Annotated in this window: 56 protein-coding genes and 1 pseudogene (2 of these 57 only partly in view); 28 read left to right on the forward strand and 29 right to left on the reverse strand. The window is 62.4% G+C overall.

The window, feature by feature from the left end; translation table 11 throughout:
• Together cysD and AC07T0_RS10500 are read right to left on the reverse strand one after the other, a co-directional pair.
• Positions 1 to 244, reverse strand: the start of a protein-coding gene (gene cysD / locus AC07T0_RS10495) for a sulfate adenylyltransferase subunit CysD (RefSeq protein WP_248794828.1). It extends 674 nt beyond the left edge of the window; only the first 244 of its 918 coding nucleotides appear in the window; its start codon is at positions 242 to 244; the stop codon falls past the left edge of the window.
• Positions 245 to 455: 211 nt separating this feature from the next.
• Positions 456 to 1214 carry a Nif3-like dinuclear metal center hexameric protein gene (locus AC07T0_RS10500; protein WP_495001114.1) on the reverse strand — a complete coding sequence of 253 codons (759 nt, stop codon included), beginning with the start codon at positions 1212 to 1214 and terminating at the stop codon, positions 456 to 458.
• Between the two features lie 102 nt (positions 1215 to 1316).
• Between AC07T0_RS10500 and algW the strand changes: the two genes are divergently transcribed.
• Positions 1317 to 2474, forward strand: a complete 1158-nt coding sequence (gene algW / locus AC07T0_RS10505) for a Do family serine endopeptidase AlgW (protein WP_495001115.1) — start codon at positions 1317 to 1319, stop codon at positions 2472 to 2474.
• Between the two features lie 110 nt (positions 2475 to 2584).
• Here the strand turns inward: algW and AC07T0_RS10510 are convergent, their stop codons facing one another.
• The 11 genes from AC07T0_RS10510 to AC07T0_RS10560 all read right to left on the reverse strand — a co-directional run bounded on the left by AC07T0_RS10510 (position 2585) and on the right by AC07T0_RS10560 (position 11796).
• Positions 2585 to 3346 carry a hypothetical protein gene (locus tag AC07T0_RS10510; RefSeq protein WP_495001116.1) on the reverse strand — a complete coding sequence of 254 codons (762 nt, stop codon included), beginning with the start codon at positions 3344 to 3346 and terminating at the stop codon, positions 2585 to 2587.
• Between the two features lie 412 nt (positions 3347 to 3758).
• Complete coding sequence (hisC, locus tag AC07T0_RS10515; RefSeq protein WP_495001117.1) at positions 3759 to 4811, reverse strand: histidinol-phosphate transaminase; 1053 nt, start codon at positions 4809 to 4811, stop codon at positions 3759 to 3761.
• Positions 4808 to 6142 carry a histidinol dehydrogenase gene (hisD, locus tag AC07T0_RS10520; protein ID WP_495001118.1) on the reverse strand — a complete coding sequence of 445 codons (1335 nt, stop codon included), beginning with the start codon at positions 6140 to 6142 and terminating at the stop codon, positions 4808 to 4810. The genes hisC and hisD overlap by 4 nt, the downstream gene beginning before the upstream one ends.
• Before the next feature lie 141 nt (positions 6143 to 6283).
• Positions 6284 to 6919, reverse strand: a complete 636-nt coding sequence (gene hisG / locus AC07T0_RS10525) for an ATP phosphoribosyltransferase (RefSeq protein WP_218223576.1) — start codon at positions 6917 to 6919, stop codon at positions 6284 to 6286.
• A gap of 173 nt (positions 6920 to 7092) precedes the next feature.
• On the reverse strand, positions 7093 to 8358 hold the full coding sequence (gene murA, locus AC07T0_RS10530; RefSeq protein ID WP_495001119.1) for a UDP-N-acetylglucosamine 1-carboxyvinyltransferase: 1266 nt from the start codon (positions 8356 to 8358) through the stop codon (positions 7093 to 7095).
• Positions 8359 to 8382: 24 nt separating this feature from the next.
• Entirely contained in the window at positions 8383 to 8634 is a 252-nt protein-coding gene (locus AC07T0_RS10535; protein WP_495001120.1) for a BolA family protein, read from the reverse strand.
• A 116-nt stretch (positions 8635 to 8750) separates the two neighbouring features.
• Complete coding sequence (locus AC07T0_RS10540) at positions 8751 to 9056, reverse strand: STAS domain-containing protein (protein WP_495001121.1); 306 nt, start codon at positions 9054 to 9056, stop codon at positions 8751 to 8753.
• Entirely contained in the window at positions 9049 to 9708 is a 660-nt protein-coding gene (locus AC07T0_RS10545) for an MlaC/ttg2D family ABC transporter substrate-binding protein (RefSeq protein WP_495001122.1), read from the reverse strand. The genes AC07T0_RS10540 and AC07T0_RS10545 overlap by 8 nt, the downstream gene beginning before the upstream one ends.
• An 11-nt stretch (positions 9709 to 9719) precedes the next feature.
• On the reverse strand, positions 9720 to 10187 hold the full coding sequence (gene mlaD / locus AC07T0_RS10550; protein WP_495001123.1) for an outer membrane lipid asymmetry maintenance protein MlaD: 468 nt from the start codon (positions 10185 to 10187) through the stop codon (positions 9720 to 9722).
• Positions 10187 to 10984 carry a lipid asymmetry maintenance ABC transporter permease subunit MlaE gene (gene mlaE / locus AC07T0_RS10555; protein WP_495001124.1) on the reverse strand — a complete coding sequence of 266 codons (798 nt, stop codon included), beginning with the start codon at positions 10982 to 10984 and terminating at the stop codon, positions 10187 to 10189. The genes mlaD and mlaE overlap by 1 nt, the downstream gene beginning before the upstream one ends.
• Before the next feature lie 2 nt (positions 10985 to 10986).
• Positions 10987 to 11796: an ATP-binding cassette domain-containing protein gene (locus AC07T0_RS10560; RefSeq protein ID WP_495001125.1), complete on the reverse strand. Its 810-nt coding sequence runs from the start codon at positions 11794 to 11796 to the stop codon at positions 10987 to 10989.
• Positions 11797 to 12087: 291 nt separating this feature from the next.
• Between AC07T0_RS10560 and AC07T0_RS10565 the strand changes: the two genes are divergently transcribed.
• The 10 genes from AC07T0_RS10565 to AC07T0_RS10610 all read left to right on the forward strand — a co-directional run bounded on the left by AC07T0_RS10565 (position 12088) and on the right by AC07T0_RS10610 (position 19164).
• On the forward strand, positions 12088 to 13062 hold the full coding sequence (locus AC07T0_RS10565) for a KpsF/GutQ family sugar-phosphate isomerase (RefSeq protein WP_495001126.1): 975 nt from the start codon (positions 12088 to 12090) through the stop codon (positions 13060 to 13062).
• Entirely contained in the window at positions 13063 to 13587 is a 525-nt protein-coding gene (locus AC07T0_RS10570) for a KdsC family phosphatase (RefSeq protein WP_495001127.1), read from the forward strand.
• Between the two features lie 8 nt (positions 13588 to 13595).
• A complete protein-coding gene (gene lptC / locus AC07T0_RS10575) occupies positions 13596 to 14168 on the forward strand; it encodes an LPS export ABC transporter periplasmic protein LptC (RefSeq protein WP_495001128.1) in 573 nt (190 codons plus the stop codon).
• Positions 14155 to 14700 (forward strand): lipopolysaccharide transport periplasmic protein LptA, encoded by a 546-nt coding sequence (gene lptA / locus AC07T0_RS10580; RefSeq protein ID WP_248794845.1) that lies wholly within the window; start codon positions 14155 to 14157, stop codon positions 14698 to 14700. Before lptC ends, lptA begins: the two co-directional genes overlap by 14 nt.
• Positions 14700 to 15425, forward strand: coding sequence for an LPS export ABC transporter ATP-binding protein (gene lptB, locus AC07T0_RS10585; RefSeq protein WP_495001129.1), 726 nt, complete (start codon positions 14700 to 14702; stop codon positions 15423 to 15425). The genes lptA and lptB overlap by 1 nt, the downstream gene beginning before the upstream one ends.
• A 187-nt stretch (positions 15426 to 15612) precedes the next feature.
• Complete coding sequence (locus tag AC07T0_RS10590; protein WP_495001130.1) at positions 15613 to 17109, forward strand: RNA polymerase factor sigma-54; 1497 nt, start codon at positions 15613 to 15615, stop codon at positions 17107 to 17109.
• A gap of 126 nt (positions 17110 to 17235) precedes the next feature.
• Positions 17236 to 17541, forward strand: a complete 306-nt coding sequence (hpf, locus tag AC07T0_RS10595; protein ID WP_017126531.1) for a ribosome hibernation-promoting factor, HPF/YfiA family — start codon at positions 17236 to 17238, stop codon at positions 17539 to 17541.
• A 9-nt stretch (positions 17542 to 17550) separates the two neighbouring features.
• Complete coding sequence (ptsN, locus tag AC07T0_RS10600) at positions 17551 to 18015, forward strand: PTS IIA-like nitrogen regulatory protein PtsN (RefSeq protein WP_495001131.1); 465 nt, start codon at positions 17551 to 17553, stop codon at positions 18013 to 18015.
• A 2-nt stretch (positions 18016 to 18017) separates the two neighbouring features.
• The gene (gene rapZ, locus AC07T0_RS10605) at positions 18018 to 18875 is read left to right on the forward strand and encodes an RNase adapter RapZ (RefSeq protein ID WP_495001132.1); all 858 of its coding nucleotides are present in this window, start codon (positions 18018 to 18020) and stop codon (positions 18873 to 18875) included.
• A gap of 16 nt (positions 18876 to 18891) precedes the next feature.
• Positions 18892 to 19164, forward strand: coding sequence for an HPr family phosphocarrier protein (locus AC07T0_RS10610; RefSeq protein WP_177093208.1), 273 nt, complete (start codon positions 18892 to 18894; stop codon positions 19162 to 19164).
• Positions 19165 to 19386: 222 nt separating this feature from the next.
• Here AC07T0_RS10610 and pmbA read toward each other — a convergent pair whose 3' ends face one another.
• Positions 19387 to 20733 (reverse strand): metalloprotease PmbA, encoded by a 1347-nt coding sequence (gene pmbA / locus AC07T0_RS10615; protein WP_495001133.1) that lies wholly within the window; start codon positions 20731 to 20733, stop codon positions 19387 to 19389.
• Positions 20734 to 20841: 108 nt separating this feature from the next.
• Between pmbA and yjgA the strand changes: the two genes are divergently transcribed.
• Positions 20842 to 21363, forward strand: coding sequence for a ribosome biogenesis factor YjgA (gene yjgA, locus AC07T0_RS10620; protein WP_495001134.1), 522 nt, complete (start codon positions 20842 to 20844; stop codon positions 21361 to 21363).
• A gap of 51 nt (positions 21364 to 21414) precedes the next feature.
• On the opposite strand, the gene tldD is transcribed toward yjgA, so the two are convergent.
• The 8 genes from tldD to mreB all read right to left on the reverse strand — a co-directional run bounded on the left by tldD (position 21415) and on the right by mreB (position 32675).
• Positions 21415 to 22857, reverse strand: a complete 1443-nt coding sequence (gene tldD, locus AC07T0_RS10625) for a metalloprotease TldD (RefSeq protein ID WP_495001135.1) — start codon at positions 22855 to 22857, stop codon at positions 21415 to 21417.
• Positions 22858 to 22876: 19 nt separating this feature from the next.
• Positions 22877 to 23722 (reverse strand): carbon-nitrogen hydrolase family protein, encoded by an 846-nt coding sequence (locus AC07T0_RS10630; protein WP_495001136.1) that lies wholly within the window; start codon positions 23720 to 23722, stop codon positions 22877 to 22879.
• 93 nt (positions 23723 to 23815) lie between these two features.
• Positions 23816 to 27631 (reverse strand): YhdP family protein, encoded by a 3816-nt coding sequence (locus tag AC07T0_RS10635; RefSeq protein WP_495001137.1) that lies wholly within the window; start codon positions 27629 to 27631, stop codon positions 23816 to 23818.
• Positions 27632 to 27706: 75 nt separating this feature from the next.
• Positions 27707 to 29164 (reverse strand): ribonuclease G, encoded by a 1458-nt coding sequence (gene rng / locus AC07T0_RS10640; RefSeq protein WP_495001138.1) that lies wholly within the window; start codon positions 29162 to 29164, stop codon positions 27707 to 27709.
• Positions 29165 to 29223: 59 nt separating this feature from the next.
• Positions 29224 to 29829 carry a Maf family protein gene (locus AC07T0_RS10645; RefSeq protein ID WP_495001139.1) on the reverse strand — a complete coding sequence of 202 codons (606 nt, stop codon included), beginning with the start codon at positions 29827 to 29829 and terminating at the stop codon, positions 29224 to 29226.
• 84 nt (positions 29830 to 29913) lie between these two features.
• On the reverse strand, positions 29914 to 30402 hold the full coding sequence (gene mreD / locus AC07T0_RS10650) for a rod shape-determining protein MreD (RefSeq protein WP_218223558.1): 489 nt from the start codon (positions 30400 to 30402) through the stop codon (positions 29914 to 29916).
• Entirely contained in the window at positions 30402 to 31490 is a 1089-nt protein-coding gene (mreC, locus tag AC07T0_RS10655) for a rod shape-determining protein MreC (protein WP_495001240.1), read from the reverse strand. Before mreC ends, mreD begins: the two co-directional genes overlap by 1 nt.
• Before the next feature lie 147 nt (positions 31491 to 31637).
• On the reverse strand, positions 31638 to 32675 hold the full coding sequence (gene mreB / locus AC07T0_RS10660) for a rod shape-determining protein MreB (RefSeq protein WP_002555108.1): 1038 nt from the start codon (positions 32673 to 32675) through the stop codon (positions 31638 to 31640).
• A gap of 256 nt (positions 32676 to 32931) precedes the next feature.
• On the opposite strand from mreB, the gene gatC reads away from it, so the two are divergent.
• The 6 genes from gatC (at position 32932) to AC07T0_RS10690 (ending at position 38318) form a co-directional block, all read left to right on the forward strand.
• Positions 32932 to 33219: an Asp-tRNA(Asn)/Glu-tRNA(Gln) amidotransferase subunit GatC gene (gatC, locus tag AC07T0_RS10665; RefSeq protein WP_191485694.1), complete on the forward strand. Its 288-nt coding sequence runs from the start codon at positions 32932 to 32934 to the stop codon at positions 33217 to 33219.
• A gap of 16 nt (positions 33220 to 33235) precedes the next feature.
• A complete protein-coding gene (gene gatA, locus AC07T0_RS10670; RefSeq protein WP_495001140.1) occupies positions 33236 to 34687 on the forward strand; it encodes an Asp-tRNA(Asn)/Glu-tRNA(Gln) amidotransferase subunit GatA in 1452 nt (483 codons plus the stop codon).
• Positions 34688 to 34821: 134 nt separating this feature from the next.
• Complete coding sequence (gene gatB, locus AC07T0_RS10675) at positions 34822 to 36282, forward strand: Asp-tRNA(Asn)/Glu-tRNA(Gln) amidotransferase subunit GatB (protein ID WP_495001141.1); 1461 nt, start codon at positions 34822 to 34824, stop codon at positions 36280 to 36282.
• A 173-nt stretch (positions 36283 to 36455) separates the two neighbouring features.
• The gene (locus AC07T0_RS10680; RefSeq protein WP_495001142.1) at positions 36456 to 36827 is read left to right on the forward strand and encodes a septal ring lytic transglycosylase RlpA family protein; all 372 of its coding nucleotides are present in this window, start codon (positions 36456 to 36458) and stop codon (positions 36825 to 36827) included.
• Positions 36828 to 36876: 49 nt separating this feature from the next.
• Complete coding sequence (locus tag AC07T0_RS10685; RefSeq protein WP_495001241.1) at positions 36877 to 37926, forward strand: calcium/sodium antiporter; 1050 nt, start codon at positions 36877 to 36879, stop codon at positions 37924 to 37926.
• Between the two features lie 11 nt (positions 37927 to 37937).
• Positions 37938 to 38318 (forward strand): carboxymuconolactone decarboxylase family protein, encoded by a 381-nt coding sequence (locus tag AC07T0_RS10690; protein WP_495001143.1) that lies wholly within the window; start codon positions 37938 to 37940, stop codon positions 38316 to 38318.
• Between the two features lie 106 nt (positions 38319 to 38424).
• On the opposite strand, the gene AC07T0_RS10695 is transcribed toward AC07T0_RS10690, so the two are convergent.
• The 3 genes from AC07T0_RS10695 to AC07T0_RS10705 form a co-directional block, all read right to left on the reverse strand.
• Complete coding sequence (locus tag AC07T0_RS10695; RefSeq protein WP_495001144.1) at positions 38425 to 39366, reverse strand: AEC family transporter; 942 nt, start codon at positions 39364 to 39366, stop codon at positions 38425 to 38427.
• A 98-nt stretch (positions 39367 to 39464) separates the two neighbouring features.
• Positions 39465 to 39938, reverse strand: a complete 474-nt coding sequence (locus AC07T0_RS10700; protein WP_495001145.1) for a WbuC family cupin fold metalloprotein — start codon at positions 39936 to 39938, stop codon at positions 39465 to 39467.
• 3 nt (positions 39939 to 39941) lie between these two features.
• Positions 39942 to 40499, reverse strand: a complete 558-nt coding sequence (locus AC07T0_RS10705) for a hypoxanthine-guanine phosphoribosyltransferase (protein WP_495001146.1) — start codon at positions 40497 to 40499, stop codon at positions 39942 to 39944.
• Positions 40500 to 40662: 163 nt separating this feature from the next.
• On the opposite strand from AC07T0_RS10705, the gene upp reads away from it, so the two are divergent.
• Both upp and AC07T0_RS10715 read left to right on the forward strand, forming a co-directional pair.
• Positions 40663 to 41301, forward strand: a complete 639-nt coding sequence (gene upp, locus AC07T0_RS10710) for a uracil phosphoribosyltransferase (protein WP_495001147.1) — start codon at positions 40663 to 40665, stop codon at positions 41299 to 41301.
• A gap of 1 nt (position 41302) precedes the next feature.
• Positions 41303 to 42577, forward strand: coding sequence for a uracil-xanthine permease family protein (locus AC07T0_RS10715; protein ID WP_495001148.1), 1275 nt, complete (start codon positions 41303 to 41305; stop codon positions 42575 to 42577).
• 129 nt (positions 42578 to 42706) lie between these two features.
• Here the strand turns inward: AC07T0_RS10715 and hemH are convergent, their stop codons facing one another.
• A complete protein-coding gene (gene hemH / locus AC07T0_RS10720) occupies positions 42707 to 43732 on the reverse strand; it encodes a ferrochelatase (protein WP_495001149.1) in 1026 nt (341 codons plus the stop codon).
• Positions 43733 to 43745: 13 nt separating this feature from the next.
• The gene (locus AC07T0_RS10725; RefSeq protein ID WP_495001150.1) at positions 43746 to 44648 is read right to left on the reverse strand and encodes a TIGR01777 family oxidoreductase; all 903 of its coding nucleotides are present in this window, start codon (positions 44646 to 44648) and stop codon (positions 43746 to 43748) included.
• A gap of 195 nt (positions 44649 to 44843) precedes the next feature.
• Between AC07T0_RS10725 and AC07T0_RS10730 the strand changes: the two genes are divergently transcribed.
• The 7 genes and pseudogenes from AC07T0_RS10730 to AC07T0_RS10760 all read left to right on the forward strand — a co-directional run bounded on the left by AC07T0_RS10730 (position 44844) and on the right by AC07T0_RS10760 (position 50085).
• Complete coding sequence (locus tag AC07T0_RS10730) at positions 44844 to 45830, forward strand: NAD(P)/FAD-dependent oxidoreductase (protein ID WP_495001151.1); 987 nt, start codon at positions 44844 to 44846, stop codon at positions 45828 to 45830.
• The gene (locus AC07T0_RS10735) at positions 45827 to 46042 is read left to right on the forward strand and encodes a TIGR02450 family Trp-rich protein (RefSeq protein WP_495001152.1); all 216 of its coding nucleotides are present in this window, start codon (positions 45827 to 45829) and stop codon (positions 46040 to 46042) included. The genes AC07T0_RS10730 and AC07T0_RS10735 overlap by 4 nt, the downstream gene beginning before the upstream one ends.
• Positions 46043 to 46216: 174 nt before the next feature.
• Positions 46217 to 46741 (forward strand): annotated as a pseudogene (locus AC07T0_RS10740) (YbgA family protein); the annotation flags it as partial.
• Position 46742: 1 nt separating this feature from the next.
• A complete protein-coding gene (locus AC07T0_RS10745; RefSeq protein ID WP_495001153.1) occupies positions 46743 to 47666 on the forward strand; it encodes a MerR family transcriptional regulator in 924 nt (307 codons plus the stop codon).
• A 29-nt stretch (positions 47667 to 47695) separates the two neighbouring features.
• Positions 47696 to 49141, forward strand: coding sequence for a deoxyribodipyrimidine photo-lyase (phrB, locus tag AC07T0_RS10750; RefSeq protein ID WP_495001154.1), 1446 nt, complete (start codon positions 47696 to 47698; stop codon positions 49139 to 49141).
• Entirely contained in the window at positions 49134 to 49265 is a 132-nt protein-coding gene (locus AC07T0_RS10755; RefSeq protein ID WP_495001155.1) for a hypothetical protein, read from the forward strand. The genes phrB and AC07T0_RS10755 overlap by 8 nt, the downstream gene beginning before the upstream one ends.
• Before the next feature lie 37 nt (positions 49266 to 49302).
• Positions 49303 to 50085, forward strand: coding sequence for an SDR family NAD(P)-dependent oxidoreductase (locus tag AC07T0_RS10760; protein WP_495001156.1), 783 nt, complete (start codon positions 49303 to 49305; stop codon positions 50083 to 50085).
• A gap of 54 nt (positions 50086 to 50139) precedes the next feature.
• Here the strand turns inward: AC07T0_RS10760 and AC07T0_RS10765 are convergent, their stop codons facing one another.
• Positions 50140 to 54993, reverse strand: coding sequence for a dermonecrotic toxin domain-containing protein (locus AC07T0_RS10765; RefSeq protein ID WP_495001157.1), 4854 nt, complete (start codon positions 54991 to 54993; stop codon positions 50140 to 50142).
• Between the two features lie 173 nt (positions 54994 to 55166).
• On the opposite strand from AC07T0_RS10765, the gene AC07T0_RS10770 reads away from it, so the two are divergent.
• Complete coding sequence (locus AC07T0_RS10770; RefSeq protein WP_495001242.1) at positions 55167 to 55472, forward strand: YkgJ family cysteine cluster protein; 306 nt, start codon at positions 55167 to 55169, stop codon at positions 55470 to 55472.
• 29 nt (positions 55473 to 55501) lie between these two features.
• Here AC07T0_RS10770 and AC07T0_RS10775 read toward each other — a convergent pair whose 3' ends face one another.
• Positions 55502 to 56111: the 3' end of a dermonecrotic toxin domain-containing protein gene (locus AC07T0_RS10775; protein WP_495001158.1), read on the reverse strand. It continues 4265 nt past the right edge of the window; 610 of the gene's 4875 nt are visible here — the last part of the coding sequence; its start codon lies beyond the right edge, outside the window — the gene reads right to left on this strand; the stop codon is at positions 55502 to 55504.

Genomic DNA, 56111 nt, shown 5'->3' on the forward strand with positions numbered 1-56111 from the left:
GCTCGGCGACCATCTTGTCGCGGAAACTATACATCTCCTGGAATTTCCAGCGAGTATCGACATGCATCACCGGAAACGGCAGCTTGCCCGGGAAAAACGCCTTGCGCGCCAGGTGCAGCATCACGGCGGAGTCTTTACCGATGGAGTACAGCATCACCGGATTATCGAACTCGGCGGCCACCTCGCGGATGATATGGATGCTTTCCGCCTCCAGCTGTTTCAGATGCGTCAGTTTGTCGACCATGGCTACTCACGAAAAGCGTTCTTATGGACGGCCAACGGGCCGTGTTCGAGCGAGGCATGCTAGCACAGCACCCTATTCTATTGAGGGGGCTAACTAGATCGAAACGGTATAAGAATATACCCCCCTGTTTGGCCAGATCGGACCTGGGGGAGCGGAGCTTGCTCCCACAAGGGCAGCGCACCCACCCGGGCAAATCGGTGTTGTGCCGTTGCTAGATCGGATTCGGGCAATCGATAAACAGATGCTCCAGGGCGAAACGTCGCGCCAGGTACTCGCCCAGCGCCTGCACGCCATAACGCTCGGTGGCGTGATGGCCGGCGGCGATAAAGCTGATGCCGTTCTCCCGTGCGCTGTGGAAGGTCTGCTCGGACGCCTCGCCACTCAGGTACAGGTCCACACCGGCCAGCACCGCCTGGTCGATATAACCCTGGCCACCCCCGGTACACCAGCCGACCCGACGAATCATCTCATCGCCTTCGATCAGCAACGGCTCGCGCCCCAGCACTTCCTGAACCCTGCGCGCGAAGTCACGGGCGCTCAGCGGTTCGTTCAGCGAGCCCACCAAGCCGACAATTTTCGGGTTTTCCGGGTCCAGCGGGCCCTCCACGGTAATATCCAGTTGCCGCGCCAACTGCACGTTGTTGCCGACCTCCGGGTGCAGGTCCAATGGCAGGTGATAGGCCAATAAACTGATATCGTGCTTGAGCAAGGTCTTCAGCCGACGCTGCTTCATGCCGGTGACACAAGGGTCCTCGCCCTTCCAGAAATAACCGTGATGCACCAGGATCAGGTCGGCCTCGGCCTCGACGGCCGCATCCAGCAACGCCTGGCTGGCGGTGACACCGCTGACGATACGCATCACCTGCGGCCGGCCCTCGACCTGCAGGCCATTGGGGCAATAATCGGCAATCCGCGCGCTGTTTAGAAAGCGATCCGCTTCCTCGACCAACGTATTCAATGAAACCGCCATAAAAACTCCTGAATATCCCATTCAGAGGCGCTCGCGGCCTCGTATAATGCGCCACATTATGGGCCGTCCGACATGGCCTGCAACCTTCCAGGACTTTGCTCAATGCTCAAGGCTCTGCGTTTCTTTGGCTGGCCGTTGCTGGCCGGTGTGCTGGTAGCTTTGCTGGTTATCCAGCGCTACCCGCAATGGGTCGGCCTGCCCAACCTCGATGTGAACCTGCAACAGGCGCCGCAGACCACCCTCAACCAGCAGGGTCCGGCCTCCTACGCCGACGCGGTGACCCTTGCCGCGCCAGCGGTGGCCAACCTGTACACCACCAAGATGGTCAACAAGAACAGCCATCCACTGTTCGAGGACCCGCAATTCCGACGTTTCTTCGGCGACAACCTGCCCAAGCAGAAGCGCATGGAGTCGAGCCTGGGCTCGGCGGTGATCATGAGTCCCACCGGCTACCTGCTGACCAACAACCATGTGACTGCCGGGGCCGACCAGATCGTGGTGGCCCTCAAGGACGGTCGCGAAACCCTGGCCAAGGTGGTCGGCAGCGATCCGGAAACCGACCTGGCGGTGCTCAAGATCGATCTGCCGAACCTGCCGTCGATCACCATTGGCCGTTCGGATCAGATCCGCATCGGCGATATCGCCCTGGCCATCGGCAACCCGTTCGGGGTTGGCCAGACCACTACCATGGGCATTATCAGCGCCACCGGCCGCAACCAGTTGGGCCTGAACAACTATGAAGACTTCATCCAGACCGACGCGGCCATCAACCCCGGCAACTCCGGTGGCGCGCTGGTGGATGCCAATGGCAACCTGACCGGCATCAACACCGCGATTTTCTCCAAGTCCGGCGGTTCCCAGGGCATCGGCTTTGCGATCCCGATCAATCTGGCGGTGGAGGTGATGAAGGCGATCATCGAGCACGGCCAGGTGATTCGTGGCTGGCTGGGGATCGAGGTACAGCCCCTGACCCAGGACCTGGCGGAGTCGTTCGGCCTCAGCGGTCGTCCGGGCATCGTGGTGGCGGGGGTGTTCCGTGACGGTCCGGCGCAGAAGGCCGGTTTGCAACTGGGGGATGTGATTCTCAGCATCGACGGCGAACCGGCCACGGACGGTCGTCGCTCGATGAATCAGGTGGCGCGGATCAAGCCGACCGACAAGGTGGCCATCCAGGTGCTGCGCAACGGCAAGGAGCTCAAGCTGATCGCCGAGATTGGCTTGCGCCCACCGCAGCAGACGCCGCCGCAGGAAGAGGAATAAGGCAATCGTGCCGACGCCGGACTTGACTCCAAGTCCAGCGTCGTCTATCACGCCGCTATCGCCAGCAAGCCGACTCCCACAAGTCGGCGTCGCATCGCAATGACGCAGTATCAGCCAGCCAGCTTGGACGACTTCAGCTCCTCACTGAAGCGCTGCGAACGCACACCCTTGTTGTCGTAATACTCTTCAACCGACTTAACAAAGCGCTTTTGCTCGGGCACATACCAGAACGCCTTGTACAGGCGGCCACTGGCAGGGCGCGCCGCTATGCGTTGAGCATTGGAGACCGTTGTTACCTGACCGGGTGTCACGACAGCCTGCGCACCACCTACTGCAACAGGCGCCAGCATCACCGACCACTGGCCTTCGGATTCGATCTTCAGCGCCTTGAACGTGCCTGCCGGCACCTGGACATCTTCCCAACCTGTTACCACGTAGTCGTTATGAAAGGTCTCTCTGGAATGCAGGCGGTTCGGGTTCAGCTCGGTGTATTCGACCGTCCAGGTCTTGCCTTCGCTCAAGGGAAACGCGAGCGGGCGATTGACCACCTGCTGCTTGCCGTTGATATCACGGGAGCGGCTCCAGTCCAGGCCCACCAGGCTTTCAACCGGCGCCTGGTTGGAGCCGTCCTGCTTGTTGCTGACCAGCACGTTATGACTGTCAACGCGCTCGACCGTCAGCAAGGTGTTCTTGCTCGAGAAACCTTGCGGCCCGGTTTCCACTGTTTCGGCATAGACCCAGCTATCCCCGGCCTTCAAGGTCGGCGCATCGACCGATTGGGCATACGCCGAACCGCACATCAAGCCAAGCACAGCGGCAGATAGTGTTTTTAGCATCACATTTTCCCTGAATGTCTGACCTGGCAAGCCCATTTGAGACTCACCAAACGTGTGACGCGAGTGACTCTTGCCGATAGCGGCACGAGCATCCTGAATAACTGCCAACCCCAGGCTTGGGGTGTGTAGCTCACTTCAACTGGCACAACCGAGCCCATCGACCGCCACTCGAAACAAAGCGGGCAAGCATTCGAAGGCTCATATCATAGTGCCATTTGACAATAGGCTGACGTGAGCTGAGGGTTTCATCGACGTCATGAATATGAGGGCCGTTCAGCAAAGCGACAGTATTCGCCCCGGCCCAAGCTCGTCGTTCAAATCAATAGAGGGGTTTATTGCGCTGCATCGGCTTTTGGGAAGGGTTGTACAGCCATGATCGTGCGCCAAAAAGTCCGCACACACAGATACCCACCCCGCAAGCGATGCGTTACGGGGTGGGACGACACACCTAGAGTTCGCCCAGGGCGTCGATCAGGGCCTGGTTCTGAGCAGGCAGCCCGATGGTGATCCGCAGAAACTGGGCAATCCGCTCCTGCTTGAAGTGCCGCACGATCACCCCCTGCTCCCGGACCTTGGCCGCCAGTGCCGCCGCATCGTGTTGCGGGTGACGGGCGAAGATGAAGTTCGCCGCCGACGGCAACACCTCAAACCCCTTGGCCTGTAACTGCGCCACCAGCCACTCGCGACTGTCGATGACCTTGCGGCAGCTGTCCTCGAAATACGCCCGGTCCGCGAACGCCGCCGCCGCGCCGGCAATCGCCATGCGGTCCAGCGGGTAGGAGTTGAAGCTGTTCTTGATCCGCTCCAGGGCCTCGATCAGGTCCACATGCCCAACCGCCAGGCCGACCCGCAGCCCCGCCAGAGAGCGCGACTTGGACAGGGTCTGGGTCACCAGCAGGTTCGGGTAACGGTCCACCAGGCCGATGGCCGTTTCGCCACCGAAGTCGATATACGCCTCGTCGACCACCACCACCGAATCCGGACTGGCCTTGAGTATCTGCTCCACCGCGTCGAGCGCCAGCAGGCAACCGGTTGGCGCGTTCGGGTTGGGGAAAATGATCCCGCCGTTGGGCCGGGCGTAATCCGCCACACGGATCTGGAACTGCTCGTCCAGTGGCACAGCATCGAAGCTGATGCCGTACAGGCCGCAGTACACCGGATAGAAGCTATAGCTGATATCCGGGAACAGCAGCGGCCGGTCCTGTTGGAACAGACCATAGAAGATGTGCGCCAGGACTTCGTCGGAACCGTTGCCGAGAAACACCTGGTTGGTCTTCACCCCGTAGTACTCGGCCGCGGCGTGCTTGAGCAGGTCGCCGTTGGGGTCCGGGTACAGGCGCAGGTCGTCGCTCACTTCAGCCTTCATCGCGGCCAGGGCCTTGGGCGAAGGACCGTAGGGGTTTTCATTGGTGTTGAGCTTGACCAGCTTGCTCAGCTTCGGTTGTTCACCTGGCACATAGGGCACCAGGTCCTTGACGAATTTGCTCCAGAACTTGCTCATGCTTGTTTCCCCTGTTCCTTATCAGCGACGATCCGGTATTCCGCACTGCGGGCGTGAGCGCTCAGCGACTCGCCACGGGCCAGGACCGAAGCGGTTTTGCCCAGTTCGGACGCGCCCTGCTCCGAGCAGAAAATGATCGACGAACGTTTCTGGAAGTCATACACCCCCAGCGGCGACGAGAAGCGTGCGGTGCCGGAAGTCGGCAACACGTGGTTGGGACCGGCGCAGTAGTCGCCAAGGGCCTCGGAAGTGTGACGGCCCATGAAAATCGCCCCGGCATGACGGATCTGCGGCAACCAGGCCTGCGGGTCGGCGACCGACAGCTCGAGGTGTTCCGGGGCGATGCGATTGGCCACGTCGATGGCCTGCTGCATATCACGCACCTGGATCAGGGCACCGCGGCCGTTGAGCGAAGTCTCGATAATCGCCGCGCGCTCCATGGTCGGCAGCAGCTTAGCGATGCTCGCGGCGACCTGGTCGAGGAACGCGGCGTCCGGGCTGACCAGGATGGCCTGGGCATCTTCGTCGTGCTCGGCCTGGGAGAACAGATCCATGGCGATCCAGTCCGGGTCGGTCTGGCCGTCGCAGACCACGAGGATCTCCGACGGTCCGGCGATCATGTCGATACCGACCTGGCCGAACACGTGACGCTTGGCCGTGGCCACATAAATATTGCCGGGGCCGACCACCTTGTCAACCTTGGGCACGCTCTCGGTGCCGTAGGCCAGTGCCGCGACCGCCTGAGCCCCGCCGATGGTGAACACCCGATCGACCCCGGCAATGCACGCCGCCGCCAGCACCAGTTCGTTGATCTCACCACGCGGGGTCGGCACCACCATCACCACTTCGGCAACCCCCGCCACCTTGGCCGGAATCGCGTTCATCAGCACCGAAGACGGATAGGACGCCTTGCCCCCCGGCACGTACAAGCCGGCGCGGTCCAGTGGCGTGACCTTCTGGCCGAGCACCGTGCCGTCGGCCTCGGTGTAGCTCCAGGAGTCCTGCTTCTGCTTTTCGTGGTAGCTGCGCACGCGCTCGGCGGCCTTTTCCAGGGCCTCGCGCTGCGGCGCGGTGATCCGCGTCAGAGCCAGTTCCAGGCGCTCACGGGGCAGGATCAGGTCAGCCATGGAAGCGACTTCCAGGCCGTCGAAACGCTGGGTGAATTCCACCAGCGCCGCATCGCCGCGCTCGCGCACGGCCTTGATGATGTCCAGCACCCGCTGGTTGACCGAGTCGTCGGACACACTTTCCCAGCTCAGCAGATGATCCAGATGATGAGCAAAGTCAGGATCGGCGGCGTTGAGTCGGCGAATTGCGTTGGACGTGGTCATAGCGAGGGCCTCAATAATTGGCAAATGCTTGGGAACAGCAGATCTCAGGCGCCGCAAGACAACCAAGCCATCCGCGTGGGCACCTGAGAATTCTGGCTATGACACGGATAGATGGGCGCGGCTCAAGGCCGCGCAATTGAATCAGCTGCGGTGTCGCGACTCCACTGCCTTGCGCAGGGTATCGATCAGGGACTGGATACGGGCGTGCTGCATTTTCATCGACGCCTTGTTCACCACCAGGCGGGAGCTGATGGTGGCGATCAGTTCCTGGGGTTCCAGGCCGTTGGCCCGCAGGGTATTGCCGGTGTCGACAACGTCGATGATCTTGTCGGCCAGGCCGATCAGCGGCGCCAGCTCCATGGAGCCGTAGAGTTTGATGATATCGACCTGACGGCCCTGTTCGGCGTAGTAGCGCTTGGCCACGTTGACGAACTTGGTCGCCACGCGCAGACGGCCCTTGGGCTCGACGGCACCGATGGCGCCGGCGGTCATCAGCCGGCACTGGGCGATCTGCAGGTCCAGGGGTTCGTACAACCCCTGGCCGCCGTATTCCATCAACACATCTTTACCGGCCACACCGAGGTCAGCCGCGCCATGCTCGACATAAGTCGGCACGTCGGTAGCCCGCACGATCAGCAGACGGACGTCGTCCTGGGTCGTGGGAATGATCAGCTTGCGGCTCTTGTCCGGATTCTCGGTCGGCACGATGCCCGCTTCAGCGAGCAGCGGCAGGGTGTCATCGAGAATGCGGCCCTTGGACAGTGCAATGGTCAGCATGGGAAAACCTAATTCCTTCAATCAGGATACTGCAACACTCTAACAGACCGACCCGCCCCTGTAGGAGCAAGCTTGCTCGCGATGGTAGTCGGGGACACCGCGGGGCATCAGACTTCCCGCGTTATCGTTGACGCCCATCGCGAGCAAGCTCGCTCCTACAGGGGGGAACAGCACTAGCCCGGAACGCGGCGGATCTTGGCACCGAGCATCTGCAACTTCTCTTCGATGCACTCATAACCACGGTCGATGTGGTAGATGCGGTCGATCAGCGTGTCACCTTCAGCGGTCAGCGCCGAAATCACCAGGCTGGCCGAAGCCCGCAGGTCGGTAGCCATGACCGGCGCGCCTTTCAGGCGTTCGATACCGGTGACGATGGCAGTGTTGCCTTCGACCTGGATCTTCGCGCCCATGCGATGCAGCTCGTACACGTGCATGAAACGGTTTTCGAAAATCGTCTCGATCACCGCGCCAGTGCCTTCAGCGATGGCGTTGAGCGAAATGAACTGGGCCTGCATGTCGGTCGGGAATGCCGGGTACGGCGCGGTGCGCACGTTGACCGCCTTCGGCCGCTTGCCATGCATGTTCAGCTCGATCCAGTCTTCACCGGTGGTGATTTCGGCACCGGACTCTTTCAGCTTCTCCAGCACGGCTTCAAGAATGGTCGGATCGGTGTCCTTGACCTTGACCCGGCCACCCGTAGCGGCCGCGGCCACCAGGTAGGTGCCGGTCTCGATACGGTCCGGCATCACCTTGTAGGTGGCCGAGTGCAGGCGCTCGACACCGTCGATGGTGATGGTGTCGGTACCGGCACCGCTGACCTTGGCGCCCATGGCGTTGAGGAAGTTCGCCAGGTCGACCACTTCCGGCTCGCGCGCGGCGTTCTGCAGCACGCTGCGGCCACGGGCCAGGGAGGCGGCCATCATGATGTTCTCGGTACCGGTCACGGAGACGGTATCAAAGAAAAAGTTCGCCCCGCGCAGGCCGCCTTCCGGCGCCTTGGCCTTGATGTAGCCGCCTTCGACGTCGATCACCGCACCCATGGCTTCCAGGCCGCGGATGTGCAGGTCCACCGGACGCGAGCCGATGGCGCAACCGCCAGGCAGGGCGACTTCGGCTTCACCGAAACGGGCGACCATCGGCCCCAGCACCAGGATCGAGGCACGCATGGTTTTCACCAGCTCGTACGGCGCGATCAGGGTCTTGATGCTGCGCGGATCGATTTCCACGCTGAGCTTCTCGTCGATCACCGGCTCAATGCCCATGCGCCCGAACAGCTCGATCATGGTGGTGATATCGTGCAGGTGCGGCAGGTTGGCCACGGTCACCGGGCCATCGCACAGCAACGTGGCGGCCAGGATCGGCAGGGCGGAGTTCTTCGCCCCGGAAATGCGGATTTCGCCATCAAGACGAACGCCGCCAGTAATAATCAGTTTGTCCATAAGGGTCTCGACGCCAATTCAGGCTCAGGTGCGCTCGGCCCAGGCCGCGCGGCTGAAAAATTTCATAGTGACCGCATGGATGCTGCCATCGGCGATCCACGGGTTCAAATGGGCATAGATGCTCTGCTGACGCTTCACCGGGCTCAGGGCCACCAGTTCGTCGCTAATTACGTTCAGCTGGAAGTTGCAGCCTTCGCCTTCAACTTCAACCTGCACTTTTGAAAGAGTGTCCGACAGCTTTTCTTCAAGGAAGCTCTTTACTTCGTAAGCCTGCATGCTCAACCTCAATCGGCGCCCAACGCGCGCGGGTCGGCCATCATACAAAAAAGCCCCGCGCCTGCGAACCCCGCATTGCAGGACACTGACGGGGGGCTTCTTTATTCATGGCACTGTCAATGAACGCCGAGGATCTCCGTCAACTCGGAAACCTCGGCGATTTCTCGCATGTCTTGCGGCATGGCGCGAATGCTCAAGGCTTTGCCGCCCTCGGCGGCGTCACGCATGAACGCCAGCAGCAAGGCCAGGCCGACACTGCTGGATTTCTCCACCGCGGAGCAGTCGACCACCACGGCCGGCGCAGCGCTGGCCTTGATCAGCACCTGCCCGTCCTTGCGCAAGGCCGGGCCGGTGCTGTAGTCGATCACCCCGGCCAGCAGCACTTCACCTGCCTCACCGGCGCGAACGCTGGCTTCACTCACTCTGCGCGCCCTTCTGCGGGTTTTTCTCGGATTCGGCCTTGGCCTTCTCCACTTCGCTGGCCCAGTTGTTGATGGTCTGGTCCAGGTTGTTGTTGTTGCGCTGCATCGCATCGGTGAACTGATCGCGGAACAGCTTGCCGATATTGATGCCGTTGATGATCACGTTGCGCAGCTTCCACTCGCCGTTGATTTTCTCCATGGTGTAGGAAACCGGATAGATCGCGCCGTTGTTGCCCTTGACGGTCATGCCGACGCTGGTACGGTCGCCCGACTCATCCTTGGGCTGATCGACGGTGATGCCCTGGTTGTTGTACTCCAGCAAGGCGTTGCCGTAGAACTGGAACAGGCCCTTCTTGAAGTTTTCCTCGAAGGTCTTCATCTGCTCGGGCGTGGCCTTGCGCGAGTACTTGACCGTCATGATGCTTTTGGAAATGCCTTCGGCATCCACCACCGGGCCGATGATGGTGTTCAGCGCCTCATAGAAAGCTCCGGGGTTCTGTTTGTACTGCGCCTTGTTCGCTGTAAGGTCGGCCAGTATCCGGTCAGTGGTGTTCTTGACCAGGTCATGGGCCGAGGTCGCAGCCAGGGCAGTGCCCATCAAGGGCAAGGTCGCCAGCAGCACCAGCAGACTACGTCGCAACATCGAGATCATGGAAAAACTCCTCATTTGGCGTCTTTATTCACGGTATTGAGCAGGAATTTACCGATCAGATCTTCCAGCACCAGCGACGACTGGGTGTCGTGGATAGTCCCACCATCCTTGAGCAGGGTGTCTTCCCCGCCCACGCTGAGGCCGATGTACTTCTCACCGAGCAAGCCCGCCGTGAGGATAGACGCAGTGGAATCAGTCGGCAGGTTGTTCACGCGTTTTTCAACTTGCATGGTCACCCGACCGGTGAAACTGTCATGGTCCAGATCGATCGCCGTCACCTTGCCGATGGTGACACCGGCCATGGTGACCTTAGCTCTGACAGTCAAACCGGCGATATTGTCGAAGTACGCATATAATTTATACGTTTCAGTGTTTGCCGTAGGGGACAGTCCACTGACCCGCAACGCAAGCAGCAGCAAAGCCAGGATGCCAGCCAGCAGAAAAAGGCCGACACCGATTTCCAGGGTGCGGTTTTGCATCAGAAATCTCCAAACATCAAGGCGGTCAGAATAAAGTCAAGGCCCAGCACTGCCAGGGAGGCATAGACCACGGTCTTGGTCGTGGCACGGCTGATCCCCTCGGAAGTAGGTTCGCAGTCGTAGCCTTGAAACACGGCAATCCAGGTCACCACGAAGGCGAACACGATACTTTTGATGATGCCGTTCAGCACATCACTGTTGAACGTCACACTGTTCTGCATGTTGGCCCAGTAGGAGCCCTCATAGACCCCCAGCCAGTCAACCGCCACCCACGAACCGCCCCAGATCCCAACCACGCTGAAGATCATTGCCAGCAGCGGCAGGGAAATGAAGCCGGCCCACAACCGCGGCGCGATGATGTACTTGAGCGGATCGACACCGATCATCTCCAGGCTGGAAAGCTGCTCGGTGGACTTCATGTTGCCGATTTCGGCGGTCAGCGCCGAACCGGCCCGCCCGGCGAACAGCAACGCGGTGACCACCGGCCCGAGCTCGCGCAACAGGGTCAGAGCGACCATCTGCCCCACCGCCTGCTCGGAACCGTAGCTGGAGAGGATATTGAAACCCTGCAGAGCCAGGACCATGCCGATGAAGACCCCGGAGACGACAATGATCACCAGGCTCATCACGCCCACGGAATGCAATTGCTTGATCAGCAGCCCGAAGCCGCCGCCGATGCTGCCGCGGCCGAACAGCACATGGGAGAGAAACAGGGTCGAACGACCGAACACGGCGAGCACGTCCAGGCCCGAGCGACCGAACAGGCGCACTCTCTCGATAATGGATTTCTTGCGCATTGTCAGCGCTTCCCCAACAGGTCGGTGCGGTAGTCCGGCGCCGGAAAGTGGAACGGTACGGGACCGTCGGGATCGCCCTTCATAAACTGGCGGATACGCGGGTTATCGGCGTTCATCAGTTCTTCCGGGGTACCTTGCCCGAGCACCTCGCCATCACCGACCACATACAGGTAGTCGGCGATGCTGGCGGTTTCGGCCAGATCATGGGAGACCACAATGCTGGTGATGCCCAGGGCGTCATTGAGCAGGCGGATCAAGCGCACGAGTACGCCCATGGCGATCGGGTCCTGACCGACGAACGGTTCGTCGTACATGAGGATCTGCGGGTCCAGGGCAATGGCCCGGGCCAGAGCCACACGACGTTTCATGCCGCCGGACAATTCGTCGGGCATCAGGTCGACCGCCCCGCGCAGGCCTACCGCCTGCAATTTGAGCAGGACAATGTCACGAATCATTTCTTCCGGCAGTTCGGTGTGAACCCGCAGCGGAAAGGCGACGTTCTCGAAAACGTCCAGGTCGGTGAACAGTGCACCGCTCTGGAACAGCACGCCCATGTGCTTGCGCGCATCGAACAGATCGCCGCGCGACAGGGTGGGGAGATTCTGACCATTGACCCAGACTTCGCCGCCGCTGGGGCGCAGTTGCGCGCCTATCAGCCGCAACAGGGTGGTCTTGCCGCACCCGGAAGGCCCCATGATGCCGGTGACCTTGCCTCGCGGGATACGAATGTCGACATTATTGAAGATGCTGCGCGCACCGCGCTTGAAGGTCACACCCTTCAGCTCGACCGCGTAGGCGTTATCGGCGCTCATCTAAACTCCTTGCGATGCGGCCTCGGACTCGGACACCCGGCCTCTCTTGAAAAGAGGCGCATACGTCCTGAGCGGGCCGAACTAGCCGCGAACTATATCACCGCTGATACGAGCCGCCCAAGACCGAAGCCACCCTTGTTCAGGATAAATACAGCCGGGCTTGACAGCTTGCGAGATAAAAACCGAAGGCAAACTCCTACAGCCTCCACGCAAAACGCAATGATCTAGTGTGAGTGGAGAAGTCATTGCCGCTATAATCGCGCCTTTTCATCAGGCTAACCGATTTCTGACATGAGCCAATCCAGCGACCTGATTCAATCAGCACAACGCACCATCCGCCTCGAACGCGAAGCCGTAGAAGGCTTGCTCGCCCACATCGACGCGGATTTCGTACGCGCTTGCGAAATGATTCTGGCCAGCAAGGGCCGTGTGGTCGTGGTCGGCATGGGCAAGTCCGGGCACATCGGCAACAAGATCGCCGCGACCCTGGCCAGTACCGGCACCACGGCGTTTTTCGTGCATCCCGCCGAGGCCAGCCACGGCGACATGGGCATGATCACCCGGGACGACATCATCCTGGCCCTGTCCAACTCCGGCTCCACCGCGGAAATCGTCACCCTGCTGCCCTTGATCAAGCGCCTGGGCATCCAGTTGATCAGCCTGACCGGCAACCCCGACTCGCCGCTGGCCAAGGCCGCCGAAGTCAACCTGAACGTGCATGTCGAGCATGAGGCCTGCCCGCTGAATCTGGCCCCGACCTCCTCCACCACCGCCGCCCTGGTGATGGGCGATGCCCTGGCCGTGGCACTGCTCGAAGCCCGCGGCTTCACCGCCGAGGACTTTGCCTTTTCCCATCCGGGCGGCGCCCTGGGTCGTCGACTGTTGCTGAAAGTGGAAAATGTCATGCATGCCGGCGACGAGTTGCCACAGGTACTGCGCGGCACCCTGCTGAAAGACGCGCTGATGGAAATGACGCGCAAAGGCCTCGGCATGACCGTGATCGTCGAAGCCGACGGGCGCCTGGCCGGGATCTTCACCGACGGCGACCTGCGCCGGACCCTGGACCGCACCATCGACATTCACACGGCCCTGATCGAAGACGTCATGACTCCCCACGGCAAGACCGCACGGGCCGAGATGCTCGCCGCCGAAGCCCTGAAAATCATGGAAGACCACAAGATCAGCGCGCTGGTGGTGATCGACGGCGAAGATCGCCCGGTGGGCGCCCTGAATATGCACGATCTGCTGCGCGCGGGAGTGATGTAAATGAACGACGATCTGTTGCAACGCGGCAAAGCCATCAAGCTGGCGGTCTTCGACGTCGACGGCGTGCTGACCGATGGCCGCCTGTACTTCCTCGAAGACGGCAGCGAATTCAAGTCGTTCAGCACCCTCGACGGCCAGGGCATCAAGATGCTGATGGCCGCCGGCGTGCAAACCGCTATTATCAGCGGTCGCAAGACCGCACTGGTCGAACGCCGCGCGCAGAACCTCGGCATCCCCCATGTCTACCAGGGTCGCGAGGACAAGCTGGTGGTGCTCGACGCCCTGCTCGCCCAGCTCAATCTAAGCTATGAACAGGTCGCCTACCTGGGTGACGACCTGCCGGACCTGCCGGTGATCCGCCGCGTCGGATTGGGCATGGCGGTGGCCAACGCCGCCAGCTTCGTCCGCGAACACGCCCACGGTATTACCCGGGCCCGGGGTGGCGAAGGCGCCGCCCGCGAATTCTGCGAGCTGATCCTGCAAGCCCAGGACAGCCTTGAAGCGGCTCACGCCGCCTACCTGTAGAGCTATTTATGCTGAGCAAGAAAATTCGCAACATTCTGCTGTTCGCTGTCATTGCTGCGATTTTCGCGGCTGTTGGCTACTGGAACATCAGCCCGGAACGCTTCCTCGAGCGCCCGATGGCGCAGGTCGATGAAACCCAGATCGACTACTACGCTATTAACGCCCACAGCATTCAGTACATGCCGGACGGCCGGGTCCAGTACGACCTGACCGGTGACAAGGTCGAACACCTCAAGGCTTCCGACGTTACCCTGGTGACCAAGCCCGACATGCACATCTACCGTGGCACGGTCTATCCCTGGCACGTCCAGAGCGAGCACGCCGAGGTCAACCCGGACGGCACCGAGATCGAACTGATCGACTCGGTACGGGTGGCGCGCACTGACGAACTACAGCGGGAAGTGATCATTACCAGCAGTCGAATGACAGTATTCCCACAGAAGCAATATGCGCAGACCGAGCAAGCCGTTAGAATCGACGGTGCCGACGGCGTGACCACTGGCAAGGGAATGAAAGCGTATTTGAACGACAGCCGGATACACCTGCTGTCCAATGTAAGAGGACAGTATGAGTCTCGTTAAAACCCTCCCTATTTTGCTTGGCCTGGGTGCGGCACTGGGAAGCGTGAGCGCCTGGGCACTGCCGACCGACAGCCAGCAGCCCATCCGCATCCAAGCCGACGACGCTCAACTGGACGACAAGCAAGGCATCGCCACCTACAAGGGCGATGTGGTCATTACCCAAGGCTCGATGATCGTCAAGGGCAACACCGTGACGCTGACCCGGACCAAGGACGGCGCCATCGACGTGGTGACCTCCGTGGGCAACCTGGCCTACTTCGAGCAACTGCAGAAAGTCGGCGATCCGAAGCCGGTGCAGGGCTATGGCGTGACCATCCAGTACCACGCTCAGCAGAACCGCATCATCCTGATCGACAAGGCCAAGGTGATCAACGACGGCAACACCACCGAAGGCGAGAAAATCGTCTACGACACGGTGAAGCAGATTGCCCAGGCCGGTCGCGCCAACGGTAGCGCGATCACCGCGCCGCGCCCACGCATCGACATGGTCATCCAGCCGAAGCAGAAAACCGAACAGCAGAAGGCGCAGTAATGGCAACCCTGAAAGCCCAGCATCTGGCCAAGGCCTACAAAAGTCGCCAGGTGGTGCGTGATGTCAGCCTGTCGATCGACAGCGGGCAGATCGTCGGCTTGCTCGGCCCCAACGGTGCCGGCAAGACCACCTGCTTCTACATGATCGTCGGTCTGGTCCAGGCCGACCAGGGTCGCGTGCTGATCGACGACCAGGACGTCAGCCACCAGCCCATGCACGGCCGCGCGCGCGCCGGGATCGGCTACCTGCCCCAGGAAGCGTCGATTTTCCGCAAGCTGTCGGTGGCGGACAACATCATGGCAATCCTCGAGACCCGCAAGGACATCGACAAGAACGCTCGCCGCAAGGAGCTGGAAAGCCTGCTGCAGGAATTCCACATCAGCCACATCCGCGATAACCTCGGTATGAGCCTGTCTGGTGGCGAACGGCGTCGCGTGGAAATTGCCCGCGCCCTGGCCACCGCGCCGAAATTCATCCTGCTCGACGAACCCTTCGCCGGGGTTGACCCGATTTCCGTAGGCGATATCAAACAGATCATCTATCACCTCAAGGCCAAGGGCATCGGTGTATTGATCACCGACCACAACGTCCGCGAGACCTTGGACATCTGCGAAACCGCCTATATCGTCAATGATGGACAGCTGATTGCCGAAGGCGATTCGGCCACCATCCTGGCCAACGAACTGGTCAAGGAAGTCTACCTGGGCCACGAATTCCGCCTGTAAACATCGAGGCAAAGGATCAAGCGCCAGAGCGCGCCCCGTTCAATAAAAACCACACAATTTTTATTGTTACAACGCTCTAGGCAAAGGCTCGGGTTTCAGGCATATAATTTGCTTATGTTTGGCGCCCCGGCGCCCTGTAGAGTGGATGGCGCATGCGCGCCGGCGAATAAGGTGTTAAGCCCCTGCCATGAAACCATCGCTAGTCCTGAGAATGGGCCAGCAGCTGACGATGACACCGCAGCTGCAACAGGCCATCCGCCTGCTCCAATTGTCGACCCTGGACCTTCAGCAGGAAATCCAGGAGGCCCTGGAGTCCAATCCGATGCTCGAACGCCAGGAAGAAGGCGACGACTTCGACAATACCGACCCGCTGGCCGACAACGCCGAGCACAAACCCAACACCGAGGTCGAAGAACCGTCCTACCAGCAGGAAACCGCGCCGACGGTGGACAATCTCGAGGAAGGCGACTGGAACGAGCGCATTCCCAACGAGCTGCCCGTCGACACCGCCTGGGAAGATGTCTACCAGACCAGCGCCAGCAGCCTGCCAAGCAACGATGACGACGAGTGGGACTTCACCACCCGCACCTCGGTCGGCGAGAGCCTGCAGAGCCACCTGCTCTGGCAACTGAACCTGGCACCGATGTCCGACACCGACCGGCTGATCGCCGTAACCCTGATCGACTGCATCAACAATCAGGGCTACCTGGACGAGACCCTCGAGGAAATCCTCGACGCCTTCGACCCGGAGCTGGATATCGAGCTGGACGAGATCGAAGCGGTGCTGCATCGCATCCAGCAATTCGAACCGGCCGGCATCGGCGCGCGCAACCTCGGTGAATGCCTGTTGCTGCAACTGCGCCAGCTGTCGGCCCGCACGCCTTGGCTGGCCGAAGCCCAGCGCCTGGTCAGCGACTACATCGATCTGCTCGGCAGCCGCGACTACAGCCAGTTGATGCGGCGCATGAAGCTCAAGGAAGACGAACTGCGCCAGGTCATCGAACTGGTCCAGGGCCTCAACCCGCGCCCGGGCTCGCAAATCGAGTCCAGCGAAGCCGAATACGTGGTGCCGGACGTGATCGTGCGCAAGGACAACGAGCGCTGGCTGGTGGAACTGAACCAGGAATCGGTACCCCGCCTGCGGGTCAACCCGCAGTACGCCGGTTTTGTCCGGCGTGCCGACACCAGCGCCGACAACACCTTCATGCGCAACCAGTTGCAGGAAGCTCGCTGGTTCATCAAGAGCCTGCAGAGCCGCAACGAAACCCTGATGAAGGTCGCCACCCAGATCGTCGAGCACCAGCGCGGCTTCCTGGAGTACGGTGACGAGGCGATGAAACCGTTGGTCCTGCATGACATCGCCGAAGCGGTGGGCATGCACGAATCGACGATTTCCCGGGTGACCACGCAAAAATTCATGCATACCCCCCGCGGTATCTATGAACTGAAATACTTTTTCTCCAGCCACGTCAGCACCTCCGAAGGCGGCGAATGCTCGTCCACGGCGATCCGCGCGATCATCAAGAAACTGGTTGCAGCGGAAAATCAGAAAAAGCCGTTGAGTGACAGCAAGATCGCTGGTTTACTGGAGGCACAAGGCATTCAGGTGGCCCGTCGTACCGTCGCCAAATACCGTGAGTCCCTGGGGATCGCCCCCTCCAGCGAGCGGAAGCGACTGATGTAGTGGACGGGGCCGCGTTACAGCGTCTGGGCTGCTTTCTGAAAGTCGCCGATCGGTGACTTTCAGGGCGTAGCACTGTGGCAGGCAATCGCCTGCCGCGTTATGCACTGGCAACGAAGGAGAAGCTGTATGCAAGTCAATATCAGTGGACACCAACTGGAAGTGACCGAACCCCTGCGTGCTTACATCGGCGAGAAACTCGACCGACTGGAGCGTCATTTCGACAAGATCACCAACGTACAGGTGACCATGGCCGTCGAAAAACTGAAGCAGAAAATCGAAGCCACCTTGCATATCCACGGCGGTGAAGTGGTCGCCAACGCCGAGCATGACGACATGTATGCGGCGATCGACCTGCTTACCGACAAGTTGGACCGACAACTGAAAAAGCATAAGGAAAAGAACCTGCACCTGCTCCAAGGTACAGGTCGCTGATACCCATCCATGATCCGACTTGAAAGCATCCTGACCCCCGGCCGTTCCTTGGTGAACGTGCCGGGCGGCAGTAAAAAGAAAGCCCTCGAGCAAATTGCCAACCTGATCAGCCAGGAAGTTCCTTATCTGGCGATGCAGGATGTCTTCGACAGCCTGATCGCGCGGGAAAAACTCGGCTCGACCGGTTTCGGCAATGGCATTGCCATCCCGCACTGCCGCCTGAAGGGTTGCGTGGCACCCATCAGCGCCCTGATGCATCTGGACGCCCCCATCGATTTCGATGCCATCGACGGCGCGCCGGTTGACCTGCTGTTCGTCCTGCTGGTCCCGGAAGCCGCCACCGATGCCCACCTGGAGCTGCTACGGCAGATTGCCAGCATGCTCGACCGCAAGGACGTGCGTGACAAGCTGCGCGGTGCAACCTCCAACCAGGCCCTGTATCAGGTGGTCCTGGACGAGCAGAGTGGTCACTGACCATGCGCTTGATCATCGTCAGTGGTCGTTCCGGCTCGGGTAAAAGTACCGCCCTCGATGTCCTCGAGGACAGCGGCTACTACTGCATTGACAACCTACCGGCCGGCCTGCTGCCGGAACTGGCCGAGCGCGCGCTGATCCATACCGAGCTGGCGCAACCGCTGGTGGCCGTTTCCATCGACGCGCGCAACCTGCCCAGCCACCTGTCGCGCTTCCCGGAACTGCTCGATGAAGTGCGCAGCCGGCACATCCAGTGCGATGTGCTGTACCTGGACGCCGACGAAGAAACCCTGCTCAAGCGTTTTTCCGAAACCCGTCGCCGCCACCCGCTGAGCAATGCCAATCGTTCCCTGGCCGAGGCCATTCGCGACGAAAGCAACCTGTTGGGGCCGATCTCGGACCTGGCCGACCTCAAGGTCAATACCACCCACCTGAACCTCTACCAACTGCGCGACACCATCAAGCTGCGCCTGCTGAACCAGCCGGAACCAGGCACCGCCTTCCTGGTCGAATCGTTCGGCTTCAAGCGCGGAATGCCGGTGGATGCCGACCTGGTGTTCGACGTACGTTGCCTGCCCAACCCCTACTGGAAACCGGAATTGCGCGAGCAGTCCGGGCTCGACCAACCGGTGGCCGAATACCTGGCCGCACAAGCCGACGTCGAGGAAATGTACCAAGATATTTCCAGTTATTTGCTCAAATGGTTGCCGCGTTTTGCCGCCAGCAACCGGGCTTATGTCACTATTGCCATCGGCTGCACGGGCGGGCATCACCGCTCCGTCTACCTCACCGAACGCTTGGGCAAGGCCCTGCAACAATCCCTGAAGAACGTCCAGGTCCGCCACCGCGACCTTAGCTGAAAGGACCACCACCGCGATGCCCGCTCTGGAAATTGAAATCATCAACAAACTGGGTCTGCATGCCCGCGCTTCGGCGAAGTTCGTCGGCGTGGCCGGCCAGTTCCCCTGCCAGATCCGCGCCGGGCGTACACCGGAAAGCATGGTCGACGGCAAGAGCATCATGGCCATGATGATGCTCGCGGCCGGCAAAGGCACCAAGATCCACCTGAAGACCGAAGGCGAGCAGGAAGACGATGCGATGGCCGCGCTGGTCAAGCTGATCAACAACTATTTCGACGAAGGCGAATAACGCCGGCCTGCCACGTACTCTGTAGGAGCGAGCTTGCTCGCGATGGTAGCCCTGACACCAAGGGGCACCAGGTTCCCCGCATTATCGTTGACGTCCATCGCGAGCAAGCTCGCGCCTACACCCTTCGCCAACAGGCGTTTCAGTCAGGCCATTGCGGGCGTGTAAAACGCCACAAAAAAGGCGCGCCATCCAACGGATGGCGCGCCTTTTTAATCAGTGCAATCAGCTACCGGCGACGGTCATCCGCTCGATCAATACCGAACCGGTACGGATATGGCTGCGCAGTTCCAGATCGCTGCCCACCGCGACGATCTGCTTGAACATATCGCGCATATTGCCGGCAATGGTCACTTCCTGAACCGGGAACTGGATTTCGCCATTCTCGACCCAGAAGCCCGCCGCACCGCGCGAATAATCCCCGGTGACCATGTTCAGGCCATGGCCCATCAACTCGGTCACCAGCAGGCCGCGGCCCATGCGCCGGATCAGCGCGTCCTGGTCCTCGACCCCATGGGTGACGAACAGGTTGTGCACGCCACCGGCGTTGGCCGTGCTCGGCAGGCCCAGCTTGCGGCCCGAGTAGGTACCCAGCACGTAGGAGACCAGGGTGCCATTTTCGACGAACGGCTTGGCATAGGTCGCCAGGCCGTCGCCGTCAAAGGCCGAGCTGCCCATGCCCTGCATCAGGTGCGGACGCTCGTCGAGGGTCAACCATTCCGGGAACAGGCGCTGGCCCATTGCCCCTTCGAGGAATGACGACTTGCGGTACAGGTTGCCGCCGGAGATTGCCGAAAGGAAATTGCCGAACAAACCACCGGCCAATTCCGCCGAGAACAGCACCGGCACTTCGCAGGTCGGCACCGGGCGCGCACCCAGGCGGCTGGCCGCCCGCTGCGCGGCCTTGCGGCCAATGCCCGCGGCATCCGCGAGCAATTCACCCTGGCGATTGACGTCATACCAGTAATCGCGCTGCATCTGGCCATCGCCTTCGGCGATCATCACGCAGCTGAGGCTGTGCCGGGTCGAGGCCGAGCCGCCGATAAAGCCGTGGCTGTTGCCATACACACGGCAACCCTGGGACGTACTCAGGGTGGTGCCGTCGGCATTCTTGATCCGGCTGTCGGCGTCGAACGCCGCCGCTTCACAGATCAAGGCGCGCTCGATGGCCTGCTCGGGTGTGATGTCCCAGGCATGGAACAGGTCGAAGTCCTTCAGCTCCTTGGCCATCAGGGCGGCATCAGCCAGGCCCGAGTGCTGGTCTTCCGAGGTGTGCTGGGCGATGGCCAGGGCCGCCGCCACGGTTTCGCGAATCGCCTCGGGACCGCTGGCCGAGGTGCTGGCCGACCCCTTGCGCTGCCCCACATACAAGGTGATGCCGAAGCCCTGGTCGCGGTTGAACTCGACGGTTTCAACTTCCCGCTGGCGCACCGAAGTCGACAACCCCTGTTCCAGGGACACTGCCACTTCACAGGCACTGGCGCCCTGGCGTTTGGCTTCGGCGAGAATCTGCTCGACCTGCTCCTGCAGGACCGGCAACGCCTGCGGGCCGACGCTTTGTGCTGAACTCATGGCTTTCTCCACTCAAATTCTGCTTTCGGTCAAGGTCTTCGAGCGACCGGGCCGGACAAGCGGCCCCCGACTGGTTATCATGGCGACGTTTCTTTGCGGACTGCCACCATGGTTGATTCTTACGACGACTCCCTCGATGGGGAGAAAAGCAAAACCCAGGTCAAACGCGAGCTGCATGCTCTGGTTGATCTCGGCGAGCGCCTGACAACACTCAAGCCCGACTTGGTGGCAAAACTGCCACTGACCGACGGCTTGCGCCGTGCCCTGGCCGAAGCGCCGAAGCACACCGCGAATATCGCGCGTAAACGGCATATCCAGTTCATCGGCAGGCTGATGCGCGACCAGGACACTGACGCCATCCTGATGTTGCTCGACCAACTCGATGCCTCCACCCGGCAATACAACGAACGCTTCCACAATCTCGAACGCTGGCGCGATCGCCTGATCGCCGGCTCCGACGATGTCCTGGAAAAGTTCGTCGTCGAATACCCGGACGCTGATCGCCAGCAACTGCGTTCCCTGATCCGCCAGGCTCAACACGAGCTTGCGCAGAACAAAGCGCCGGCCGCCAGCCGTAAAATCTTCAAATACATCCGTGAGCTGGACGATACTCAACGCGGTCTGCGTTGATCTTCGCCCCGGGTGAGTCGCCTTGGCGCTCACCCGACGCTCCACCTCTTCCTACGACCCCGTGCCACCCACGGTGATAGCATCGATCTTCAAGGTCGGCTGACCGACACCCACCGGCACCGACTGCCCATCCTTGCCGCAGGTCCCCACGCCGCTGTCCAGCGCCAGGTCGTTGCCGACCATCGACACCCGACTCATGGCTTCCGGGCCGTTGCCGATCAGGGTCGCGCCCTTGACCGGTGCGGTGATCTTGCCGTCTTCGATCAGGTAGGCCTCGCTGGTGGAGAACACGAACTTGCCACTGGTGATATCGACCTGGCCACCACCGAGGTTGGCGCAGTAGATACCGCGTTTCACCGAAGCGATGATTTCCGCCGGATCGCTTTCACCGCCCAGCATGTAGGTGTTGGTCATGCGCGGCATCGGCAGGTGCGCGTAGGACTCGCGACGACCGTTGCCGGTCCGCGCCACGCCCATCAGCCGGGCATTGAGCTTGTCCTGCATATAACCTTTGAGCACGCCGTTTTCGATCAGCGTGGTGCACTCGGTTGGCGTGCCTTCGTCATCGACGCTCAGGGAACCGCGCCGGCCCACCAGGGTACCGTCATCGACGATGGTGCAGAGTTTCGAGGCGACCATTTCGCCCATCCGCCCGCTGTAGGCCGAACTGCCCTTGCGGTTGAAGTCGCCTTCCAGGCCGTGGCCGACCGCCTCGTGCAGCAGCACCCCGGACCAGCCGGAACCGAGCACCACCGGCAAGGTACCGGCTGGCGCGGGAATCGCCTCGAGGTTGACCAGCGCCTGGCGCAAGGCCTCGCGGGCATACCCCATGGCCCGGTCTTCAGTCAGGAAATAACGATAGTCGGTACGCCCGCCGCCGCCGTGACCGCCGCGTTCGCGACGACCGTTCTGCTCGACGATCACGCTGACATTGAAGCGCACCAGTGGCCGCACATCCGCCGCCAGGCCGCCGTCGGTGGAGGCAATCAGAATCCGCTCCCAGACCCCGGCCATGCTCACCGAGACCTGCTGGATACGCGGATCCAGGGCCCGGGTGGCGACATCGACCCGCTTGAGCAACTCGACCTTCTCGGCCCGGCTCATGACGTCCAGCGGGTTGTCCGGCGCATACAACTGCGTGACATCCTGGCTGCTGAACACCTGCACCTTACCATGCTGCCCGGCCCGGGAAATCGAGCGCGCGGCACGCGCCGCCGAGCCCAGGGCTTCGAGGGTGATCGCGTTACTGTAGGCAAAGCCGGTTTTTTCGCCGGACTGGGCGCGCACGCCTACACCCTGGTCAAGGTTGAAACTGCCTTCCTTGACGATGCCGTCTTCCAGGGCCCAGGACTCGGAAATCTGCCCCTGGAAATACAGGTCGGCGGCATCGATGCCCGGCCCGGCCAGATCGCTCAGCACTGCTTGCAGGCTTTCGATGGTCACGCCACCCGGCGCCAACAGGTGTTCGCTGACTGAGGACAACAACTCGCTCATAGTTTTGCGCCTTATTTCGTCATTCCGATGCAGGTCGCTGCGCGCCCTGCGAGAAAAAGCGCCGATGGCTCGCCACCGGCATCCGCGCCCGGATGGACGCCTGTTCATTACTGTCGCGTTCGGCCAGCAACACCGCTTCGCCTTGATCCTGTTCGGCGACGATACGCCCCCATGGGTCGACAATCGCCGCATGGCCGAAGGTTTCCCGTGGCCCCGGATGCACCCCACCCTGGGCCGCCGCCAGCAGGTAGCACTGGGTCTCGATGGCCCGGGCGCGAATCAGCACCTCCCAATGCGCCGCACCGGTCACGGCGGTAAAGGCCGAGGGCGCGCTAATCAATTCGGCACCGGCCTTGCGCAACTCGCTGTAGAGCTCGGGAAAGCGCAGGTCGTAACACACGCTCAGACCCAGGCGCCCGACCGGGGTGTCGGCCACCACCACCTGGCTGCCATAAGCATAGTCATCGGATTCGCGATAACGCCCGCGCGTGTCCGCCACGTCCACATCGAACAAATGCAGTTTGTCGTAACGTGCCACCGCCTCGCCCTGCTCGTCGATCAACAGCGAGCAGGCGTTGGCCTTGGCATGCGGCTGGTCGACGGGCGGCAACGGCAAGGTGCCCGCCACTATCCATAACTTGAGGTCGCGGGCGGCCTGTTTCAACCAGGGCAGGATCGGTCCTTCGCCCAAGGCTTCGGCCCGACCGATCTCGGCGATGTCACGACGCCCCATGGCGGCGAAATTTTCCGGCAGCACGGCCAGCCGCGCGCCGCCTTCGGCAGCCCGCTCCAGCAGCGCGCGCGCCTGGGCCAGGTTGGCCAGGACATCGCTCTGGCTGACCATCTGGATGACGGAAAAGGTCATGGCGCACTCCTTCAAAGACATAGCGTCATGCTACTCCATGCAGCTGCACGCCCAGTACGAAAAATGCCAGCGCAACCGATTTGCGCCGGGGCCTTACTTCGACTTGTCAAACGGCTTGTCGAAAGTGATCTTCGGTTCTTTCCAGGGGCCCGTGACGCTGTATTTGACGCTGGCGAAACGCGCTACGCGGTCGCCGATCAACTTGTCGATCAGGAACAGTGCGCCGCCGATGGCCGGCGCGCCGACGATCAACGCGGCAATCGGCAGATTGTTGGTCACCGGCAAGGTCACCAGCAGCTTGGCATCGACCCGATCGGCGACCATATCGAGGGTGCCGTTGAGCTCCAGGTTGCTCGAAGGCCCGGTCAGGGTGATCGGCATGCGCGTCACATACACGCCATCGCTGGCCACCAGCAGGCCCTTGACCCGGTCGTAGCTCAGGCCTTTGCCCAGCAGGTCGGAAAAGTCCAGGCGCAGGCGGCGACCGATGGAGTTGAAGTTCAACAGGCCAAATACCCGCAGGGCCTGGGCACCGCCATCGGCCTCAACGAACTGGCCCTTGTTCAGGGTTGCATCGATACTGCCCGAGAAGCGCTTGGGCCCGACCCAGGCCGGCGAGCCGGGCCAGCGGCCGTCGACGTCGACGTGGAAATCCTCACTGGTGACGGTCGGGGCAAAGCTCCAGGCCTTGAGCACGTCCGCCAGGTTCTTGCCCTCCAGGCGCCCGTTGAACCAACTGCCGCTGCTGCCCGGTAGTCCTTCCCAACCGCCGGAACCTTGCAGCAGCATGCCCTTGAGGCCAAGATTGAGATCATTGAGCTTGATGCCCGTGGGGGTCGGACGCGCCTTGAGCGACCAGGCACCCACCAGGTCATTGCCCTGGAACAGTTGCTCGATGCTCAGGTCCACGGATGGAATCTGCCGCGGATCGACCGACGCCAACGGATCCGGGGCATTCTCATCCGCCACCACGCTCGGGTCCGGCGCCGGCAAACGCACATAGGCCAGCTTGACGCCAATCGGCACACCTTTGGTATCCGGCAAGGTCACGCTGCCCTTGACCTGCTGGCTGTCGATCTGCAAGCCCCAGGCATTGGCGCTACGGGCCATCTGCAGATTCACCTGGTCGAACTGGATACCGAAAGCACTGAGCTTGTCGACCTTGACATCCTCGCTGCTGAGCAATTGCTTGGCACTGCCGCCCGGATCCTGCCCCACATAACGGTCGGCGACGGCCTGCCAGGACTCCAGGTCGAGCTCCGACAATACCCCGCGGACTCGCAGGCCCTTGGTCGCCGGTAGTTGGGCATCGCCTTCACCGAGGAGCAGTTCACCACGCCCCTCGCCGAACCTGCCGCTCGGCGCGGCAAAGGTGAAGTTGGCCAGGGTGCCGTAATCGAACCAGTAACGCCGTTCGGCGCCTTGCAGGGTCATGCGGAACACGCTGTCGCGGCCCTGGCTGGCCGGCATGCCGAACGGCGCCGGCAAGTCGACGGCAACGCCCTTGAGGTTGGAGTTGATCATCAACTGGCTGTCGGCGCCGTCCAGGGTCAGTTGCAACTGGTAAGGCAGGTCGCCCGAGACCGGCAACGCCTGGCCGACACCCAGCCAATCGCCGAGTTTCTTGATCGTCACCTGCCCCTTGGCCACCACCCGGGTATTGAGACTGCCCGCTTTGCCGTCGGCGAAAATCTGCGCGCTGATGGGCCGCTCGAATGCCTGGGCACTGATGTTTTCGGCACTCAGCCCCTTGGTGCTGTCGAAGCGGAAGCTCCCCTTGAGCTGGCTCAGTTCCAGGGCCGGATCAGGCAGCTTGAGCGTGGCCTTGTCGGTCTTGAAATCCACCAGGATCTTCGGTGCCTCGGCCTTGACCAGCGGCACATCGAGGCTCACCTTGCCCGACAGGTCACCCGTGGCCTGCCAGCCGGCAAAGGTCGCGGCGGTGCCGATCGGCGCTTCCTGGAGAATCTTCAGACCGTCGCCCAGCCCACCGGCAAAGTTGCCGTCAAGCAACATGCGGCTGTGCTGCCCACTCGGCACATGGGGAATATTGACCACGATGTCGCTGACCTGGGTGTTGAGCAACTGGCCTTCGCTGGCCTTGATCCGCACCCCGCTGTCTTCGATGAAGACATCGCCCTTGACCTTGCTGACATGCGGCCAGCCCGGCTGGAACGCCAACTCCGTATCATGGACTTTGAAGAACAGGCTGATATTGCGCGCCGCGGCCGAGGCGTCGTGGTTCAGCGACCCCTGGTACTGGAAGAAGCCCTGCTCCACCGCGCCATGCAGGATCGAGCTGCGCAACCATTCGTCCAGCGTCGGGCTCAACACCGCCGGCAGGTACTTGGACGTGAAGCGACCTTCGCCATCCACCAGGCCGACCCGCAGATCCATGTAGTCTTCCGTGCCTTGGGCGAAGTGCAGGCGAATGAGGAAATCGGCGGCGATCCTGCCCTCTTCCCCGAGCACCTTGATGTAGGGCGCAATCAGGGTGAAACCTTCCTGGTCCAGGCGCCAGGTCAGGCGTGCATTGGCTTGCAGGTACTGCCAGGGGTTGTTGAAGATCGGGTACAGATGCAGGGAAAAATCCTTGCTGTCCATCCGCAGTTCGCCCTGGCCGAGGTCGCCGCTGATGCTGCCGCTGACGTTACGCGCCGCCGGGGCGCCATGGTAGGCGTCGAAACCGACCCGCTCCAGGTTCGCGGCGAAACTCAGCTTTTGATCACCGGTTTCTTCAGGGCGGTAATCCAGCAGCACATTGCGCAAGGCGCCGCTGACTTTCAGGTGATCGATAGCCGTGGCCAAGCCCTCGGGCAAGGGTGCCAGGGCATCGAGCAAGGGGGTGATCGGCGTCAGGTCGAGGCGATCGGCCTGCAGGTGCCAGTGCTCCGACGCCTTGTCAGTGGCGGCAAGTTGCTGCAATTGCAGATGGCTTTCCCAGCGCGTCTTCCCCAGGTTCATGGCCAGGGAATTAAGCTGCACGTCAAAACCCTGTCCGGTGTGCTGGACATAGGCGTTGAGGGCCAGGTTGTCGATGCTCACCGCCTTGCGCTGGGCATAGGCGCCCTGGAATTGCGGCGCATTGAGCCGGACCACGGCGTTCTGCACCGTGCCATTGGCCCAGTTCAACCAGAACTCGCCACCGGCCTTGAGCTCGGTGATTTTCATTTGCCCGCTCAGCCGCGCCGGCAGCCAGCGCGCCCAGTCGCTTTGCGGCAGGCTCAGGTAGGCCTGCGCGCTGCCGTTGCGCCAGTCGCTGGCGCGCAGGCGGGTTCTCAGGTTCAGGGCCACCGGCTGGCCGTCGGGCAAATTCAAGCGCAGGTCGAGGCGTTGGCGCGACACACCGCTTTCCAGGTTGAGACCGACATAAGTGAGGGTCAGCGGCGACTCGCCGAATGGCTGCAAGGTCACCTGACTGTCGAGCACCGAGAGCTGCTTGATCATCTGCCAGCGGGTCAGCAGCTGCGCGGGGTCCAACGGCTGATCGTCCTGGACCGGCAAGCCCTGGAGAGCCCAGTGGCCGTCCTGGTCTTCCTTCAGGCTCAGTTGCAGGCCGCCCAGTTCAAGATGGGCGATCCGCACTTCGCGAGCCCGCAGGCTGGCCCAGAGATCGGGCACCACCTGGACCTTGTCCAGCAACAACATCGACGCGCCCTGGCCGACCTTCACGTCGTGGGCCAGCAGCACCGGGGCCAGGCCGTGCCAGCGCCCTTCCAGGCTGCCGATGGACAGCGGCAGCCCCACGGCGGCCTGGGCCCTGCTTTCGATCTCGGCGCGATACTCGGCCACCAGCGGTACCAGTTGCCGGCCCAGGCTGACATATAACGCCACCAGCACCAGCAGCAACGCACAGAGGCCCATGCTCCAACGGGTCAAGCCGGCAACAAAGCGTGTCAGACGCTCCATGTCAGTGCCCCCTCAGGCAAGGTTCAATGAACAGGCCGACGCAGGACCGGGCTAGCAGGTTCTCAGTACAGGAAATCAGAGCAGCACCACGTCATATTGTTCCTGGGAATACATGGTCTCGACCTGGAAACGAATGGTGCGGCCGATAAAGCCTTCCAGCTCGGCGACATTGCCGGACTCTTCGTCCAGCAGGCGGTCGACGACCTTCTGGTTGGCCAACACTCTATAACCTTCGGCCTGGTAGGCGCGGGCTTCACGCAAAATTTCACGAAAAATCTCGTAGCAAACCGTTTCCGGGGTCTTCAACTTGCCACGCCCCTGGCAACTGCTGCAGGGCTCGCACAGCACCTGCTCAAGGCTTTCGCGAGTGCGCTTGCGGGTCATCTGCACCAGGCCCAGCTCGGTGATGCCGATGATGTTGGTCTTGGCGTGATCGCGCTCCAGTTGTTTTTCCAGGGTCCGCAGGACCTGGCGCTGGTGCTCCTCGTCTTCCATGTCGATGAAGTCGATGATGATGATCCCGCCGAGGTTGCGCAGGCGCAGTTGCCGGGCAATCGCGGTGGCCGCTTCGAGGTTGGTCTTGAAGATGGTTTCTTCGAGGTTGCGATGGCCGACGAAAGCACCGGTGTTGACGTCGATGGTGCTCATGGCTTCGGCCGGGTCGACCACCAGGTAGCCGCCGGACTTGAGCGGGACCTTGCGTTCCAGGGCCTTCTGGATCTCGTCCTCGACGCCATACAGGTCGAAGATCGGCCGCTCGCCGGGGTAATGCTCCAGGCGGTCGGCGATTTCCGGCATCAGTTCGGCAACGAACTGCGTGGTCTTCTGGAAAGTTTCCCGCGAGTCGATACGAATCTTCTCGATCCTTGGGCTGACCAGGTCGCGCAAGGTGCGCAGGGCCAGGCCCAAGTCTTCATAGATCACGCTGGGGGCGCCGATGGTCTTGATCTGCGCGCCGATCTGGTCCCAGAGGCGCCGCAGGTAACGGATGTCCATCATGATCTCGTCGGCCCCGGCGCCCTCGGCCGCCGTGCGCAGGATAAAGCCGCCGGCTTCGGTGATGCCTTCACGGGCCACGCAATCGCTGACCACCTGCTTGAGGCGCTCGCGCTCGGCTTCGTCCTCAATCTTCAGGGAAATGCCGACATGCGCGGTACGCGGCATGTACACCAGGTAACGCGAGGGGATCGACAGTTGTGTGGTCAGGCGTGCGCCCTTGGTGCCGATGGGGTCCTTGGTGACTTGCACCACCAGGCTCTGCCCTTCGTGCACCAGCGCGCTGATGCTCTCCACCGCCGGCCCTTCGCGCATGGAAATTTCCGAGGCGTGGATAAACGCCGCCCGGTCCAGGCCGATATCGACGAACGCCGCCTGCATGCCCGGCAACACCCGCACCACCTTGCCCTTGTAGATATTGCCGACAATTCCGCGTTTCTGCGTACGCTCGACATGAACCTCTTGCAACACGCCGTTCTCTACCACCGCCACGCGCGATTCCATCGGCGTGATGTTGATCAGGATCTCTTCACTCATGGCTGGGTCTCGTTCAGGCGCTTTCACAATAAAGTTGCCGTATCGCGGGCGTGCGGCAATCAGCGCACGACAAGGTTTTGCCAACAGGGTATGCCGAAATGGCCAAGCAGTTCTGCGGTTTCGCACACGGGCAGGCCGACCACGCCGGAATAACTGCCGTTCAGCCCCGCCACGAACACCGCCGCCAGACCTTGAATAGCATAGGCGCCGGCCTTGTCCCGTGGCTCGCCGCTGGACCAGTAGAGATGAGCTTCTTCCGAGTTTATCGGGCGAAATCTCACCAGACTGCGTACCACCCGCGACTCGCAGCGCTCACCGTCGAGCACGGCAATGGCCGTCAGCACTTCGTGTTCGCGAGCGGACAAAGCCTGCAACATGGCCAGCGCATCGGCTTCATCCACCGGTTTACCGAGAATCCGACCATCCAGGACCACGGCGGTATCGGCACCCAGCACGCAGGTACCGGCCGCGGCTTGCCCGGCACCCAGGCGCGCACGCCCGGCCGCGGCCTTGCTTCGCGCCAGACGCTCGACGTAGGCCAGCGGGCTTTCATCGGACAGCGGGGTTTCATCGACCTCGGCACTGATGACGCTGAACGGCACGCCGATCTGCGTCAGCAGTTCACGCCGACGCGGTGAGCCGGAAGCCAGGTAGAGCGAGGTCATCGAGACATCTCCATGTCGGGGCTCTTTATAGGAGCTATGTCAGCAGAGTCAGCAACTCACCCGGAAATGACCGGCGAGATCCCGTCAGTTGATTTTGTAGCGGCGCCGCAGTCCGCGCAGACCGAAGCTGACCCAAGGCCAGAGCAAGGCGCTGACCAGGGCCGGCAGCACCAGCGCCAGGGTCGGTTGGCGATTGCCGGTCAAGGCGCTGAGCCAGAGTTGCACCAACTGCGCCAGGCCGAAGATCACCAGGAGCACCAGGCTCTGTTGCCACATCGGGAACATCCGCAGACGTTGTTGCAGCGACAGCACGAGGAAAGTGATGAGGGTCAGGATCAATGCGTTCTGCCCCAGCAGGGTGCCGTAGAGCACGTCTTCGGCCAGACCCAGCAGGAACGCGGTGACCATGCCGATCTTGTGCGGCAGGTACAGCGCCCAGAACGCCAGCAACAGCGCCAGCCACAACGGGCGCAGGATCTCCATGAACTGTGGCAGCGGCGAAACGCTGAGCAACAGGCCGATGGCGAAGGTCAGCCAAACGATCCAGCCATTGCGGGAAAAGGTACCAGCCATTATTCCTCCGTCCGGGGGGCTGCCCGTGGCGCCGCTGGCGGTTTGCTGGCGGCGGGTTTGGCAGCGGTTGGCTTGACGGCATGGGCCGCCGGCTTGGCCGGGGTTGTCGGCGCAGCGGCAGCAGAGGCCGGTGCGGCCGGTTTGGCCGGGATCACTGGCGCGGCAGCCGGCTTGGGCACCGTGGCCGGCACTAGCGGCGCGCCGTCACCGCCCTGGCGTTCCGCTTCCTGGGCCTGGGCGGCTTCGTTGGCACGTTCTTCCGGGGTCCGGCTGTCGCTGAACACCAGCAACAGGTAACGGCTGCGGTTCAACGCAGCAGTCGGCACGGCGCGGACAATGGCGAAAGGCTGGCCGGAATCGTGGATCACTTCCTTGACCGTCGCCACCGGGTAGCCCGCCGGGAACCGCTGGCCCAGGCCGGAACTGACCAGCAGGTCGCCTTCCTTGATGTCAGCGGTGTCGGCCACGTGGCGCAGTTCCAGGCGCTCGGGATTGCCGGTACCGCTGGCAATCGCCCGCAGGCCGTTGCGGTTGACCTGCACCGGAATGCTGTGGGTGGTGTCGGTGAGCAGCAGCACGCGCGAGGTGTAGGGCATCAACTCGACCACCTGGCCCATCAGGCCACGGGCATCGAGCACCGGTTGGCCGAGAACCACGCCATCACGTTCACCCTTGTTGATGATGATGCGATGGGTAAAGGGGTTGGGGTCCATGCCGATCAGTTCGGCGACTTCGACCTTCTCGTTGACCAGCGCCGAGGAGTTGAGCAACTCGCGCAGGCGTACGTTCTGCTCGGTCAAGGCCGCGAGTTTTTGCAGGCGCCCTTGCAACAGCAGGTTTTCGGTCTGGAGTTTTTCATTTTCGGCGACCAGTTCGGTACGACTGCCGAACTGACTGGCCACACCTTGCCACAAACGTTGCGGCAGGTCGGTGACCCAGTACGACTCCATCAGTACCAGCGACATCTGGCTGCGTACCGGCTTGAGCAGCGTGAAACGGGCATCGACCACCATCAGCGCGACCGACAGCACGGCCAGCACCAACAAGCGCACGCCCAATGAGGGGCCTTTGGCAAAAAGCGGTTTAATGAGCCGCTCCTCCCAGGCAATGAGTCATTTTATTCATACGGCATCACACCGGCCTGGATGAAGTTGACAGAAGATAAACGCAACAGGCAGCACTGCAAATGCAAAGTGCTGCCTGCGCGCGGAACAGCATAGAGCTTCTCAGCGAACTTACTCGCTGGAAAGCAGATCCATGGTGTGCTTATCCATCATTTCCAGGGCGCGACCGCCGCCACGGGCGACGCAGGTCAGCGGGTCTTCGGCCACGATCACCGGCAGACCGGTTTCCTGGGCCAGCAGCTTGTCGAGGTCACGCAGCAAGGCGCCACCGCCGGTCAGCACCAGGCCACGCTCGGCGATGTCCGAGGCCAGTTCCGGAGGCGACTGCTCCAGGGCGCTCTTCACCGCCTGGACGATGGTCGCCAGGGATTCCTGCAGGGCTTCCAGGACTTCGTTGGAGTTCAGGGTAAAGGCACGTGGCACGCCTTCAGCCAGATTACGCCCGCGGACGTCGACTTCACGGACTTCGCCGCCTGGATAGGCAGTACCGATTTCCTGCTTGATGCGCTCGGCGGTGGATTCACCGATCAGGCTGCCGTAGTTGCGACGCACGTAGGTGATGATCGCTTCGTCGAAGCGGTCGCCGCCAACCCGTACGGATTCGGCATAGACCACGCCGTTCAGGGAGATCAGTGCGATTTCAGTGGTACCACCACCGATATCGACCACCATCGAACCACGGGCTTCTTCCACCGGCAGGCCGGCACCGATCGCAGCCGCCATCGGCTCTTCGATCAGGAACACTTCACGGGCACCGGCACCAAGGGCCGATTCACGGATGGCCCGACGCTCGACCTGGGTCGATTTGCACGGCACGCAGATCAGCACCCGAGGGCTGGGCTGCAGGAAGCTGTTTTCATGCACCTTGTTGATGAAGTACTGGAGCATCTTTTCGCAGACGCTGAAGTCGGCGATCACGCCGTCTTTCATCGGACGAATGGCCGCGATGTTGCCCGGCGTACGGCCGAGCATGCGCTTGGCCTCGGTGCCGACGGCGACGACGCTCTTCTGGTTGCCATGGGTGCGAATCGCAACAACCGATGGCTCATTCAGGACGATACCGCGCTCGCGCACGTAGATAAGGGTGTTGGCTGTGCCCAGGTCGATGGAGAGATCGCTGGAAAACATGCCACGCAGTTTCTTGAACATTGGAAAGGGACCCTGGGCAACGCGTGGGTAAAAAAGTGCGGCAAACTCTAACAACGACGGGGATTTTGGGCAAGGCGCCAATATGTTAAATTAGGCGTTTTTCCGAGCACCATCCCATACAATCGCGGCCATGTGACCGTAGAAATGCGGTAGTGTTCCGACAATCGTAAGTCGCGCCCGCACTTATTGACACTCTTTATTGTGTATTGCCTAACCGAACGGACCCCTTCCGTCCGGTTTTCCACTGGAGATCCCCATGGCGCTTGAACGCTCCGACGTGGAAAAAATCGCTCACCTGGCCCGCCTGGGCCTGGTCGAAGCCGATCTTCCACGCACCACCGAAGCCCTGAACAGCATTCTGGGCCTGGTCGACCAGATGCAGGCTGTCGATACCAGCGGCATCGAACCGCTTGCCCACCCTCTGGAAGCGAATCAGCGCCTGCGCGCCGACGTCGTCACCGAGCGAAATCACCGCGAGGCTTATCAGTCCATCGCGCCAGCGGTCGAAAACGGCCTGTACCTGGTTCCGAAAGTCATCGACTAAAGGGAAAGAGCCTGCAATGCATCAGATGACCCTGGCCGAGATCGCCCGTGGCCTCGCCGACAAGAAATTCTCCTCCGAAGAGCTGACCCGGACCCTGCTGGCGCGCATCGCCCAGCTCGACCCGCAGCTCAACAGTTTTATCAGCCTCACCGAGGACCTGGCCCTGAGCCAGGCCAAGGCCGCCGATGCCCGCCGTGCCGCTGGCGAGAACGCGGCCCTGCTCGGCGCGCCGATCGCCCACAAGGACCTGTTCTGCACCCAGGGCATTCGCACCAGCTGCGGCTCGAAGATGCTCGACAACTTCAAGGCGCCCTATGACGCCACCGTGGTTGCCAAGCTGGCCGCCGCCGGCACCGTGACCCTGGGCAAGACCAACATGGACGAATTCGCCATGGGTTCGGGCAACGAGTCGAGCTACTACGGCGTCGCCCGCAACCCGTGGAACCTGGCACACGTGCCGGGCGGTTCGTCTGGCGGTTCGGCCGCGGCAGTTGCCGCGCGCCTGCTGCCGGCCGCCACCGGCACCGACACCGGCGGATCGATCCGCCAGCCGGCGGCGCTGACCAACCTCACCGGGCTGAAACCGACCTACGGTCGTGTTTCGCGCTGGGGCATGATTGCCTACGCTTCCAGCCTCGACCAGGCTGGCCCGCTGGCCCGCAGCGCCGAAGACTGTGCCCTGCTGCTGCAAGGCATGGCCGGCTTCGACCCGCAGGACTCCACCAGCATCGACGAGCCGGTACCGGATTACTCCGCCAGCCTCGGCACCTCGATCCAGGGCCTGCGCATCGGCGTGCCGAAGGAATACTTCAGCGCCGGCCTCGACCCGCGCATCGCCGAACTGATCCAGGCGAGCATCAAGGAGCTTGAGAAACTGGGCGCGATCGTCAAGGAAATCAGCCTGCCGAACATGCAGCACGCGATTCCCGCGTACTACGTGATCGCCCCGGCGGAAGCCTCGTCGAACCTGTCGCGCTTTGATGGCGTGCGTTTCGGCTATCGCTGCGAAGATCCGAAAGACCTCACCGACCTGTACAAGCGCTCCCGTGGCGAAGGCTTCGGCGCGGAAGTCCAGCGGCGCATCCTGGTCGGTGCCTACGCGCTGTCGGCCGGCTACTACGACGCCTACTACCTGCAAGCACAGAAGATCCGTCGTCTGATCAAGAACGACTTCATGGCCGCCTTCAACGAGGTCGACGTCATCCTTGGCCCGACCACCCCGAACCCGGCGTGGAAGATCGGCGCGAAGAACAGCGACCCGGTCGCCGAGTACCTGGAAGATTTCTACACCGTCACCGCCAACCTCGCGGGCCTGCCGGGCCTGTCCATGCCGGCCGGTTTCGTCGACGGCCTGCCGGTGGGCGTGCAACTGCTGGCCCCGTATTTCCAGGAAGGCCGTCTGCTCAACGTTGCGCACCAGTATCAGCTCAACACTGACTGGCACACCCGCACACCCCAGGGGTTTTGAAGCTGCTGCGCTCGGTAATGCTGCGTTGAAAACTGACTCGTAATGCTCATTGACTAGAGTCAACTCCGCTTACTCGTCAGTTTTCGCCTTGCCTTACCTTCGCTCGCGACGTTTCAAAAAACCCTGGCAAGACTTTGAGGAATAACACCATGCAATGGGAAGTCGTGATCGGGCTGGAGATTCATACCCAGCTCGCCACCCAATCGAAGATTTTCTCCGGTAGTGCCACTACCTTCGGTTCCGAGCCGAACACCCAGGCGAGCCTGGTTGACCTGGGCATGCCCGGCGTCCTGCCGGTGCTGAACCAGGAAGCGGTGCGCATGGCGGTGAAATTCGGCCTGGCGATCGACGCCGAGATCGGCCAGCACAACGTGTTCGCGCGCAAGAACTACTTCTACCCGGACCTGCCCAAGGGCTACCAGATCAGCCAGATGGAACTGCCGATTGTCGGCAAGGGCCACCTGGACATCACCCTGGAAGACGGCACCGTCAAGCGCGTCGGGATTACTCGGGCGCACCTGGAAGAAGACGCCGGCAAGAGCCTGCACGAGGATTTCAGCGGCGCCACCGGCATCGACCTGAACCGTGCCGGCACGCCGCTGCTGGAAATCGTTTCCGAACCGGACATGCGCAACGCCAAGGAAGCCGTGGCCTACGTCAAGGCGATCCACGCCCTGGTGCGCTACCTGGGCATCTGCGACGGCAACATGGCCGAAGGCTCGCTGCGTTGCGACTGCAACGTCTCGGTCCGGCCCAAGGGCCAGGTCGAGTTCGGCACCCGCTGCGAGATCAAGAACGTCAACTCGTTCCGTTTTATCGAGAAGGCGATCAACACCGAAGTGCAGCGCCAGATCGAACTGATCGAGGACGGCGGCCGGGTGATCCAGCAGACCCGCCTGTACGACCCGAACAAGGACGAGACCCGTGCCATGCGCAGCAAGGAGGAAGCCAACGACTACCGTTACTTCCCCGATCCAGACCTGTTGCCGGTGGTCATTGAGGATGCCTTCCTCGATGAAGTCCGCGCGCAACTGCCGGAGCTGCCACCGCAGAAACGCGAGCGCTTCCAGGCACAGTTCGGCCTCTCGGTCTACGATGCCAGCGTGCTGGCTTCCAGCCGCGAGCAGGCGGACTACTTCGAAAAAGTCGTGAGCATCGGTGGCGACGCCAAGCTGGCGGCCAACTGGGTCATGGTCGAGCTCGGCAGCCTGCTGAACAAGCTGGGCGTGGACATCGACCAGGCACCGGTCACGGCCGAGCAACTGGGCGGCATGTTGCTGCGGATCACCGACAACACCATCTCCGGCAAGATCGCCAAGATGGTCTTCGAAGCCATGGCCAACGGCGAAGGCAGCGCGGACGAGGTGATCGAGGCCCGTGGACTGAAGCAGGTCACGGACAGCGGTGCCATCGAGAAGGTGCTGGACGAAGTGCTGGCGGCCAACGCCGAGCAGGTCGAGCAGTATCGGGCGGCGGATGAAGCCAAGCGCGGCAAGATGTTCGGCTTTTTTGTCGGCCAGGCGATGAAAGCCTCCAAGGGCAAGGCCAACCCGCAGCAAGTCAACGAACTGCTGAAAAGCAAGCTCGAAGGCTGATAGCGGTCAGGCTCTCAAGGGCGCTAAAAGCTTCGCGGGCAAGCTCCGCTCCCACAGGATCGAGTCGTACACAAAGTTTGTGTTCACCGTCGAACTGTAGGCGCCTGGCTTGCCAGCGATGAGGTCCTCAAGACCACTGCAAACCCCACAGGCAAACCGTTAGAGGACACCCGATGAAGCGTCTGCTCGCCGCCCTTGCCTTCCTCAGCCTGCTGGCCGGCTGCGCCAGCCACGACATCAACCCGCGCGGCTATGACGAAACCGGCATGGCCTCGTATTACGGCGCCAAACACCAGGGCAAACGCACCGCCAGCGGCGAACCCTTCAACCCGCATGCAATGACCGCCGCCCACCGCCAACTGCCCTTCGGCACCCGGGTCAAAGTCACCAACCTGGCCAACGACAAATCGGTCATAGTGCGCATCAACGATCGCGGCCCGCACACCCGTGGGCGCCTGATCGATCTTTCACGCGAAGCGGCCACCCAATTGGGTATGCTGCAAGGCGGCACTGCCCGCGTACGCATCCAAAGCCTCGACGACTGACCGCTGGAGCCCCGCCATTTTCGGATTGACCACCCTTCCCTGGCTAAGCCTGATTCAACTGAGCGGCGGCCTGTTGCTGCTGATCGTCGGCGCCGAACTGCTGGTGCGCGCCGCCGTGCGCCTGGCCGCGAGCCTGGGGGTCAGGCCGCTGCTGATCGGCCTGAGCGTCGTCGCCTTCGGCAGCAGCGCACCGCAGTTGGCGGTCAGCGTGCAGGCGGCCGCGGCCGAGAATGCCGATATTGCAGTGGGCAGCGTGATCGGCAGCAATATCTTCAATACCCTGGTCACCCTGGGCCTCTCGGCGCTGATTATACCGTTGCGGGTTTCGCGCCAGTTGATCCGCCTGGATATCCCGTTGATGATCCTCGCCAGCCTGCTGGTGTTCGGCCTCGCGTTCAATGAAGAATTGGGGCGCCTCGACGGCCTGGTGATGCTGGGCGCCTTCGCGCTGTACCTCGGCCTGCTGCTGCGCCAGTCCCGCCATCAGCACCGTGGCGCGCCGCCGCCCAGCGCCACACACAAATCCGCGCCCTGGCTGAGCAGCCTGGCGTGGATGGGCCTGGGCCTGGCACTGCTGGTGGTGGCCGGGCACCTGCTGCTGGACGCCGCCGTCGACGTGGCCACCGAGCTGGGCCTGTCCGAACGCATCATCGGCCTGACCGTGGTGGCGGTCGGCACCTCGCTGCCGCAACTGGCCACCTCGCTGATCGCCGCCATGCGCGGCCAGCGGGATATCGCCGTGGGCAATGTGATCGGTGGCAACCTGTTCAATCTGCTGGGGGTGCTCGGCCTCACCGCGCTGCTCGCCCCCACGCCGCTGTCGGTGTCGCCCAACGCCCTGGCCTTCGACCTGCCGGTGATGCTTGGCGTGGCCATGCTGTGCTGGCCGGTATTCTATTCCGGCTACCGCATCACCCGCGCCGAAGGCCTGTTGTTTCTGGGCTTGTATCTGGCCTACGGCCTGCACATGGTGTGGTTCACCACCGGCATGCCGATGGCGGACAGACTGGAACGCCTGATGCTGTTTTTCATCCTGCCGGCGCTGCTGGCGTACCTGCTGTTCAGTACGTTCAGGGCCTGGCGTCGCCAACACTCATAGGAGCTGCTGCAATGACCGATCAGAAGAAACCCGGTGTCGAGATGCGTCGTCAGGTCATGGGCGATGCGTTCGTCGATCGTGCCCTGGGCAATGCCAGCGAATTCAGCCAGCCGTTGCAGGACTTCGTCAACGAACATGCCTGGGGCAGTGTCTGGAATCGCGAAGGGTTGTCGTTGAAGACCCGCAGTCTGATTACCCTGGCGGCACTGACGGCGCTCAAGTGTCCGCAGGAGCTGAAAGGTCATGTACGCGGCGCCCTGAACAATGGCTGCACGGTGGAAGAAATTCGTGAGGCGCTGCTGCATTGCGCGGTGTATGCCGGGGTACCGGCGGCTATCGATGCGTTCCGCGCGGCCCAGGAAGTGATCGACGCCTACCAGAAGGCCGATTGACGACCTGTAGGAGCCAGCTTGCTGGCGATGAGGCCAGCGCGCCTTGCATCGCCTGATCGGCCGCTATCGCCAGCAAGCTGGCGCCTACAGGGGTCGGTGCCAGGCGTCAGATCCAGCCGCCCCACTGCAAAACAAAGATGCCGATGTTCGTCGTGATCGCCGCCATCAGGGTGGTGATCACGATAATCGCCGCCGCCAGCTCGTGATTGCCGTTGGCCGCCCGGGCCATGACGAAGCTGGCCGCGGCCGTCGGGCTGCCGAAGTAGAGAAACAGAATTCCCAATTCCGCCCCGCGAAAGCCGCAGAGCCAGGCACCCAGCGTCGACAGCAGGGGCATGCCGACCATCTTCACCAGGCTCGCGCTCAACGCCAGGTCGCCGCTTTTACGCAACGCCGCCAGGGACAAGGTGCCGCCAATGCAGATCAACGCCAGCGGCAGGGTCATCTGCGCCAGATAATTACCGGAGGTCTCCAGCCAGCCGGGCAAGCTGATCTGAAAATAGGCAAAGGGCGCCGCCACGATCACGCTGATGATCAGTGGATTACTCAGCACACTCTTGAAGATGCTCCAGGGATCGGACTTGATCACCGGACTGTAGACCGCCAGGACAATGGTCGACAGGGTGTTGTAGAACAGGATCACCAGGGCCGCGAGAATCGCCCCCAGGGAAATCCCGTAGGCGCCGTACATGCTCGCCGCCAGGGCCAGGCCGATCACCCCGTTATTGCCGCGAAAGGCACCCTGGGTATAGATCCCGCGATCGATCTCGGGGCAACGCCAGATAGCCCAACCCCAGGCGCCGGCAAAGCCCACCAGGGTGGCGACGGAGAAATACCCCAGGACCTTGGGCTGCAGCGCCGCATGCAGGTCGGCATGGAGGATGCCGAGAAACAGCAGCGCCGGCATGGTGACGTTGAACACCAGTGCCGAGGCCGTGTGGATAAAGCTGTCGTTGATCCAGCCCACGCGCTTGAGCGCCACGCCCAGGAACAACATGGCGAAGACGGGGGCGGTGATGGTCAAGATACCGAGAAAGATGGCCAGCATGCCCAGGGAACCCGTTGCCTGTCGTTAGGTGGCTAATGATACGGCAAAATCGCCCGTCTGCCCGTCCAAAGGTGCGCGATCGAGCGAAAGCCACGTGCTCAATCGAACTGCGCGCGCATCCAGGCCTGGTACGCGGCGACCTCGGCTTCGCCCTCGCGAGGTGCCCAGCTCGCCATCTCGCCCTCACCCACCGGGCGATACGGGCCGGCCTTGCACTCGAACATCACGCTGTCGGCTTCCAGCACCACCAGGCCATGGAACACCCCGGCTGGCAGGTCGACACCCGGACAATCACCGCCGGCCTGCAAGACACGCTTGTCCAACAGCGACCCCGCCTCATCGAACACCAGCAGGCCCAGGCGCCCCTTGAGCACCAGCAAGGTTTCCGCCTTGTCGGCACTCAGGTGTCGGTGCGGGGCTATATAGGTACTGGGTTGCAAGCCGACAGCCAGGCGATGGCACGGCTCGTCCATCTGGTGAAAATTGTGATGAACCCGGCCACGGGGGCTCGCCGCGGCCTTATCGGCCAACTCAGCGAACAAACCGGCATCGAGAAAGCTCGGCGCGCCCATCCCTTACATCCCCTTGACGGCGTAGATGCCGGCGGCGTTGCGCCAGTAGCCCTTGTAATCCATGCCGTAGCCGAAGATATAGCGGTCGACGCACGGCAGGCCGACGTAGTCCGCCTTGAGGTCTGGACGGGCCTTGCGGTCGTGCTCCTTGTCGATCAATACGGCGGTGTGCACGCGGCGCGCCCCGGCGTGTGTGCAGAAATCGATGATCGCGCCCAGGGTGTGCCCTTCATCGAGGATGTCATCGATGATCAGCACATCGCGGTCAATAAACGAGACTTCCGGCTTGGCTTTCCAGAACAGTTCGCCGCCGCTGGTTTCGTTGCGGTAGCGGGTCGCGTGCAGGTACGAGGCTTCCAGCGGGAAGTCCAGGTGGGTCATCAGCTTGCCGCAGAAGATCAGGCCGCCGTTCATCACGCAGAACAGCACCGGGTTGCTCTCGGCCAGCTCGGCGTTGATCTGCGCGCCGACACGGGCGATGGCCGCTTCGACTTCGGCGTTGCTGTACAGGCAGTCGGCTTCGCGCATGACTTGACGGATATGCTCGAGATCAACGGACATGGCGCTCTCCAAAAGGCGGCTTGTGTAAGAAAAGCGGGCAAAGGTACGCACCCGGCGCGACCAGATCAAGGGTTTCTGGACTAACGTACTGCGGGTCTATAGGACAACAACTACGGATAGATTAATCTAAGCCGTTTTTTGCCCGCCGTCGGAGCCTATTCCCATGCCCATCCGTGAGATCCGCCACCCGTTGATCCGCCACAAGCTCGGCCTGATGCGCCGCGCTGACATTAGCACGAAGAACTTCCGTGAGCTCGCTCAGGAAGTCGGAGCGTTGCTGACCTACGAGGCGACCAAGGACCTGCCCCTGGAAACCTACGAAATCCAGGGCTGGTGCGGTACTGTCCAGGTCGAGAAGATCGCCGGCAAGAAGATTACCGTGGTGCCGATCCTGCGCGCCGGTATCGGCATGCTCGAAGGCGTACTCAGCCTGATCCCGGGCGCCAAGGTCAGCGCCGTGGGCGTGGCCCGCAACGAGGAAACCCTCGAAGCCCACACCTACCTGGAAAAACTGGTACCGGAAATCGACGAACGCCTGGCGATGATCATCGACCCGATGCTCGCCACCGGCGGTTCGATGGTCGCGACCATCGACCTGCTGAAGAAAGCCGGTTGCAAGGACATCCGTGCGATGGTCCTGGTGGCGGCGCCAGAGGGGATTGCTGCCGTTGAGAAAGCGCACCCGGACGTGACCATCTACACCGCCTCCATCGACGAAAAGCTCAACGAGCACGGCTATATCATTCCGGGCCTGGGCGATGCCGGTGACAAGATCTTCGGCACCAAGCAGAAGGACGCCTGACATGCAGGATGAGTTCAACGACCCGCTCTGGCGCACGGTACTGTCTGGCGCGCAAATGCTTTTCGTGGCCTTTGGCGCCCTGGTGTTGATGCCGCTGATTACCGGCCTCGACCCGAACGTCGCGCTGTTCACGGCGGGCCTGGGGACTCTGTTGTTCCAGGTGGTGACCGGGCGTCAGGTGCCGGTGTTCCTTGCTTCGAGCTTTGCCTTTATTACCCCGATCATCCTCGCCAAGGGCCAGTTCGGCCTGGCGGCGACCATGGGTGGGGTAATGGCGGCCGGCTTCGTCTACACCTTCCTCGGCCTGGCGGTGAAGATCAAGGGCACCGGTTTCATCGATCGGCTGCTGCCACCGGTGGTGATCGGCCCGGTGATCATCTCCATCGGCCTGGCCATGGCGCCGATTGCCGCGAACATGGCAATGGGCAAGGCCGGCGACGGCAGCGAACTGATTCATTACCAGACCGCCATGCTGATCTCGATGCCAGCGCTGCTGACCACCCTGATCGTGGCCGTGTTCGGCAAGGGCATTTTTCGCCTGGTGCCGATCATCTCCGGGGTCCTGGTCGGGTTTGCCATGTCGTTCTATTTCGGTGTGGTCGACACGGCGAAGATCGCCGCCGCCGCCTGGTTCGCCCTGCCGCACTTCACCGCACCGGCATTCAACTGGCAGGCGATCCTGTTCATTGTCCCGGTGGCGCTGGCGCCGGCCATCGAACATATCGGCGGGGTGATCGCGGTGGGCAGCGTGACCGGTCGCGACTACCTGAAGAAGCCGGGCCTGCACCGCACCTTGCTCGGTGACGGTATCGCCACCACGGCGGCCGGCCTGTTCGGTGGCCCGCCCAACACCACCTACGCCGAAGTGACCGGCGCGGTGATGCTGACCAAGAACTACAACCCAAAAATCATGACCTGGGCGGCGATCTTTGCCATCAGCCTGGCGTTTATCGGCAAGTTCGGTGCGTTGTTGCAGAGCATTCCGGTGCCGGTGATGGGTGGGATTCTTTGTCTGCTGTTCGGCTCGATTGCGGCGGTGGGGATGAACACCCTGATTCGCCACAAGATCGACCTGGGCGAGGCGCGCAATCTGGTGATTGTGTCGGTGACCCTGGTGTTCGGTATCGGCGGTGTGTTGGTGGGCACTGGCACCGGGCCGGATGACTTCGGCCTCAAGGGCATCGCGCTGTGCGCCGTGGTGGCGATTGCGCTGAACCTGCTGCTGCCGGGTAATGACGGTTGGAAAAACAAGAAGGCGGAGGAGCCGTTGTTGTAAGGCTATCCGCTGCTGTTGTGGGAGCCGGCTTGCCGGCGATGGTAGCGACGCGGTGTCCTGTCAGACCGCGTCGCCTGGATCGCCGGCAAGCCGGCTCCTACAGGATCGTGGCGTTTTCGAGATTTGCGTTTACAGGGCCAGCGGCGCCCGCTCGCACAAGGTGTTCAACGCCGTCGCCCATTGCGGCTCATCGTTCAAACACGGCACCAGCACCAACTCCGCGCCCCCCGCCGCGACAAACTGCTCGCGCCCGCGATCACCGATCTCCTCCAGCGTCTCGATGCAATCAGCGACAAACGCCGGGCACATCACCAGCAGCTTCTTCACCCCGGCCTTGGCCAGTTCATCCAACCGCGCCTCGGTATAGGGTTCGATCCACTTCGCCCGCCCCAACCGCGACTGGAACGACACCGACCACTGCCCGTCCGCCAAGCCCATGCGCTCGGCAAACGCCGCCGCCGTGCGCAGGCACTGGGCGCGGTAGCAGGTGGAGAGCAGCGCCGGCGAGGCATTCTTGCAGCAATCCACATCCTTGAAACAATGACTGCCGCTGGGGTCGAGCTTGGTCAGGTGGCGCTCCGGCAAGCCATGGAAACTCAGCAGCAAGTGATCAAATCCCTGGGCCAGATAAGGCTGGGCGCTGGTCACCAGGGCATCGAGGTATTCCGGCTGGTCGTAGAACGGCTGCAGGATGGCAAACGCCACGTCGAGCTTGCGCTCGCGCACCACCCGCCGGGCTTCTTCAATCACCGTGGTCACGGTGCTGTCGGCGAACTGCGGATACAGCGGCGCCAAGGTCACCCTGCGGATGCCTTGCTTGGCCAGGCGGGTCAGCACCGTCTCAAGCGACGGCTCGCCATAACGCATCGCCAGTTCCACCGGGCCCTGGGTCCACTGAGCGGTCATCTGCTGCTGCAAACGACGGCTGAGCACCACCAGCGGCGAGCCCTCCTCCCACCAGATCGAGGCGTAGGCATGCGCCGACTGCTCCGGGCGTTTGATCAGAATCAGCGACACCAGCAGGCGCCGGACCGGCCAGGGCAGATCGATCACATAGGGATCCATCAGGAATTGATTGAGGTAGCTGCGCACGTCCGCTACCGAAGTGGAAGCCGGAGAACCCAGGTTGACCAGAAGCAAAGCGTGATCGGTCATGCAACGTCCTATTTCAGAGGCGGCCCGAGAGATCGTCGAGGGCCGCTGGCAGATCGTTAAACTGAAAAACAAATCCCGCCGCCAACAACCGGGCCGGCGTCACGCGCTGGCCGCCGAGCAGCAACAGCGACAGTTCACCCAGGCCCAGGCGCAGGACAAAGGCCGGCAGCGGGATCAGCGCCGGGCGATGCAGGACCTTGCCCAACGCCTTGGCGAACGTCTTGTTGCGAACCGGCTTTGGCGCGCAGGCATTATAGGGACCCCGCGCATCACTGCGATGCAGAAGAAAATCAATCGCGGCGATTTGATCGCGCACATGAATCCACGGCATCCACTGCCGACCGTTGCCGATCGGGCCGCCCAGCCCCAGTTTGAACGGCAGCAGCAGGCGCGACAAAAAGCCGCCCTCGGCCGCCAGCACCAGGCCGGTTCGCACCAGCACCACGCGAATCCCCAGGGCCTCGGCGCGCTGCGCGGTTTCTTCCCAGGCAATCGACAGGCGACTGGCGAAATCCTCGCTGACCGGCGGCGAATCCTCGGTCAGTTCACGCTCACCACCATCGCCGTACCAGCCGACCGCCGAACCGGAAATCAATACCGCGGGACGCTGCTCGCGACCTTCCAGCCAGGCCAGTAGGGTTTCCGTCAGCTGGATCCGACTGCTCCAGAGCAAAGCCTTGCGCCTGTGGCTCCAGAGCCGGTCGGCAATCGGCGCGCCGGCCAGGTTGATCACCGCGTCCAGCGGCTCGCCGGCCAATTCCTCGAGATGCCGCACACCACGCACCTTCGCGCCGCACAAACGCGCCACCTGCTCCGGCCGACGACTCCAGACAGTCAGGCGATGCCCCTGCGTCAACCAGTAATCACACAGTTGACGTCCGATCAAACCAGTACCGCCGGTCAGCAATATGTGCATGAGTGCGTCCTCGCGTAACGTTTTGTCGAGAGCGTTAGTCTATTTTTAAAACAGGGCTCTTTTCTCACGACAGAAATGTGTTTTAACAATAGGACAGTGTGAACCGACAGGCAGGTCGCAACCTATACCAAAAAACAAGATTGTACAGGTTTTGCTGACGGCGTAGTCTGTGCTGACAGGTAACGAGGCCCACCCATGACTGTACCTATCGCAATAATCGGAGCCGGCATCGCCGGGCTCTCGGCCGCCCGGACATTGCACGACGCCGGGTATTCCATCGAAATCTTCGACAAGAGTCGCGGCAGCGGTGGGCGCATGTCCAGCAAGCGCAGCGATGCCGGTGCACTGGATCTGGGTGCGCAGTACTTCACCGCCCGCGACCGTCGCTTCGTCAAGGAAGTCCAACGCTGGCAGGGTGAGGGCTGGGTTGCCGAATGGGACCCGCAGCTCTACAACTTCCAGAACGGCCAGTTGAGCCTGTCGCCGGACGAGCAGACCCGCTGGGTCGGCACGCCGCGCATGAGCGCGATTACCCGCGGCTTGCTCGGCCACCTCCAGGCGCATTTCAGCTGCCGGATCACCGAGGTGTTCCGCGGCGAACAGCATTGGCACCTGCAGGATGCCGAAGGCTACACCCACGGTCCGTTCAGCCAGGTAATCATTGCCACCCCCGCGCCCCAGGCCACCGCGCTGCTGGCCGCCGCGCCGAAACTCGCCGGGGCCGCCGCCAGCGTGCAGATGGAGCCGACCTGGGCCATCGCCCTGGCCTTCGACACGCCGCTGGAGACGCCGATGGAAGGCTGCTTCGTGCAGGACAGCCCGCTCGACTGGCTGGCCCGCAACCGCAGCAAGCCGGAGCGCGACAACCAGCTCGACACCTGGGTCCTGCACGCCACCAGCACCTGGAGCAAGCAGCACCTGGACCTGCCCAAGGAGGCCGTGATCGAGCAGTTGCACGGCGCCTTCGCCGAGCTGCTGCACGCCAGCATGCCGGCCCCGGTCTTCACCCTCGCCCACCGCTGGCTCTATGCCCGTCCGGCCGGCGCACGGGAATGGGGGGCGCTGGCCGATGCCGACCTGGGCCTGTACGTGTGTGGCGACTGGTGCCTGTCCGGGCGCGTCGAAGGCGCCTGGCTCAGCGGTCAGGAAGCCGCCCGGCGCTTGATGGAACACCTGGGTTGAAACGCATCAACCCGTGCAAGCTGCTGCTGTCGAAATGGACGGCAGCCCGCCCCCAGAACCGGGAAAAACATTTCCTGGTCACCGAACTGTTTCGCGATGAACAAGGCACTGTGCTCGAAGTCGAGCTGCAAGCGGTGATGAGTCAACGCAACCAACGTCTGAGTTGGACCCAACTGAAAGATACCGCGACCTGGCAGATGGGTTGGCGATAAGCGCAGCCAAATCCTGTACAAATAATTTGACTTGTACAACATAGAGCCTATGATGAAACTTAGTTGTACAAGAACACTTTTCTGTACAAGTATTTCTTCTGGAGGTTCTCCATGCCTTTCACCCGCGAGTTGCCGTGCAAACCCAGAATCGCCGTCAGCGCCTGCCTGATGGGTATCGAGGCGGAAGAAGACTGCCGGCTGGACAATGCGGTTCTGCGGGAAAATTTCCTGACCCGGGTCGTCGCCTACACGGCCTGGCAGGTGCTGCGCCAAGCCGGCCTCACGCGACGCGCTCTGACCGAGTTCCACGCCCGCTACAAATACCTGCTGATGGCCCATGACCCGTTGCAGTACAAGGTGCTCGGCCAGTTGCTGGGGAACATGGGCAACGGTGATGCGCACACCGTCGGCCCGCGTTATTTCAGCCAGTTGATGGCGGCCCTGAAAAAATGCGCGACCCGCCGCACCCATACCAATGTCCTGCAACACCTCAGCGGCTACCTGAAGCGGAGCCTGAGCAGCGCGGACAAACAGGAAATGCTCCAGGTCATCAGCCAGTACCGCCAAGGCATCGTGCCACTGGTGGTGCCGCTGACCCTGCTCAAGCAACACTTCCGTCAACACCCCGATCCCTACATCGCCCGCCAGGTGTACCTGCAACCGCACCCGGAAAACCTCAGTCTGCGTCATGCCCTCTGACATGAGCGACGCCCCTGAAGCGCCCGTCGACTACGCCAGCGCCCTGGAACAGGGCTGGTTGCCCATTCGCGAAGTGGCCCGGCAAACCGGCGTCAACGCCGTGACCCTGCGGGCCTGGGAACGTCGCTATGGCCTGGTGGTGCCGCACCGGACCGCCAAGGGCCATCGGTTGTTTGGTGCCGAGCACGTGCAACGGATCCAGGCCATCGTCACCTGGCTCAATCGCGGGGTCGCGGTCAGCCAGATCAAGCAACTGCTCGATAGCGGCCCGGCACTGGCCGAACCGCCCGCCAACGACTGGCAGGCCTTGCGCCAAGACCTGGTCCAGGCCATCAGCCAATTGGCCGAGCGCCAGGTCGATGACCGTTTCAACCAGGCCATGTCGTTATACCCGCCGCGCACCTTGTGCGAGCAATTGCTGCTGCCACTGCTGGCGGAACTCGAGCAACGCTGGCGGGGCTCGTTCGGCGGGCAGATGGAGCGAACGTTCTTCTACACCTGGCTGCGCAGCAAGCTGGGCGCGCGGGTCTATCACAATAACCGGCAACTCAAGGGCGCACCGATCTTGCTGGTCAACCATTCGGATCTGCCCATGGAGCCGCACCTGTGGCTGACCGCCTGGCTGGTGAGCAGCGCCAACTGCCCGGTGGAAGTCTTCGATTGGCCCTTGCCGCCCAACGAACTGGCGCTGGCCACCGAGCACCTCAAAAGCCGCGCGGTGCTGCTGTATTCGAGCAAGGCCATGAGCCTGGCGGCCCTGCCGAAGCTGCTGGGGGGTATCCACTGTCCGATCCTGATTGCCGGACCCACGGTGTGCATCCATTTCGCCGAGTTGTCCGTAAGCCCCCAGAAGCGCGCTGACATGACCCTGGCCGAAGACCCGTTGTCCGCGTACCAGAGCCTGACCCGGCTCGGACTGATCTAGCGCCCTCGCCCATGACACAAGGAATGGCTATGCAACTGCTCTGGCTGCGCAGCGATCTGCGCCAGCATGACAACACCGCCCTGGCCGCTGCCGCCGGGCAAGGACCGACGGTCGCCGTTTACCTGATAACGCCCGGGCAATGGCGGCGGCATGACGATGCGGCGTGCAAGGTCGACTTCTGGCTGCGTAACCTGCAGGCCCTGAGCAAGGCCCTGGCGACGCTGAATATCCCGCTGTTGATTCGCCATGCCCCAACCTGGGAGCGGGTGCCCGAGGTGCTGGGCAACCTGTGCCAGTCGCTGAAGATCGCCGCCATGCACGTCAACGAAGAATATGGCGTTCACGAAAGCCGCCGCGATCAAGCCGTGGCGCGCACCCTTGAAGCGCAGGGCGTGAACTTCCACAGCCACCTGGATCAGCTGTTCTTCAAGCCCGGCAGCGTACTGACCCGTAACGGCACCTACTTCCAGGTTTTCAGCCAGTTCCGCAAGGTCTGCTACAGCCGCCTGCACAGTGCCTTGCCGCGCCTGATCAATACGCCCAGGGCCCAGGCAGCGCTGGCGCTCGAAGCCGATCCGGTGCCCTGCGAGGTTGAAGGGTTCGTCCCCCCCAGCCAGACCCTGCGCGACCTCTGGCCCGCCGGCGAGGACGAGGCCCGGCGACGCCTGACAACCTTCGCCGAGCAGCAGATCGACGATTACCAGAGCGAACGGGATTTCCCGGCCAAACCCGGCACCAGCCAACTCTCCGCCTACCTCGCCGCCGGCGTGATCTCGCCCCGCCAGTGCCTGCACGCAGCCCTGCAAGGCAATCAGGGCGAGTTCGACAGCGGCAGTCCCGGCGCCATCACCTGGATCAACGAACTGCTCTGGCGCGAGTTCTACAAACACATCCTGGTCGGCTATCCGCGGGTCTCGAAGCAGCGCGCCTTCCGCCCGGAAACCGAAGCCCTGGCCTGGCGCCAGGCCCCGGAAGAACTGGCGGCCTGGCAGGAGGCGCGCACCGGCCTGCCAATCATCGATGCGGCCATGCGCCAATTGCTCGAAACCGGCTGGATGCACAACCGCCTGCGGATGGTGGTGGCGATGTTCCTGACCAAGAACCTGCTGATCGACTGGCGCGAAGGCGAACGCTTCTTCATGCGCCACCTGATCGACGGCGATCTGGCGGCCAACAATGGCGGCTGGCAATGGAGCGCCTCCACCGGCACCGATGCGGCGCCCTACTTCCGGATTTTCAACCCGCTGAGCCAATCGGAAAAATTCGACCGCGAAGGGCTGTTTATCAAGCGCTGGCTACCGGAACTGGCCGGCCTGAACAAAAAGGCTGTGCATAACCCGGCGACACTCGGCGACCTGTTCGGCCTGGCGAGTTATCCACAGCCCATGGTCGATCTGGGCCACAGTCGCGAGCGCGCCCTCGCCGCCTTCAGGCAGCTGCCACAACGACTGGAAACTGGAGGTGTCTATGAGTGAGTTCCTGCAAACTGTCGTCCGGATGTACGCCGCCGGTGATCGGCAATACAACTTTCACGGACTGGATCACGTTCGTGAAGGCCAGGTGTATCAGCGCCGATACATGAGCTATCGTCATCCATGACTGGCCAAGGGACGGTCTGATTGAAAAGGAGACTGGGATGCGCATTACACCTCCACGACGTGTCTGGCTCACGGGTGCCAGCAGTGGCATCGGCGCGGCCATCGCCGAAGTCCTGCTCAAGACCGGTGTCCACCTGGCCGTCAGTGCCCGCAGCCTCAAACCGCTGCAAGCCCTCGAAAAACGTTACCCCGAACAGCTCCTGCAGGTGCCCGGCGACCTCACCGACAGCCAGCAAGTCCGCGAAATCGGCGAGCGCATCAGCCAGGTCTGGGGCTCCCTGGACACGGTGATTCTCAACGCCGGCACCTGTGAGTATGTCGATGCCCAGGCCTTTGATGCTTCGATCATCGAGCGGGTGGTGCGGACCAACCTGCTGGCCAGCAGCTACTGCATCGAAGCCGCCTTGCCGCTACTGCGCACCGGCCACCAGCCGCACCTGGTGGGCCTCGCCAGTTCGGTCACCTTCCTGCCGCTGCCACGGGCCGAAGCCTACGGCGCGTCAAAGGCCGGAATGCGCTATCTGTTCGAATCCCTGCGCGTCGACCTGGCCCACGAAGGCATCGCCGTGACCGTGGTCAGCCCCGGTTTCGTCGATACCCCGCTGCCCCGGAAAAATGACTTCCCCATGCCGTTGCGCTGGTCGGCCGAGCAAGCCGCCGAGCATATCTGCGAAAAGCTCAGGCAGCGGCCCCTGGAAATTGCCTTTCCGGCGCTGTTCATGAGCGGGCTCTGGCCTCTCTCGCGCCAGCCCAAACAGCAGCAACTGGCCATCAGCCAACGCAAGGCCCGCGATTCCGCCCCGTACAAAGACCCGCCATGAAACTTGAGCCGGCAGGGCCGCGTCCTCGCGAAAGGCGCGGGTGTCCAGCACCCACTACAGTCGTTTCAGTTGCTCGACCAAGGCCGTCTCCACATCGGCGGCGTTGAAAAAGAATTTACGGGCCATAGGCAGACTGATCGCACTGCGCCAGATATCCACAGCCGCCTGCGCGCGGCCCGGCCGCCCTCTGCGGATCAGCTCGAAACGCTCACTTTCGGCGCGCGTCTGATCCTTGGGACCGAGAAAGCGCTCCTTGCGGGTTTTCAGGTGAGCCGCCCCGAGTTCAAAGCCATCATCGAAGGTGGCCAGGCTCTCGTAATGGAAATGGGCCACCCAGAGCAGGGCGCTCTTCTTGCCCGAAGCCGCCTTGTCGAGGATCAGGTATTCCTGCAGGTAGCCACCAGAGCCGAGCAGGCTACGCGGCCCGTTCTTCCTGATATCGATAGCGCCCTGGCGCTGGAGAAAGTCGACCCGGGCCATGTCCGGCAGGCTGGCCTTGGTCGCCTCGACCCGGATCAGCAACCCTTCATTGACCAACTCCAGGGCCAACGCGCGCAGCTTGCCCACTTGAGTCTGGCCGCTGGCCTTGTCGACCGCGGCCTCGACAGACGCCAGGCGTTCTTCGAGTTGATTGGCCAGGCGCTCGAGTTTTTTTGACTCGCCTTCCAGCACATCCTGAAGAAACACCGGGTCACGGATCGGCTGCTGCAACCGCGCGGCCTTATCGAGGGCCTTGGCCAGTTCGGCGCGGGCATCGCGTAACTCCCGATGGGCCGCCAGCCTCTGCGTATCCGCCTCCGCGAGCAGGCGCTTGATCCCGATCGGTGGCTTGGCGGCGGCCGGTGGCGGTGTCGGCTCGGGCGCCTTGATCTCCTCCCAGTAAGTCCCTTCGGCGCTTTCCTGGAACAACAGGGTTTCATCGTCGCCAACGATCTCAACGATTTCCTTCGTCTGACCGGCGGTCGTCGGCCTGACCTTCCCCAGGTAGAGCCCACCCCTGGAACCACGGGTCTGGATCAGGCCGGGGGTTGTCTCGAATTCTTCCTGTACGGCAATGTCACTGGCCTGCTCATCGAGCATTTCGCCAAGGGCCTCCAGGGCCTCGTCGCGCAGTTGCCCGATCAGTTCGCCCAGGCGCTCGGTATAGACCAGGGCCCTCTCCGCCGGCTGCTGCTGCCGCCAGAATTCGATGATCTGCAAACTCGACTCATAATTTTCGATACAGGTATTGAGCACGCGGCGGCGGCGTCTCGCGGAGATATCCATGTCCAGTTCGAGATTGACCCGCGAGCGGCTGGCCATGGCCGCCTCCTGGGTCTTCTCCCGCAACGCGGGATAGGTCCGCTCGCCGCGCTCCAACTCGTGGATACTCAACCAGCGCAAGGTATGCAATTGTGACGACTGCGTATCCAGCACGGTCCGGGCGCCCCGCGTATCGGCATTGATCTTGTCGCGAACCTTGGCCCCCAGGCCCGGATACTCCTCCAACCGGGCGTCAACCAGCTTTTCCTGCCGATGCCAGCCCAGCATCTCATCATTGACCTTGACCTTCTTTACATGATGCGCCAGAAGGCGCTCATACAACGCCGAACCCGGCCCGGCATTGGTCGCCCACGCCCGGGCATGCTCTTCAGCCGAAAGCTTGCCCTCCTCACGAACCCTGGCCAGCACATCGACGAACTCGCGACAGCCGCCAAGCTGAACCCCGAGGAATGCGCACACGGCGTCCTTCCACTTATCCACCGGCTTGAGCCTGGCCTGGTCTTCGCGCAGGGCGATGCTCTGCCCGGTCAGGTCGAAGGCCTTTCGCGCCTCCTCGATAAACCGCTGTCGGGCCTCGCTGCGTATCGCTTGGGAGTAATCCCCGGCCTCTTTGCGTTGCAGGTCGAGCCGGGCCAGGGAAGCCCTGCGCATCGCCAGCTTGCCATCGGTTTCGATGACCCTGTGCCGTTCGTCCAACGCCTTGGCGGCCGCGGCTTTTTTTGCCTGCATCTGCTTGATCGTCTCGCGCCCGCCGCGTCCCGAGCCGCCACGCAGGCGCAGCCTCAGATCCGGCAGCCAGCGGCCTTCGCCGACGTGCTTCAAATAGAAACCTTGTTCCAGGCCGTCGGGCGAGATCACTCGCACACCGCCCTCGCCATCGCTGACCACGGCAAACACCCAGCCGCTTATGCGCGCCGCCAGTTGGTTGCCCTCCTTCAAGCGGATCAGCCCCTGATACTCACCGGAAGCAATCACTTCGCCCAAGGCCTGCCAGTCAATCGAGGACAGCGAATAGCGCTTCATCGCCCAATCGACGATGCTCCTGCGCGAGGACGTCTCGCCTGGCGCCACCGGGTTTTCAAGATTCATCGGTATCGGCTTGTCCGGCCCTTCGCTGATCGTCGCCCGGGTCCGTGCACGGTAGCCCTCGTGTATCGGAATCCTGCGCGGGACTTCGACGGGGGCCTGGAGATGGCTCAGTCGATGCCCCAGGATAAACGCTATATTGACCAGGATATCGGCCCAACCGCTGGCCTTCGCACCGGGATCCTTTTCCTGCAGGCGGCGCAAATCGGCCTCGAGACTGGCGACCACGGCGAAGATCCAGCCGGCCACCGCCGCCGGCCCGCGGATAAACATCAGGACCACGTTGAACAACTGCCAGCCGCCCTCCTTCAGGGTCGCCCAGCGCAGCTCGGCGTTGGAAACCGACTGCCGATCCGCCAGGGCGATCAGGGTCCTGGCCGTCGAGACGAACAAGTGATGCAGATAGTCGCCCCGCACCCAATCCTCGCCAAGCGTGGCCGGGGCCACCGGCAACAACGCGGCGAAATCATCTTCGAACGAGCGAACCCGATGTGGTTCGATAAAACCGCCATTGGCATAGGTACGGCGGGCCTGGTCGCTCATCCAGGTCAGGACACTGTCCTGCAACGGGCCGAGTGGCTTGATTGCCTCGAACAGGGCGTTGAAGCTCGGATATTGTCGCAGTGTCTCGACCGCGGGCGTCGGCCGCGCATCCTCGTCGCGCGGGCAGAAGGTCCGGTCCGGCGCGGCCTGCAACGCCTGGAAGGCCGACTCCCGCGGCCTGGCCTTGGCGAGCAGCGGCCGATAGAGGATCACCGGACCGTGGCGGCTATCCTTCGGCCCGATCAGGAACATCGACGCCACGACATCGGCCGGCGCATCGGCCTCGGACTTGAAGGCCAGGGGGCGCAGGACAATCTGTTGTCCGTCCACCCACTGCCTGGCGGCCTCGGCCTGCATCACGGCCTCGACATAACGATACCCCGTTTCATCGAAGTCCGCTTCGCCGCGGATCTTCAATTCCAGTGCCTGCATGGGCAACTGGACCCGCAGTTGCTCGCTGAACAGTTTTTCCCGAGCGTGCGCCTCGTCGGCATCGTCGATGAGCTTGGACTTGAGCTGTTCCAGGTAGGTACGGCCGATGTCGACGGCGCTGACCAGGCCCTTGAGGTAGTCCGGGGTCATCCAGGCGGGCACCGGCGCTTCGAGGGCGCAACGACGGATACTGATCCGCATCTTCACATGCCGGAAGCCGCCGAGATTCTCCAGGGCCAATTCGGTCAGGCTCATGCGGACCGTCTCGACACTCCCCAGCGCGCCACCGCCCGCGGCGACGGCGGGCACCGCGACGGTCTTGTCGAGTTCCAGATGAATATCATCGGGATCGGCAATCCCGAGGACTTGCGGATGATCCTCGCGCATTTTCTTCAGCAGCGTCCTGGCGGCGAAGCCCGGCAGGTCGCCGACACCGTCGAGAAACGCCTTGCCGCCCGAGGCACGTTGCACCTCGGCGAGTTTTTCCAGCAGGGCGCGATAGGCCGTTATGTCTTCGGCGCGGGCCCCCAGCAGCCAATACGGCAGGGCATCGCGCAGCGCGGCCAGTTCCTCGGGCAGTTCGAGCACCGCATGGGGCTGCTTTGCCACGGGCGCGAAAAACCAGCGATCGGGGCGAATGATCGCATCGAGCCGGCGCTGGTAGTCCTCGACCGTCCACTGGGGATCGCGTCCGATCAGAGCGATCTCCTGGAGCTGATTGTCGAGCAAGGCCTCGCCGAGGCTGGCCACGGTCCGTTCCAATAGCTCGGGCGGATCGTCCTGCTTCCAGAGCAGGTGCTCGCGATACTCGATATCGCGGCCGTTGGCCCGGGCACTCATGAACAACGGCACCAACTGTCCGAGGTCCGTGGAGTCTGCCCTGAACAGTCCCCAGGACAGACTGAACACCAGGGGCATCTGCTCGATGCCGTGTTCCTTGCGCCGGGCGATCAGCAGCGGCAGGGCCTCGGGCCCTCCCCCGCCCCAGCGGTCCTTGCTCACGGCACGCATACCGTAAAGGGCGAACTGCCTGTCGGGCTTTTCCAGATCAACCGTCAGGAAGTCACGATAGTGTTCACTGCCGACCATCAGAATCCGCGTCAGCATCGCGCAGAGACGCAGAATGCGGCTGTTGCCTTGCGGGTCCTCTTCGTTCCAGTAGTCGACCAAGGCCTGCTTGAAGAGCTCAAGAAGGACCTCGCCCCACTCTCTGATCATGATCTGGGTCGCCGCCGCATCCACCAGATATCGGTGCCAGGTACCAGGCACGTCGCGGCGGATTTCCAATACGTGCTCAGTGCTGAAAACCGGCGCGACACCCGTGGTGAAATGCTTGAGCACGAGGTCGATCAAGGCGTTGTATTGGTAACCGGAAAATACCCTTTCGCCCTCATGCACCGACCATCGAGGTTCTCCGACAACCAGGTGCGAAGCGTTGCGCTGAGGTTCCCAACGAGTAAAAAAGCGTTCCTGAATGTTCGACAAAGCCACGCCGCGCAACGTCGGCGGGTCGGCGAAAAGCGCCTTGACCGCGTCGATCGACTGCTCAAGCGATAGGCGCGGCGAGGTGATTGCATCCTTCATGTCTGACTCCCTTCAAATCGGAAAATGAGCCTGGGCTCGACCGCCGTCGGTCAGGACCGAGCGCGGGTTCACCGGGAGTAAACACAGAGTGCGAACCGGCTTTGTGGTATCCAGCTATCGGGAGGCGGTCTGTTCCGGCATACAGGGCCATGGCAGTGACATACACTGGCGCCATGACCATGATCCCCCTGACCGACCTCGCCACACCGGCGATCAGCTGCTCCACCTGCGCGGCCTGCTGCTGCCGGCTGGAGGTCCTGTTGATCACCGATACCGGTGTTCCCGAACGTTTTATCGACATCGACGATTGGGGCGGCGAGGTGATGTTGCGCCTGGACGATGGCTGGTGCGCGGCGCTGGATCGCGACAGCATGCGCTGCACCATCTACGAGAAACGCCCACTGATCTGCCGGGAATTCGAAACCGGCTCGGCGGACTGCCTGGAAGAACGCCGCGGGATCGCCACGGCCTATCGATAGCGCCAAGCGCGGGGCCGCCCCCGGTAGACCTAAAGCTGGCGCAGTTGCTCACGCACCACCACTTCCCGTTCCGGGGCATTGAAAAACAGCTGGCGCGCCATGACCAGGCTGATCTCGCTGCGCCAGATCCGGAACACCTCCAACGCTCGCCCCGGTTGCCCCTGGCGGATGCGTTCAAAGCGCTCCTGCTCGGCCCGGGCCTGCGCCTTGACCCCGAGGAAACGCTCGTCCCAGCGTTTCAGATGGGCGCCATGGGATTGTGGCTTGCCGTCCTTGTCCAAGGCGCCGCGTATCACGAACAACTCCTCCGGAGTGACTTTATCCGGATAGTGGAAATGCGCTACCCAGATGTTCTTGCCGGTCGCCTTGTCACGCACCACATATTCCTGGAGAAAATCGCTTTTGCCGAGTTTGGTGCGCGGCCCGTTGCGAAAAATCTCGACCTCGTTGTGCTCCTTGAGAAACAGCAAGCGTTCGGTGTCCGGCGCACTCGACTTGGTCACGGCGATTCGCGCCAGCAATCCCTCATGCCTGAGCGTCCCGGCCTGGAGACGCAGTTCCGAGGCATGAACCTGGCCGGCGGAGACTTCGCTTTGCGCCACCGAACTGTTCGCCTCGGCCAGCGCACGGTCGATTTGC

Source organism: Pseudomonas sp. GW821-FHT04D07, assembly GCF_059420225.1.

Excerpts from the sequence above, each read along its gene's own strand:
- AC07T0_RS10695 (WP_495001144.1), bottom strand. The coding sequence starts at position 39,366 with ATGCTGGCCATCTTTCTCGGTATCTTGACCATCACCGCCCCCGTCTTC.
- AC07T0_RS10510 (WP_495001116.1), bottom strand. The coding sequence starts at position 3,346 with ATGGGCTTGCCAGGTCAGACATTCAGGGAAAATGTGATGCTAAAAACA.
- pmbA (WP_495001133.1), bottom strand. The coding sequence starts at position 20,733 with ATGAGTTCAGCACAAAGCGTCGGCCCGCAGGCGTTGCCGGTCCTGCAG.
- AC07T0_RS10725 (WP_495001150.1), bottom strand. The coding sequence starts at position 44,648 with ATGCACATATTGCTGACCGGCGGTACTGGTTTGATCGGACGTCAACTG.
- mlaD (WP_495001123.1), bottom strand. The coding sequence starts at position 10,187 with ATGCAAAACCGCACCCTGGAAATCGGTGTCGGCCTTTTTCTGCTGGCT.
- AC07T0_RS10645 (WP_495001139.1), bottom strand. The coding sequence starts at position 29,829 with ATGACCTCGCTCTACCTGGCTTCCGGCTCACCGCGTCGGCGTGAACTG.
- AC07T0_RS10765 (WP_495001157.1), bottom strand. The coding sequence starts at position 54,993 with ATGAAGGATGCAATCACCTCGCCGCGCCTATCGCTTGAGCAGTCGATC.
- tldD (WP_495001135.1), bottom strand. The coding sequence starts at position 22,857 with ATGAGCGAGTTGTTGTCCTCAGTCAGCGAACACCTGTTGGCGCCGGGT.
- AC07T0_RS10590 (WP_495001130.1), top strand. The coding sequence starts at position 15,613 with ATGAAACCATCGCTAGTCCTGAGAATGGGCCAGCAGCTGACGATGACA.
- AC07T0_RS10630 (WP_495001136.1), bottom strand. The coding sequence starts at position 23,722 with ATGACCTTTTCCGTCATCCAGATGGTCAGCCAGAGCGATGTCCTGGCC.
- hpf (WP_017126531.1), top strand. The coding sequence starts at position 17,236 with ATGCAAGTCAATATCAGTGGACACCAACTGGAAGTGACCGAACCCCTG.
- hemH (WP_495001149.1), bottom strand. The coding sequence starts at position 43,732 with ATGACCGATCACGCTTTGCTTCTGGTCAACCTGGGTTCTCCGGCTTCC.
- AC07T0_RS10755 (WP_495001155.1), top strand. The coding sequence starts at position 49,134 with ATGAGTGAGTTCCTGCAAACTGTCGTCCGGATGTACGCCGCCGGTGAT.
- AC07T0_RS10715 (WP_495001148.1), top strand. The coding sequence starts at position 41,303 with ATGCAGGATGAGTTCAACGACCCGCTCTGGCGCACGGTACTGTCTGGC.
- rng (WP_495001138.1), bottom strand. The coding sequence starts at position 29,164 with ATGAGTGAAGAGATCCTGATCAACATCACGCCGATGGAATCGCGCGTG.
- yjgA (WP_495001134.1), top strand. The coding sequence starts at position 20,842 with ATGGTTGATTCTTACGACGACTCCCTCGATGGGGAGAAAAGCAAAACC.
- AC07T0_RS10680 (WP_495001142.1), top strand. The coding sequence starts at position 36,456 with ATGAAGCGTCTGCTCGCCGCCCTTGCCTTCCTCAGCCTGCTGGCCGGC.
- AC07T0_RS10745 (WP_495001153.1), top strand. The coding sequence starts at position 46,743 with ATGAGCGACGCCCCTGAAGCGCCCGTCGACTACGCCAGCGCCCTGGAA.
- AC07T0_RS10610 (WP_177093208.1), top strand. The coding sequence starts at position 18,892 with ATGCCCGCTCTGGAAATTGAAATCATCAACAAACTGGGTCTGCATGCC.
- murA (WP_495001119.1), bottom strand. The coding sequence starts at position 8,358 with ATGGACAAACTGATTATTACTGGCGGCGTTCGTCTTGATGGCGAAATC.
- lptB (WP_495001129.1), top strand. The coding sequence starts at position 14,700 with ATGGCAACCCTGAAAGCCCAGCATCTGGCCAAGGCCTACAAAAGTCGC.
- AC07T0_RS10500 (WP_495001114.1), bottom strand. The coding sequence starts at position 1,214 with ATGGCGGTTTCATTGAATACGTTGGTCGAGGAAGCGGATCGCTTTCTA.
- AC07T0_RS10730 (WP_495001151.1), top strand. The coding sequence starts at position 44,844 with ATGACTGTACCTATCGCAATAATCGGAGCCGGCATCGCCGGGCTCTCG.
- AC07T0_RS10635 (WP_495001137.1), bottom strand. The coding sequence starts at position 27,631 with ATGGAGCGTCTGACACGCTTTGTTGCCGGCTTGACCCGTTGGAGCATG.
- lptC (WP_495001128.1), top strand. The coding sequence starts at position 13,596 with ATGCTGAGCAAGAAAATTCGCAACATTCTGCTGTTCGCTGTCATTGCT.
- rapZ (WP_495001132.1), top strand. The coding sequence starts at position 18,018 with ATGCGCTTGATCATCGTCAGTGGTCGTTCCGGCTCGGGTAAAAGTACC.
- AC07T0_RS10565 (WP_495001126.1), top strand. The coding sequence starts at position 12,088 with ATGAGCCAATCCAGCGACCTGATTCAATCAGCACAACGCACCATCCGC.
- AC07T0_RS10535 (WP_495001120.1), bottom strand. The coding sequence starts at position 8,634 with ATGCAGGCTTACGAAGTAAAGAGCTTCCTTGAAGAAAAGCTGTCGGAC.
- algW (WP_495001115.1), top strand. The coding sequence starts at position 1,317 with ATGCTCAAGGCTCTGCGTTTCTTTGGCTGGCCGTTGCTGGCCGGTGTG.
- mlaE (WP_495001124.1), bottom strand. The coding sequence starts at position 10,984 with ATGCGCAAGAAATCCATTATCGAGAGAGTGCGCCTGTTCGGTCGCTCG.
- lptA (WP_248794845.1), top strand. The coding sequence starts at position 14,155 with ATGAGTCTCGTTAAAACCCTCCCTATTTTGCTTGGCCTGGGTGCGGCA.
- gatC (WP_191485694.1), top strand. The coding sequence starts at position 32,932 with ATGGCGCTTGAACGCTCCGACGTGGAAAAAATCGCTCACCTGGCCCGC.
- hisC (WP_495001117.1), bottom strand. The coding sequence starts at position 4,811 with ATGAGCAAGTTCTGGAGCAAATTCGTCAAGGACCTGGTGCCCTATGTG.
- AC07T0_RS10570 (WP_495001127.1), top strand. The coding sequence starts at position 13,063 with ATGAACGACGATCTGTTGCAACGCGGCAAAGCCATCAAGCTGGCGGTC.
- upp (WP_495001147.1), top strand. The coding sequence starts at position 40,663 with ATGCCCATCCGTGAGATCCGCCACCCGTTGATCCGCCACAAGCTCGGC.
- AC07T0_RS10560 (WP_495001125.1), bottom strand. The coding sequence starts at position 11,796 with ATGAGCGCCGATAACGCCTACGCGGTCGAGCTGAAGGGTGTGACCTTC.
- AC07T0_RS10705 (WP_495001146.1), bottom strand. The coding sequence starts at position 40,499 with ATGTCCGTTGATCTCGAGCATATCCGTCAAGTCATGCGCGAAGCCGAC.
- hisD (WP_495001118.1), bottom strand. The coding sequence starts at position 6,142 with ATGACCACGTCCAACGCAATTCGCCGACTCAACGCCGCCGATCCTGAC.
- hisG (WP_218223576.1), bottom strand. The coding sequence starts at position 6,919 with ATGCTGACCATTGCACTGTCCAAGGGCCGCATTCTCGATGACACCCTG.
- mreD (WP_218223558.1), bottom strand. The coding sequence starts at position 30,402 with ATGGCTGGTACCTTTTCCCGCAATGGCTGGATCGTTTGGCTGACCTTC.
- gatA (WP_495001140.1), top strand. The coding sequence starts at position 33,236 with ATGCATCAGATGACCCTGGCCGAGATCGCCCGTGGCCTCGCCGACAAG.
- AC07T0_RS10545 (WP_495001122.1), bottom strand. The coding sequence starts at position 9,708 with ATGATCTCGATGTTGCGACGTAGTCTGCTGGTGCTGCTGGCGACCTTG.
- AC07T0_RS10690 (WP_495001143.1), top strand. The coding sequence starts at position 37,938 with ATGACCGATCAGAAGAAACCCGGTGTCGAGATGCGTCGTCAGGTCATG.
- AC07T0_RS10770 (WP_495001242.1), top strand. The coding sequence starts at position 55,167 with ATGACCATGATCCCCCTGACCGACCTCGCCACACCGGCGATCAGCTGC.
- ptsN (WP_495001131.1), top strand. The coding sequence starts at position 17,551 with ATGATCCGACTTGAAAGCATCCTGACCCCCGGCCGTTCCTTGGTGAAC.
- AC07T0_RS10700 (WP_495001145.1), bottom strand. The coding sequence starts at position 39,938 with ATGGGCGCGCCGAGCTTTCTCGATGCCGGTTTGTTCGCTGAGTTGGCC.
- mreB (WP_002555108.1), bottom strand. The coding sequence starts at position 32,675 with ATGTTCAAGAAACTGCGTGGCATGTTTTCCAGCGATCTCTCCATCGAC.
- AC07T0_RS10760 (WP_495001156.1), top strand. The coding sequence starts at position 49,303 with ATGCGCATTACACCTCCACGACGTGTCTGGCTCACGGGTGCCAGCAGT.
- phrB (WP_495001154.1), top strand. The coding sequence starts at position 47,696 with ATGCAACTGCTCTGGCTGCGCAGCGATCTGCGCCAGCATGACAACACC.